The 57,671-nt window shown below is 68.5% G+C and carries 53 protein-coding genes and 1 riboswitch (1 of these 54 running past the window's edge); of the genes, 35 read left to right on the plus strand and 18 right to left on the minus strand.

Annotated features, from left to right (window positions below; translation table 11 throughout):
* The first annotated feature begins 250 nt into the window (after positions 1-250).
* From pyrF to QH195_RS21410, 13 genes are all read left to right on the plus strand, one after another.
* Positions 251-1,018, plus strand: coding sequence for an orotidine-5'-phosphate decarboxylase (gene pyrF / locus QH195_RS21350; protein WP_280436768.1), 768 nt, complete (start codon positions 251-253; stop codon positions 1,016-1,018).
* Positions 1,019-1,673: 655 nt separating this feature from the next.
* Complete coding sequence (gene mihF, locus QH195_RS21355) at positions 1,674-1,994, plus strand: integration host factor, actinobacterial type (protein ID WP_280423497.1); 321 nt, start codon at positions 1,674-1,676, stop codon at positions 1,992-1,994.
* A gap of 20 nt (positions 1,995-2,014) precedes the next feature.
* Entirely contained in the window at positions 2,015-2,587 is a 573-nt protein-coding gene (gene gmk / locus QH195_RS21360; protein WP_280423498.1) for a guanylate kinase, read from the plus strand.
* A 61-nt stretch (positions 2,588-2,648) separates the two neighbouring features.
* Positions 2,649-2,927, plus strand: coding sequence for a DNA-directed RNA polymerase subunit omega (rpoZ, locus tag QH195_RS21365; RefSeq protein ID WP_280423499.1), 279 nt, complete (start codon positions 2,649-2,651; stop codon positions 2,925-2,927).
* A gap of 45 nt (positions 2,928-2,972) precedes the next feature.
* Positions 2,973-4,220, plus strand: a complete 1,248-nt coding sequence (gene coaBC / locus QH195_RS21370) for a bifunctional phosphopantothenoylcysteine decarboxylase/phosphopantothenate--cysteine ligase CoaBC (protein WP_280423500.1) — start codon at positions 2,973-2,975, stop codon at positions 4,218-4,220.
* A gap of 343 nt (positions 4,221-4,563) precedes the next feature.
* Positions 4,564-5,775 (plus strand): methionine adenosyltransferase, encoded by a 1,212-nt coding sequence (metK, locus tag QH195_RS21375; protein ID WP_280423501.1) that lies wholly within the window; start codon positions 4,564-4,566, stop codon positions 5,773-5,775.
* A 154-nt stretch (positions 5,776-5,929) separates the two neighbouring features.
* The gene (locus QH195_RS21380; RefSeq protein ID WP_280436769.1) at positions 5,930-8,221 is read left to right on the plus strand and encodes a primosomal protein N'; all 2,292 of its coding nucleotides are present in this window, start codon (positions 5,930-5,932) and stop codon (positions 8,219-8,221) included.
* 578 nt (positions 8,222-8,799) lie between these two features.
* Entirely contained in the window at positions 8,800-9,468 is a 669-nt protein-coding gene (locus tag QH195_RS21385) for a PadR family transcriptional regulator (RefSeq protein ID WP_280436739.1), read from the plus strand.
* A gap of 62 nt (positions 9,469-9,530) precedes the next feature.
* Positions 9,531-10,535 carry a lipase family alpha/beta hydrolase gene (locus tag QH195_RS21390; protein ID WP_280423504.1) on the plus strand — a complete coding sequence of 335 codons (1,005 nt, stop codon included), beginning with the start codon at positions 9,531-9,533 and terminating at the stop codon, positions 10,533-10,535.
* Between the two features lie 139 nt (positions 10,536-10,674).
* A complete protein-coding gene (def, locus tag QH195_RS21395) occupies positions 10,675-11,217 on the plus strand; it encodes a peptide deformylase (protein ID WP_280423505.1) in 543 nt (180 codons plus the stop codon).
* Positions 11,217-12,137 (plus strand): methionyl-tRNA formyltransferase, encoded by a 921-nt coding sequence (gene fmt / locus QH195_RS21400; RefSeq protein WP_280436740.1) that lies wholly within the window; start codon positions 11,217-11,219, stop codon positions 12,135-12,137. The genes def and fmt overlap by 1 nt, the downstream gene beginning before the upstream one ends.
* Positions 12,138-12,892: 755 nt before the next feature.
* Positions 12,893-14,461 carry an RsmB/NOP family class I SAM-dependent RNA methyltransferase gene (locus QH195_RS21405; protein WP_280436741.1) on the plus strand — a complete coding sequence of 523 codons (1,569 nt, stop codon included), beginning with the start codon at positions 12,893-12,895 and terminating at the stop codon, positions 14,459-14,461.
* Between the two features lie 49 nt (positions 14,462-14,510).
* Complete coding sequence (locus QH195_RS21410) at positions 14,511-14,861, plus strand: MmcQ/YjbR family DNA-binding protein (protein ID WP_280436742.1); 351 nt, start codon at positions 14,511-14,513, stop codon at positions 14,859-14,861.
* A 111-nt stretch (positions 14,862-14,972) separates the two neighbouring features.
* Here QH195_RS21410 and QH195_RS21415 read toward each other — a convergent pair whose 3' ends face one another.
* The 3 genes from QH195_RS21415 to QH195_RS21425 all read right to left on the minus strand — a co-directional run bounded on the left by QH195_RS21415 (position 14,973) and on the right by QH195_RS21425 (position 18,683).
* Positions 14,973-17,141, minus strand: coding sequence for a molybdopterin oxidoreductase family protein (locus tag QH195_RS21415; protein WP_280436743.1), 2,169 nt, complete (start codon positions 17,139-17,141; stop codon positions 14,973-14,975).
* A 211-nt stretch (positions 17,142-17,352) separates the two neighbouring features.
* Positions 17,353-18,264 carry an RNA polymerase sigma factor SigF gene (locus tag QH195_RS21420; protein WP_432278847.1) on the minus strand — a complete coding sequence of 304 codons (912 nt, stop codon included), beginning with the start codon at positions 18,262-18,264 and terminating at the stop codon, positions 17,353-17,355.
* Positions 18,261-18,683 (minus strand): ATP-binding protein, encoded by a 423-nt coding sequence (locus QH195_RS21425; RefSeq protein ID WP_280424819.1) that lies wholly within the window; start codon positions 18,681-18,683, stop codon positions 18,261-18,263. Before QH195_RS21425 ends, QH195_RS21420 begins: the two co-directional genes overlap by 4 nt.
* A 186-nt stretch (positions 18,684-18,869) precedes the next feature.
* On the opposite strand from QH195_RS21425, the gene rpe reads away from it, so the two are divergent.
* Positions 18,870-19,541, plus strand: a complete 672-nt coding sequence (gene rpe / locus QH195_RS21430; protein WP_280436770.1) for a ribulose-phosphate 3-epimerase — start codon at positions 18,870-18,872, stop codon at positions 19,539-19,541.
* Between the two features lie 20 nt (positions 19,542-19,561).
* Here the strand turns inward: rpe and QH195_RS21435 are convergent, their stop codons facing one another.
* Positions 19,562-20,023 carry a hypothetical protein gene (locus QH195_RS21435; protein WP_280424818.1) on the minus strand — a complete coding sequence of 154 codons (462 nt, stop codon included), beginning with the start codon at positions 20,021-20,023 and terminating at the stop codon, positions 19,562-19,564.
* A 675-nt stretch (positions 20,024-20,698) separates the two neighbouring features.
* On the opposite strand from QH195_RS21435, the gene QH195_RS21440 reads away from it, so the two are divergent.
* The 4 genes from QH195_RS21440 (at position 20,699) to QH195_RS21455 (ending at position 23,648) form a co-directional block, all read left to right on the plus strand.
* A complete protein-coding gene (locus tag QH195_RS21440) occupies positions 20,699-21,319 on the plus strand; it encodes a riboflavin synthase (RefSeq protein WP_280436744.1) in 621 nt (206 codons plus the stop codon).
* 78 nt (positions 21,320-21,397) lie between these two features.
* Positions 21,398-22,642, plus strand: coding sequence for a bifunctional 3,4-dihydroxy-2-butanone-4-phosphate synthase/GTP cyclohydrolase II (locus tag QH195_RS21445; protein WP_280424816.1), 1,245 nt, complete (start codon positions 21,398-21,400; stop codon positions 22,640-22,642).
* Positions 22,643-22,670: 28 nt separating this feature from the next.
* Positions 22,671-23,150, plus strand: a complete 480-nt coding sequence (gene ribH / locus QH195_RS21450; RefSeq protein ID WP_280424815.1) for a 6,7-dimethyl-8-ribityllumazine synthase — start codon at positions 22,671-22,673, stop codon at positions 23,148-23,150.
* A gap of 33 nt (positions 23,151-23,183) precedes the next feature.
* On the plus strand, positions 23,184-23,648 hold the full coding sequence (locus tag QH195_RS21455) for a PH domain-containing protein (protein ID WP_280436745.1): 465 nt from the start codon (positions 23,184-23,186) through the stop codon (positions 23,646-23,648).
* Between the two features lie 115 nt (positions 23,649-23,763).
* Here the strand turns inward: QH195_RS21455 and QH195_RS21460 are convergent, their stop codons facing one another.
* The 3 genes from QH195_RS21460 to QH195_RS21470 form a co-directional block, all read right to left on the minus strand.
* The gene (locus QH195_RS21460; protein WP_280424813.1) at positions 23,764-24,255 is read right to left on the minus strand and encodes a GNAT family N-acetyltransferase; all 492 of its coding nucleotides are present in this window, start codon (positions 24,253-24,255) and stop codon (positions 23,764-23,766) included.
* A gap of 50 nt (positions 24,256-24,305) precedes the next feature.
* Positions 24,306-24,620, minus strand: a complete 315-nt coding sequence (locus tag QH195_RS21465; RefSeq protein ID WP_280424822.1) for a DMT family transporter — start codon at positions 24,618-24,620, stop codon at positions 24,306-24,308.
* A 15-nt stretch (positions 24,621-24,635) separates the two neighbouring features.
* A riboswitch (guanidine-III (ykkC-III) riboswitch) is annotated at positions 24,636-24,702 on the minus strand.
* Positions 24,703-24,822: 120 nt separating this feature from the next.
* A complete protein-coding gene (locus QH195_RS21470) occupies positions 24,823-26,775 on the minus strand; it encodes a gamma-glutamyltransferase family protein (RefSeq protein WP_280436746.1) in 1,953 nt (650 codons plus the stop codon).
* Between the two features lie 214 nt (positions 26,776-26,989).
* On the opposite strand from QH195_RS21470, the gene uvrC reads away from it, so the two are divergent.
* From uvrC to whiA, 4 genes are all read left to right on the plus strand, one after another.
* Positions 26,990-29,032 (plus strand): excinuclease ABC subunit UvrC, encoded by a 2,043-nt coding sequence (gene uvrC / locus QH195_RS21475; protein WP_280436747.1) that lies wholly within the window; start codon positions 26,990-26,992, stop codon positions 29,030-29,032.
* 201 nt (positions 29,033-29,233) lie between these two features.
* Positions 29,234-30,154: an RNase adapter RapZ gene (gene rapZ / locus QH195_RS21480; RefSeq protein WP_280424821.1), complete on the plus strand. Its 921-nt coding sequence runs from the start codon at positions 29,234-29,236 to the stop codon at positions 30,152-30,154.
* Positions 30,151-31,215: a gluconeogenesis factor YvcK family protein gene (locus QH195_RS21485; protein ID WP_280424810.1), complete on the plus strand. Its 1,065-nt coding sequence runs from the start codon at positions 30,151-30,153 to the stop codon at positions 31,213-31,215. Before rapZ ends, QH195_RS21485 begins: the two co-directional genes overlap by 4 nt.
* Entirely contained in the window at positions 31,212-32,189 is a 978-nt protein-coding gene (gene whiA, locus QH195_RS21490) for a DNA-binding protein WhiA (RefSeq protein WP_280424820.1), read from the plus strand. The genes QH195_RS21485 and whiA overlap by 4 nt, the downstream gene beginning before the upstream one ends.
* A 208-nt stretch (positions 32,190-32,397) precedes the next feature.
* Here whiA and QH195_RS21495 read toward each other — a convergent pair whose 3' ends face one another.
* The gene (locus tag QH195_RS21495; protein WP_280436748.1) at positions 32,398-33,006 is read right to left on the minus strand and encodes a GNAT family N-acetyltransferase; all 609 of its coding nucleotides are present in this window, start codon (positions 33,004-33,006) and stop codon (positions 32,398-32,400) included.
* A gap of 177 nt (positions 33,007-33,183) precedes the next feature.
* On the opposite strand from QH195_RS21495, the gene gap reads away from it, so the two are divergent.
* Genes gap through QH195_RS21515 form a run of 4 tightly spaced genes read left to right on the plus strand, consistent with a single transcriptional unit; the run spans position 33,184 to position 36,772 of the window.
* Positions 33,184-34,203 (plus strand): type I glyceraldehyde-3-phosphate dehydrogenase, encoded by a 1,020-nt coding sequence (gene gap, locus QH195_RS21500; RefSeq protein WP_195054428.1) that lies wholly within the window; start codon positions 33,184-33,186, stop codon positions 34,201-34,203.
* A 7-nt stretch (positions 34,204-34,210) separates the two neighbouring features.
* Complete coding sequence (locus tag QH195_RS21505; protein ID WP_280424808.1) at positions 34,211-35,434, plus strand: phosphoglycerate kinase; 1,224 nt, start codon at positions 34,211-34,213, stop codon at positions 35,432-35,434.
* On the plus strand, positions 35,434-36,219 hold the full coding sequence (gene tpiA, locus QH195_RS21510; RefSeq protein WP_280424807.1) for a triose-phosphate isomerase: 786 nt from the start codon (positions 35,434-35,436) through the stop codon (positions 36,217-36,219). The genes QH195_RS21505 and tpiA overlap by 1 nt, the downstream gene beginning before the upstream one ends.
* Before the next feature lie 13 nt (positions 36,220-36,232).
* Positions 36,233-36,772 (plus strand): hypothetical protein, encoded by a 540-nt coding sequence (locus tag QH195_RS21515; RefSeq protein WP_280436749.1) that lies wholly within the window; start codon positions 36,233-36,235, stop codon positions 36,770-36,772.
* A gap of 81 nt (positions 36,773-36,853) precedes the next feature.
* Here QH195_RS21515 and QH195_RS21520 read toward each other — a convergent pair whose 3' ends face one another.
* On the minus strand, positions 36,854-37,651 hold the full coding sequence (locus tag QH195_RS21520) for an META domain-containing protein (RefSeq protein ID WP_280436750.1): 798 nt from the start codon (positions 37,649-37,651) through the stop codon (positions 36,854-36,856).
* A gap of 149 nt (positions 37,652-37,800) precedes the next feature.
* On the opposite strand from QH195_RS21520, the gene QH195_RS21525 reads away from it, so the two are divergent.
* From QH195_RS21525 to secG, 3 genes are read left to right on the plus strand one after another with little or no spacing between them, the layout of a single operon-like run.
* Positions 37,801-39,159, plus strand: a complete 1,359-nt coding sequence (locus tag QH195_RS21525; RefSeq protein ID WP_280436751.1) for an MFS transporter — start codon at positions 37,801-37,803, stop codon at positions 39,157-39,159.
* 31 nt (positions 39,160-39,190) lie between these two features.
* Complete coding sequence (locus QH195_RS21530; RefSeq protein WP_280436752.1) at positions 39,191-40,798, plus strand: MFS transporter; 1,608 nt, start codon at positions 39,191-39,193, stop codon at positions 40,796-40,798.
* Positions 40,799-40,812: 14 nt separating this feature from the next.
* Complete coding sequence (gene secG, locus QH195_RS21535) at positions 40,813-41,046, plus strand: preprotein translocase subunit SecG (protein ID WP_062973979.1); 234 nt, start codon at positions 40,813-40,815, stop codon at positions 41,044-41,046.
* Between the two features lie 3 nt (positions 41,047-41,049).
* Here secG and QH195_RS21540 read toward each other — a convergent pair whose 3' ends face one another.
* Positions 41,050-41,898 (minus strand): SDR family NAD(P)-dependent oxidoreductase, encoded by an 849-nt coding sequence (locus QH195_RS21540; protein WP_280436753.1) that lies wholly within the window; start codon positions 41,896-41,898, stop codon positions 41,050-41,052.
* A gap of 54 nt (positions 41,899-41,952) precedes the next feature.
* Between QH195_RS21540 and QH195_RS21545 the strand changes: the two genes are divergently transcribed.
* Complete coding sequence (locus QH195_RS21545) at positions 41,953-42,918, plus strand: alpha/beta fold hydrolase (protein ID WP_280436754.1); 966 nt, start codon at positions 41,953-41,955, stop codon at positions 42,916-42,918.
* Between the two features lie 101 nt (positions 42,919-43,019).
* Positions 43,020-43,688: an HAD family hydrolase gene (locus QH195_RS21550; RefSeq protein ID WP_280436755.1), complete on the plus strand. Its 669-nt coding sequence runs from the start codon at positions 43,020-43,022 to the stop codon at positions 43,686-43,688.
* 49 nt (positions 43,689-43,737) lie between these two features.
* On the opposite strand, the gene QH195_RS21555 is transcribed toward QH195_RS21550, so the two are convergent.
* Entirely contained in the window at positions 43,738-44,559 is an 822-nt protein-coding gene (locus QH195_RS21555) for a class I SAM-dependent methyltransferase (RefSeq protein ID WP_280424799.1), read from the minus strand.
* 71 nt (positions 44,560-44,630) lie between these two features.
* Here QH195_RS21555 and QH195_RS21560 point away from each other — a divergent pair, with 71 nt between their 5' ends.
* From QH195_RS21560 to QH195_RS21570, 3 genes are read left to right on the plus strand one after another with little or no spacing between them, the layout of a single operon-like run.
* Entirely contained in the window at positions 44,631-45,230 is a 600-nt protein-coding gene (locus tag QH195_RS21560; protein WP_280424798.1) for a TetR/AcrR family transcriptional regulator, read from the plus strand.
* Between the two features lie 35 nt (positions 45,231-45,265).
* Positions 45,266-45,715 carry a membrane dipeptidase gene (locus tag QH195_RS21565; protein WP_348536814.1) on the plus strand — a complete coding sequence of 150 codons (450 nt, stop codon included), beginning with the start codon at positions 45,266-45,268 and terminating at the stop codon, positions 45,713-45,715.
* Between the two features lie 54 nt (positions 45,716-45,769).
* A complete protein-coding gene (locus QH195_RS21570) occupies positions 45,770-46,717 on the plus strand; it encodes a phosphotransferase (RefSeq protein WP_280436756.1) in 948 nt (315 codons plus the stop codon).
* 4 nt (positions 46,718-46,721) lie between these two features.
* On the opposite strand, the gene QH195_RS21575 is transcribed toward QH195_RS21570, so the two are convergent.
* The 6 genes from QH195_RS21575 to tkt form a co-directional block, all read right to left on the minus strand.
* Positions 46,722-48,923: a thiamine pyrophosphate-dependent enzyme gene (locus QH195_RS21575; RefSeq protein WP_280436757.1), complete on the minus strand. Its 2,202-nt coding sequence runs from the start codon at positions 48,921-48,923 to the stop codon at positions 46,722-46,724.
* A 212-nt stretch (positions 48,924-49,135) separates the two neighbouring features.
* The gene (gene pgl / locus QH195_RS21580) at positions 49,136-49,894 is read right to left on the minus strand and encodes a 6-phosphogluconolactonase (RefSeq protein ID WP_280436758.1); all 759 of its coding nucleotides are present in this window, start codon (positions 49,892-49,894) and stop codon (positions 49,136-49,138) included.
* Entirely contained in the window at positions 49,881-50,795 is a 915-nt protein-coding gene (opcA, locus tag QH195_RS21585) for a glucose-6-phosphate dehydrogenase assembly protein OpcA (RefSeq protein ID WP_280424794.1), read from the minus strand. The genes pgl and opcA overlap by 14 nt, the downstream gene beginning before the upstream one ends.
* Positions 50,792-52,366: a glucose-6-phosphate dehydrogenase gene (gene zwf / locus QH195_RS21590; protein WP_432278419.1), complete on the minus strand. Its 1,575-nt coding sequence runs from the start codon at positions 52,364-52,366 to the stop codon at positions 50,792-50,794. The genes opcA and zwf overlap by 4 nt, the downstream gene beginning before the upstream one ends.
* 5 nt (positions 52,367-52,371) lie before the next feature.
* Complete coding sequence (gene tal / locus QH195_RS21595) at positions 52,372-53,505, minus strand: transaldolase (protein ID WP_280424463.1); 1,134 nt, start codon at positions 53,503-53,505, stop codon at positions 52,372-52,374.
* 6 nt (positions 53,506-53,511) lie between these two features.
* Entirely contained in the window at positions 53,512-55,653 is a 2,142-nt protein-coding gene (gene tkt, locus QH195_RS21600) for a transketolase (RefSeq protein WP_280424464.1), read from the minus strand.
* A gap of 477 nt (positions 55,654-56,130) precedes the next feature.
* On the opposite strand from tkt, the gene QH195_RS21605 reads away from it, so the two are divergent.
* Entirely contained in the window at positions 56,131-57,027 is an 897-nt protein-coding gene (locus QH195_RS21605) for a heme o synthase (protein WP_280424477.1), read from the plus strand.
* 112 nt (positions 57,028-57,139) lie between these two features.
* Here the strand turns inward: QH195_RS21605 and QH195_RS21610 are convergent, their stop codons facing one another.
* Positions 57,140-57,671, minus strand: partial view of a quinone oxidoreductase family protein gene (locus tag QH195_RS21610; protein ID WP_280436760.1) — the 3' portion only. It continues 434 nt past the right edge of the window; only the last 532 of its 966 coding nucleotides appear in the window; its start codon lies off the right edge, out of view; the stop codon is at positions 57,140-57,142.

Here is a 57,671-nt window from a genome sequence, read left to right on the forward strand (position 1 = left end):
CTATATCACCGACGCGGCCCTCACCACCCTCCCGGCCCGGTTCCACGGCAGCGCCAACGATCCGCTGCTGGCGGCGCTGGCGCTGGCACTGGCGCAATGGCGGGCCCCCCGCCGCGGCCCCCCCCGGCCCGGCCCGGTCAAGGCGGGACGGGGCGGCCGCCTTGGGTGGGGGGGGGGGGCGCGCGCCCCGCCCCCCTCCCCCCCCCCGGGCGCCGCCCGCCCCCCCCCCCCCCCCCCCCCCCACGGCCCGATCTGCGTCGGGATCGACCCGCATCCCGCGCTGCTGGACGCCTGGGGCCTGCCGGACGACGCGAACGGCCTGGAAACCTTCGCCGAGATCTGCGTGGAAGCCTTCGACGGGGTGGCGGCGGTGGTCAAACCGCAGGTTGCCTTCTTCGAGGCCTACGGCTCGGCGGGAATCGCGGTTCTCGAACGCACCATCGAGGTGCTGCGGGGTTCCGGCACTCTGGTCCTCGCCGATGCCAAACGCGGCGATATCGGCTCCACCATGGCCGCGTACGCCCGCACGTGGCTCGGTGACGGGCCGCTGGGCGCGGATGCGGTCACGGTCTCGCCCTACCTCGGGTTCGGCGCCCTGCGGCCCGCCCTGGACCTGGCCCGCGCCAACGGGCGTGGTGTCTTCGTCCTGGCCGCCACGTCGAATCCGGAGGCTGCCCGGGTCCAGCAGGCGATGGTGGACGGGCGGACCCTCGCCCAGACCGTGGTCGATGCCGCCGCCGAAACCAACCGCGGTACCGCACCGGGCTCTGTCGGGGTGGTGGTGGGCGCCACGCTCACCGATATCCCCGATCTCAGCGCACTGAACGGCCCGATCCTCCTGCCGGGCGTGGGCGCCCAGGGCGGTACCGCGGCGGCGGTCCGCGCCCTGCTCCCGGAAGCGCTGTGGCCGGTGGCGGTTCCGAATGTCTCGCGAGACGTACTCGGCGCGGGCCCCTCGGTGACGGCGCTGCGGGACCGGTTGGCGGCTTTCCAGGACGAGTTCGCTTTCCTGCGCTGATCGACGCTGTACGGGTGGAAACCGCCCGGAGGGCTATCCGTCCGCGCGGCCGGTGTCACGGGCCGTCGGTGTCGCGCCAGGACCTGTCTACGGGGTGCTGTGTTCGGCGTTCCCGCGGGCAATCACGGCTCCTGTCCGTCCGCGCCTCCCGAAGGGCATCTGGTCGATCGGCTGTCGACGAGCGTGTAGTCGACGGGACCGGCGCGGCACTCCGGCGGGACAGTTGCATGCATCCACTCGGGCCTGCTTCGGCACCCGTTACCAAGTGCTGTGGGCGCTCGGTGTCGGGAGCAGAAGCACCGCTCCGAGGGCGCCGAACCCCGTGGAGCCGCAGCTGCCGCAAAAAAATACAGAAAATTCCTGGTAGGGCGGCTGGGAGGTAGCCAGGCTGTGGATAAGTCCGGTGGCTATCGCGCCGCAACCGGACGCGCGCACCCAAAATGCCCTGCTGAAAAGGTGTTTCGTGGTAAGTCCACCGGTGGTGTGGCTGTGGGCAAGCCGGGATGCGGGATGGGTGGCAAGGGGCAGTTACGGGGTCCGATTCATGCCCTGACCTGGGGGGTGGGTTCGCAATCCGGGGGCGTCGTGGGTACGGTCGCTGAGACTGCCGGGTAGTTCGGCAGGTTTTGATGCAGAACGATGAGACGGAGGAACCGTGCCCCTTCCCAAGCTGACTGATGAGCAGCGCAGCGCTGCTCTGGAGAAGGCGGCTGCCGCTCGGCGTGTTCGGGCGGAGCTCAAGGATCGCCTGAAGCGCGGCGGCACCGACTTGAAAGAAGTCCTCAGCGAGGCCGAGACCGATGAGATCATCGGCAAGATGAAGGTGCGCGCATTGCTGGAAGCCTTGCCCAAGGTCGGCAAGGTCAAGGCAGGAGAGATCATGAACGAGCTCGAGATCGCTCCGACCCGTCGGCTGCGCGGTCTCGGCGATCGGCAGCGCAAAGCGCTGCTTGCCAAATTCGACCTCGGCGCCTGACAGCCTCGGTGATCGAGAACATGACGAAGGGTCGGCTGGTTGTACTGGTCGGCCCCTCGGCCGTGGGCAAGTCCACCGTGGTGCGCTGTGTCCGCGAACGGCTGCCGGAACTGGTTTTCAGTGTGTCGGCGACCACCCGGGACCCCCGTCCCGGTGAGGTCGACGGCCGTGATTACCGGTTCGTCAGCCGGGCCGAGTTCGATGCGATGATCGCCTCGGGTGATCTGCTCGAATGGGCGGATATCCACGGTGGACTACAGCGGTCGGGGACTCCGGCCGCGCCGGTCCGGGCCGCCCTGTCCGAGGGGCTGCCGGTACTGATCGAGGTCGACCTCGAGGGTGCGCGTTCGATTCGCCGGGTGATGCCGGAGGCCGTACTGGTGTTCCTCGCGCCGCCCAGCTGGGCGGAGCTGGAGAACCGGCTGCGCAGCCGCGGCACGGAATCTCCTGAGGTCATCGAACGCCGGCTGGCGACCGCACGGGTGGAATTGGCCGCACGTGACGAGTTCGACACCGTGATCGTGAACGACACCGTGACCAGCGCCTGTGCGGAGTTGGTATCGTTGTTCGTCAGCACGAATTCCAATTCGTAGCCGGTTACGCCCGGCCGAGCCGCCGCGTAACCGCGCCCCCGACCCCGCAGGAGCTTCCTCAGTGAGCAGTACGGACACCGCCGCGCCCGCCTACGACACTCCGGTCGGCCTCACCAACCCGCCGATCGATGAACTGCTGGACCGCACCTCGTCCAAGTACGCGCTGGTGATCTACGCCGCCAAACGTGCCCGCCAGATCAACGATTACTACAACCAGCTCGGCGACGGCATCCTCGAATACGTCGGCCCGCTGGTCGAGCCGCTGCCGCAGGAGAAGCCGCTGTCGGTGGCGATGCGGGAGATCCACAGCGATCTGCTCGAGCACACCGAAGGCGAATGACCCGGTAGTCCCCGGGCGAACGGCCGATAGGGCAGGAGGCGCGCGATGGCGCGGGTAGTTGTCGGGGTGGGCGGCGGTATCGCCGCGTACAAGGCGTGCGCACTGGTACGGCGGTTCACCGAGACCGGCCACAGCGTGCGGGTGATTCCCACCGAGGCGGCATTGCAGTTCGTCGGTAAGGCGACCTTCGAGGCGCTGTCCGGCCACCCGGTGCACACCGGGGTGTTCGCCGATGTGCCCGAGGTCCCCCATGTGCGGCTGGGCCAGGAGGCCGAGCTGGTCGTGATCGCCCCCGCCACCGCCGATCTGATGGCGCGCGCCGCGCACGGTCGCGCCGACGATCTGCTGACCGCGACCCTGCTCACCGCTCGATGTCCGGTGCTGTTCGCACCCGCCATGCATACCGAGATGTGGGAGCATGCGGCGACCATGGCGAATGTGGCCGCATTACGCGCGCACGGTGCGACGGTGATGGAGCCCGCGTCGGGTCGGCTCACCGGTACCGATACCGGTCCGGGTCGCCTACCGGAACCCGAGGAGATCTTCGGGTTGGCGTCGCTGCTGCTGGAACGCGCCGACGCCGTACCGCGGGATCTGGAGGGCAAGCGGGTCGTTATCACCGCCGGTGGCACTCGTGAACCGCTCGACCCGGTGCGCTTCCTGGGTAACCGCAGCTCCGGTAAACAGGGCTATGCGCTGGCCCGGGTGGCCGCCCAGCGCGGCGCGCAGGTAACACTGATCGCCGGGAACACCATCGAGATGGCGCCGCCGGCGGCCGTGGAGCTGGTGCACATCACGACCGCCGACCAGCTCAAGATTGCCGTCGACAAACACGCGGTGGGTGCGGACGCGGTGATCATGGCCGCCGCCGTCGCCGATTTCCGGCCCTCGTCGGTGGCCGGTGCCAAGATCAAAAAGGGTAAGGACGAGCCCGACAGCATCGCGCTGTCACGGACCGAGGACATCCTCGCGGGCCTGGTCCAGGCGCGTCGCGAGGGTCAGCTTTCCGGTACCGCCATCGTCGGGTTCGCCGCCGAGACCGGCGACGAGGACGGCGATGTGATCACCTACGCCCGCGCCAAGCTCGCCCGGAAGGGCTGTGACCTGCTGGTTGTCAACGCCGTGGGGGACGGCAAGGCGTTCGAGGTGGATACCAACGACGGCTGGCTGCTCGGCGCCGACGGCAGCGAACAGGCCCTCGATCACGGATCCAAGGCGCTGCTGGCCAGTCGTGTCCTCGATGCTCTGGGCCCGCTCCTGCGCGAGCGGGCCGCAGCCGGTAGCGGCGCGTAACCACGCGGAACTCCCGTGCAGACAAGGACGCCGCACAAACGATGTGGGCCCGGCCGGCCGCATCCGGTCTCGATCCGGGCCGGGCGGGCCCGCGCGGAGAATCGACTCATCGCGATCCGAACTCTTGCCAGGGGTGTCGGCCACCCGTACTGGTAGTGCGAGTCGATCCCGCCGCGGCCGTTCGGCCGGCCGGGGTTCGCGGACCGGAAACCCGTCCGGTGTGGTGTCCGGAACCACAATCCGGCCCCGCGTTCTAATAGTCTGGTAGTCCAGGGTCACGACCGGAGCCGTGCGCTACGGTCCATATCCGGGACACGAGTAACCGTTGAGGAAGAGGGAAACTGTGCGCACGTCCGGTAGCCGGCTATTCACCAGTGAGTCCGTGACCGAGGGTCACCCGGACAAGATCTGTGACGCCATCAGCGATTCCATCCTCGACTCCATGCTCGCCCAGGATCCGACCAGCCGGGTCGCCGTGGAAACCCTCGTGACCACCGGTCAGGTGCATGTCGCGGGCGAGGTCACCACGGAGGCGTACGCGGATATCCCGCATATTGTCCGGGAGAAGATCCTGGAGATCGGATACGACTCCTCGGCAAAGGGTTTCGACGGCAACTCGTGCGGCGTCAACGTGGCGATCGGCGCCCAGTCGCCCGATATCGCCCAGGGCGTCGACACCTCGCACGAGGCGCGGGTGGGCGGTTCCGGCGACGAGATCGAACAGCAGGGCGCCGGTGATCAGGGCCTGATGTTCGGTTACGCCAACACCGACACCCCGGAGCTGATGCCGCTGCCGATCGCCTTGGCGCACCGGCTGTCCCGTAAGCTCACCGAAGTCCGCAAGACCGGTGTGCTGCCGTATCTGCGGCCCGACGGTAAGACCCAGGTCACCATCGAATACGAGGGCGATCGCGCTGTCCGGCTGGATACCGTGGTCGTCTCCACCCAGCACGCCGCCGATATCGACCTGGACAACCTGCTGGCACCGGATATCCGCGAGAAGGTCGTCGAGGCGGTGCTGGCGGATATCGCCATCCCCGATCTGGACACCTCCGATATCCGGCTGCTGGTGAACCCCACCGGTAAGTTCGTCCTCGGCGGGCCGATGGGCGACGCGGGCCTCACCGGCCGCAAGATCATCGTCGACACCTACGGCGGCATGGCCCGCCACGGTGGTGGCGCGTTCTCCGGTAAGGACCCCTCCAAGGTCGACCGGTCGGCCGCCTACGCCATGCGCTGGGTCGCCAAGAATGTGGTCGCCGCCGGCCTGGCGGACAAGGTCGAGGTCCAGGTGGCGTACGCGATCGGCAAGGCGGCGCCCGTCGGCCTGTTCGTGGAGACCTTCGGCACCGAGAAGACCGATCCGGCCCAGATCTCGGCCGCCATCACCGAAGTGTTCGATCTGCGTCCCGGCGCCATCATCCGTGACCTGGACCTGCTGCGCCCGATCTACGCGCCGACCGCGGCCTACGGGCATTTCGGCCGCACCGATATCGACCTGCCCTGGGAGCGTACGGACCGCGCGGAGAAACTGCGCGCCGCCGCCGGGCTGTAGGTCCGCGTTCCGCGTGCCGCAACCTGTCGCCGACACCCCCGGGGAAATCGAGTCCCCGGGGGTGTCGGCCGCTTCGGGAGGCGACGGTGCGCGGCGGGCGAAGAAGAAATCTCCTCCGCCCGGGCCGCCGCCGGTATCGCATCCGATCGCTCGGGTGTTGCCGCTGCTCACCCCGGCTCATCTGGACCGTGATTTCGACTATCTGGTGCCCCCGGAGCTGGACGAGATCGCCCGGCCCGGGGTCCGGGTCCGGGTGCGTTTCGCCGGGCGGCTGGTGGACGGCTATCTGTTGTCCCGGCATACCGAGTCCGACCATCCCGGCAAACTCGTCCGGCTGGAACGAGTGGTGTCGGCGGAACAGGTGCTCACCCCGGAGATCCTCCGGCTCGCCACCACCGTGGCGGCTCGCTGCGCCGGCACCCGCGCCGATGTCCTGCGCTTGGCCATACCGCCCCGGCATGCGCGCGTAGAGAACGGTGGGGCCGGAAAGAACGAATCGGGCGACGTGGTGCGGGCGGCACCGGCGGATAGCGCAGACCGGCCCCCGGTGACCGGACCGGCCACCGGGGGAGCCGGCGCGGCGGGCGTCGCGAAGGACTCGGTGGAACCACCTTCCCCGGAGGAATCCGGCCGGGGCCGGCAGGTGGGCTCTCCGGCATCACTCGATCCGGCACCGGATCACCATGACCCCGAGCGCGCTACGACCGCTGCCGATCATCCGGCAGCCGGGGCCGGGCAAACGCCGGCAGGCGAGCGTCGTCAGCCGACGCCGGACGCGACCGAGCGGGCGTCGGACGGTGGCGAAACGGCCACATCGGACGTCGACCTATCGGCCTGGCGACGGTATCGCCACGGGGGATCGTTCCTCACCGCGCTCGCCGGGAGCAAGGGTCCACGCGCGGCGTGGCAGGCGTTGCCGGGTGAGGACTGGGCACGCCGGCTGGCCGAACTCGCGGCCGTTGTGGTGGCCGCCGGCCGTAGCGCGATCCTGATGGTTCCCGACCAGCGCGATCTGGATCGGGTACTGCGGGAATGCGAATCGCTGGTCGGGGATTCGGTGGTCGGGCTCTCGGCAGGGTTGGGTCCGGCGGCACGATATCGGCGCTGGCTGGCCGTTCTGCGCGGCACCGCGCGGGTCGTGGTCGGCACCCGCAGCGCCGTTTTCGCGCCGGTCGCGGAGCTGGGGCTCATCGCGATCTGGGACGACGGTGACGACACCTACGCCGAGCCCCGTTCCCCGTACCCGCATGCCCGCGAGGTGGCGATGCTGCGGGTGCACGAGACCGGGGCGGGCTTCGTGGCCGCGGGTTTCGCGCGGACCGCGGAGGTGCAGGCGGTGGTGGAATCGGGTTGGGCGCACGATCTGCTCGCCGACCGCGCCACGGTCCGGGCGGCCTCGCCCCGGATCGGCGCGCCGGGAGATTCCGATGCTGCACTCGACCGCGACCCCATCGCCCGCGCGGTCCGCATTCCGGGTGCTGCTTTCGCTGCCGCGCGCCAGGCACTGGCTGCGGGAGAGGGCGTGCTGGTGCAGGTACCGCGCCGCGGGTACGTCCCGGCTCTCGCGTGCACCAAATGCCGCACCCCTGCACGCTGCCGGCAGTGCGTGGGCCCGCTGTCCCTGCCGGAGGATGGTCCCGCGGACCCCGCCGCGCATATCGCGCACAGTCCGGTGTGCCGGTGGTGCGGCCGGACCGAGGCCGCTTTCCGCTGTCCGGGCTGCGGTGGGCGGGTGCTGCGCGCCGTGGTCATCGGCGCTGCCCGGACCGCGGAGGAGCTGGGCCGGGCGTTTCCCGGGGTGCCGATCCGGGGGTCGAGCGGCGCCGCGATGCTCGATACCGTCGAACCGGGCCCCCAGGTGGTGGTCGCTACTGTCGGGGCCGAACCACTGCTACCCGGTGGCTACGGAGTCGGCTTGCTGCTGGACGGATGGGCGCTGCTGGGCCGCGCCGATCTCCGTGCCGCCGAGGACACACTGCGCCGCTGGCTGGGCGCCGCCGCCCTGGTGAAAGCCGCGGGCCGGGTACTGGTGATGGCCGACCCGGGTGTGCCGACCGTGCAGGCGCTGCTGCGCTGGGATCCGGCCGGGCATGCGGCCGCCGAACTCGCACAGCGTGCGGAGGTCGGGTTCCCGCCCGCGGTGCGGATGGCCGCGATCGACGGAACGCCCGATGCGGTCGCCGAACTCCTTGCGGTCACCGAACTCCCGGCCGCCGCCGAAATACTGGGGCCGGTACCGCTGCCCGCCACCGCGCGTAGGCCGTCGGGTTCTCGCACCGATGACAACCGCGGTGCCCCGGTGGAAGTAGAGCGGGTGCTGTTACGCGTTCCGCGCCGGCAAGGCGGCGCGCTGGCCCGTGCGCTGACCGCCGCGCAGGCCGTCCGCAGCAGTCAGCGTGCGGAAACCTCGGCGCGGGTACAGATAGATCCGCTCGATATCGGCTGATCCGCTTCCCGGCACCTGGAAATTGTGCCTTCTTTCGATCTCCGCGACGCCCGCACCTGCCTTTCCGGTCGCTGCACACTGTGATCGGTACAGTTCGAAGACTGCTAGGGCCGCGCGTCGCGGGCGATATGACCGGTCCTGGTCGGTGGCATCCACTCACGCTTCCGAGTCGAGCGGCTCGCGGTGGCCTTGCTGATTCTTCGACTCTCCACGCAACGTGGCCTGGGCATGCGGCCCGCTTCTTCTTTCGCTCAGTGACAAAGACAGAGCGCCGCCGTGCTCGGAGGCCGTATCGACACGGCCGGTCGCGGGATTCGGCGGGGCCCAACCAGCGGGATCGCCGAGGCGCCCATGGGCCACGGACCGTGCCCTGACGAACCCGAGTGCCCGGCACACGCTATGAGAAGCCGGCGTGCCGTCCGACGCGCCTGGTCGCGTACGGATCAGTGGGCAGCTTGTCCGGTTCCCGCCAGTGATGGGCCGATTACGCCGCAGCTTTAGGGCGGGGGTTGCATTGGATAGATTGCCGATATATCGTCGATGCTATGCAAACAGATCGAGTAGCTCAGGAGGCTGCGATGGAAGACATGGAGAACACGGACTTTCGCAAGGAACGGCTCCGCTGGGCCCGGCGTCACCGTCCCGATATGGAGCACGGGCCCGGCCGCGGCGGTTTCCGGCACGGTGGCCCGCCCGGTTTCGGTGGTCCTGGTTTCGGACCCGGTTTCGGGCCCGGTTTCGGACCGGGCTTCGGTCCGGGCTTCGGCCGGGGACGGGGTCGTGGCGGCCGCGGCCGGCGGGGCGATGTGCGGGCGGCGGTCCTGCTACTGCTCACCGAACGTCCGATGCACGGTTACGAACTGATCCAGCAGATCCGGGAACGCAGCGAGGATCTGTGGCGCCCCAGCCCGGGATCCGTCTATCCCGCGCTGTCCCAGCTGGAAGACGAGGGCCTGATCGTCATCGAGAAGGTCGCCGGACGCAAAACCGCGCAGCTGACCGAGACAGGCACGGCCTACGTCGCCGAACACCGGACCGAACTCGGTGACCCGTGGGCCGAGGTCAAGGAAGGTGTCGGTGCCCACGCCAACGATCTGCGGGCGCTGGTCCCGCCGCTCATGGGCGCGATCGCGCAGGTCGCGGGGGCCGGGACCCCGGAACAGGCGGCCAAGGCGGCCGAGGTTCTCACCGAGGCGCGGAAAGCTCTGTATCGCATCCTGGCCGGTGACGAGGAGACCACGAAGTAACGGGGTGATCAAGACCTCGGCCTCGGGTTTTCCGCCGCCGCGGGAGGGTGGAAGATTGTGCGGTGAAACGTTTTCTGTGGTCGGCCCGCAGGTACGGCCGGCGCGTGCTGACGGTGACCGCCGCACTGGCTGGGTCGGTGTTGCTCGGTACCGCCGTGAGCACCGCCCAGCCGGCCGGATATCTCCCGCCGGAGGTACCCACCGAATGGGCGCCGCCGCAGGCCGACCATCTCGGTGCCGTGCTGTACATGAAGGATCATCCTGCCGCCGTACCGCGGGGAGTCAACGATTTCGGATGTGTCCCGGACGCTGCCCATCCGCATCCGGTGATCCTGGCCCACGGTACCGACGCGAGCGCATACACCGATTGGTCGGCCATCGGCCCACGCCTGGTGGACGAGGGGTTCTGCGTTTTCGCGCTCAACTACGGCGGTAAACCGGGCGCGATCAGTTTCGGTACCGAGGACATCGTGCTCAGTGCCCACCAGTTCGCCGCCTTCGTCGACCAGGTCCGAACCGCCACCCGGGCGCCCCAGGTGGATCTGGTGGGCTTTTCCCAGGGCGCCAACATGACCCGGTACTACATCAACAAACTCGGCGGCGCGCCCGCTGTGGGCACCTGGGTCGGTCTCGCATCCCCCACCTACGGCGGTGTCATGTACGGACTGGTGCCGGTGGCCCAGCAGATTCCCGGTGCGCTGACCGTTGCGGAGAAGACGATCTCGGTGGCCGCCGTACAACAGGCACAGGGGTCGCCGTTCATGCTGGATCTCAATGCCGGCGGCGATACCGTTCCCGGAGTCCGGTACGTGACGATCGGCAGCCGGGTCGACGAGATGATCCAGCCGTTCGGCAATATCGCGCTGCGCGGGCCGGGGGCGGACAACATCGTGGTGCAGGATCGCTGCCCGGCAGATCTCACCGGGCACTTCCACATGGTGTACGACCCCTTCGTGGCGCAACTGGTGCTCGAGGTACTCGACCCGGATCATGCGCCGGCCCCCGTCTGTCTGCCGGTCGCGCTCGGCACCGGCATTCCGCAGGTGATCATCGGCGGCAATATCTAGCGGGACTCGGCGCCGATGCCGGGCAGGCGCGGTGGCACGGGCTGTGGGCGGTTACGGACCCCGTACGTGTCGGCGGGCAGGCGGACGCCACCTAGAATGGTTTCTTTCCTGCCCTGTCTCATGTCTCCGGGAGCCGACCTTGACCGTCCAGTCCGTCCGCCTGTTCGGCGATCCGATCCTGCGAGCCCGCGCGACCGAGGTCACCGAATTCGGGCCCGAACTGCGGCAACTGGTGACCGACCTGACCGACACGATGTACGACGACGGCGGCGTGGGGATGGCCGCGCCGCAGATCGGGGTCGGGCTGCGGGTGTTCGTCTACGACACCCGGGATGCCCGGGGTCATCTGATCAACCCGGTCTGGACCGCCCTCGACGACGAGGAACAGATCGGTCCGGAGGGCTGCTTGTCGATACCGGGGGTCAATCACGACACCCGCCGCGCCCTGCGGGTGCGCGCGAGCGGGGTCGATATGACCGGTGCACCGGTCGAGTTCGAGGCCGAGGGCTTGCTCGCACGCTGTGTCCAGCACGAAACCGATCACCTGGACGGCATCCTGTTCATCGACCGCCTGGATCCACCGGACCGCAAACAGGCCATGCGCACCATCCGTGAGTCCGACTGGTTCACGGCCGGTATCACTGTCCGGCCCAGTCGCGCGCTGGCCGAGCGGGACCGCTGATGCGGATAGTCTTCGCCGGCACCCCCGACCCGGCCGTCCCGTCGCTGCGCCGGCTGATCGAATCGCGGCACGAGGTGGTCGCCGTGGTCACGCGGCCGGACGCCGTGGCCGGTCGCGGCCGGAAATTGCACCGTTCGCCGGTCGGGCAGCTCGCCGACGAATACGGTATTCCGGTACTGACGCCGCGCAAACCCGCCGAGCCCGAATTCGTCGAAGCCCTCACGGAGCTTGCACCGGATTGCTGCCCGGTGGTCGCCTACGGTGCATTGCTGCCCGCGGAAATCCTGGAGATCCCGCGCCACGGCTGGATCAACCTGCATTTCTCGCTGCTACCGGCTTGGCGCGGCGCGGCTCCGGTACAGGCGGCCATCGCGGCGGGCGACGAGATCACCGGGGCGTCCACGTTCCGGATCGAAACCGGCCTGGACACCGGACCGGTCTACGGCGTGGTGACCGAACGGATCGCCGTCACCGATACCGCCGGGGACCTGCTGGCACGGCTGGCCGACAGCGGAGCCGCCCTGCTCGAACAGACCCTGCACGGCGTGGAAGACGGGACGCTGCAGGCGATCCCGCAATCCACCGAGGGCGTGTCCTATGCGCCGAAGATCACCGTGGAGGCGGCACAGGTGCGCTGGGATCAGCCCGCACTCGCTGTCGGCCGCGCGATCCGGGCGGTGACACCGCACCCAGGCGCCTGGACGACCGTGGCGGGTAACCGGCTCAAGCTGGGCCCGGTGGAGCTGGTCGAGGAGGCGCTGCCCGAACGGCAGATCGAAGTACGCAAGACGGGGGTCTATATCGGCACCGCGACCACCGCGGTCCGACTGGACCGGGTGCAGCCGCAGGGTAAACGCATGATGGCGGCACTGGACTGGGCCCGCGGCGCGCGCCTGGAGCCCGGCGCGGTGGTCGAATGACCGGCCCCGCCGGTGACCGGCCACGCGGCTTCCGGCGCCATCCGAAACCCGAATCTGCCGGGGCCGACGCCGTAGATCGCGAATCCGGCGCAGCAGGGCAGGGAGCCCGTAAGGCCCCCGACCCTCGCCCCGGTACGGGTCGGGACCGACCGGGTTTGCCGGATTCGCCGCGCGATGGGCGGGCGAAGGACACGAAACCGGGTGATTTCGACCGGAAGGGAACCGGTCGAAAAGGCGAAGGTGGGCGGCCCCGAGGTGATTCCGCGGCGGGGGAGCGCCGAGCGGAGCGGTCGGGGCGCGAGCGCACGACAGGTGGCCGCGGTGGGGATCCCCGCCAAGGCGAGAAGTCATCGCGCTCGGGCGGTGACCGACCCGATTACCGGGGTGCAGGGCAGTCCCGCCGAGAACAGCGAGGGCGCCGGGCCGACTCCGCGGCGGGGGAGCGACCGGGGCGCGATCGCTCGGCCGGTTCTGCGCAGGGCGAGCGTCGGAGGGATCCCGCCGATGGCGGGAAATCAGCGCGCTCGAGCCGTGACCGGCCCGGCTATCGGGGCGAGGGACCTGCTCGCCGTGAACAGCCGGGGCGCGGATCGGATTCGGGCGGCCGCTCGGCCGATCAGGGCGCGGCGGCGCGCGGCGGCCGGTCGGGTTCCGGGTACCGCGGCGAATTCGGCGCGGGGCGAGCGGATCGGACAGGGGCGGGTCGCGCGGACCGTGGCCGCGAGGGCCGTCCGCATTCGCCCGAGAACCGGGACATGGGCGCAGGCCGGCCCGGCGGCGAGGGAGGCGGACCCGGCGGCCGTCGCGGCGACACGCCCGCACGATTCGCCGGCGGCTCCCGGGCGGCCGCGGGCGGCGACAGGCGCGGCGCGAACGGACGGCGCGAGGACGAACGCCGGCGTCCGGACGCGGGAAGCAAGGGACCCGGCGCCGGTAAACGCTCCGGTTCCGGCCGGGTACGCCCCGGGCGCGGAGAATCCACCCAGCGCCGGGTCGAAGATCCGGCGCGCACTGTCGCGCTGGAAACCCTGCGTGCGGTCCGGGAGCGGGATGCCTACGCCAACCTGGTGCTCCCGGCGTTCCTACGCGAATACTCCGTGCAGGGACGCGACGCCGCACTGGCCACCGAACTGGGGTACGGCGCATGTCGTAGCCTCGGCGTTCTGGACGCGGTGATCGCCGATTGCGCCGGTCGCGAGATCGCGGAGATCGACGGTCCGCTACTGGATGTCCTGCGCCTGGGCACCTATCAATTGCTGCGTACCCGCGTCGAACCGCATGCTGCCGTACACACCGCGGTGGAACTCGCTCGCGCCGAATCCGGTACGAGTCGCGCCGGTTTCGTCAACGCCGTACTGCGCAGAGTCACCGAACGCTCGCCGGAGGACTGGGTGGCGCGGCTCGCCCCACCGGACCCGATCGGCCGGCTGGCCTTCGAATACGCGCATCCGGAATGGATCGCCCAGGCCTTCGCCGACGCGCTCGGCGCCGATGCGGGCGAACTGGGTGATCTGCTCGCCGCCGACGACGCCCGCCCCGTGGTGCATCTGGTGGCCCGCCCCGGCGATATCACCGCCGAGGAGCTCGCTCTCGTCACCGGAGGTGAGGAAGGCCGCTGGTCCCCGTACGCGGTGTACCTCGAGGGCGGCGATCCTGGATCGCTGGAACCGGTTCGCGAGGGGATGGCGGCGGTACAGGACGAGGGCAGTCAACTCGTGGCGCTCGCGCTCACCCGTGCGCCGTTGCACGGCACCGATACCGGACGCTGGCTCGACCTCTGCGCGGGGCCCGGCGGTAAAACCGCGCTGTTGGGCGCGCTCGCCGGAATCGACGGCTACCGGGTGGATGCGGTGGAACCGTCCGCGCATCGTGCCGAGCTGGTTCGTTCGGCCACCCGGGATATGCCGGTCGAGGTGCATATCGCCGACGGCCGGGACAGCGGCCTGCCTGCCGGCTACGACCGGATCCTGGTCGATGCCCCGTGCACCGGGCTCGGTGCTCTGCGTCGCCGCCCGGAGGCCCGCTGGCGCCGCACCCCCGGCGATATCCCGGATCTGGTGGCGCTGCAGCGCGAGCTGGTGGTCGCGGCATGGGATCTGCTGCGGCCCGGTGGGGTGCTGGTCTACTCGACCTGCTCTCCGCACCTCCCCGAAACCGTCGCGGTGGTGGCGGATACGGTGCGCCGCACCGGAGCCGAACAGCTGGACGCCCGCGAGCTGCTACCCGGCGTCACCGGACTCGGCGCCGGTCCCACGGTGCAGTTGTGGCCACACCGGCACGGCACCGACGCCATGTTCGTGGCCGCGCTGCGCAAACCGCGGTAGGCGACGGATTTCCAAGCCTGCCGCCACCTATCCGGGCAGACTCGGCGATATGAGCCTCACCTGGCAGAACGTCGTCCGGCTGGCCACCGAACTTCCGGAAGTCGCGGAATCGACCTCCTACCGGACCCCGGCATTGAAAGTCTCGGGCAGAAGTTTCGCCCGGCTGCGCACAGAGGCCGAGGGCGGTCTGGTGCTGCGCTGTGAGATGGCGGAGAAACAAGCCCTGCTGGCCTCCGGTGACCCGGCCTTCTACACCACTCCGCACTACGACGGATATCCCTACATCCTCATCGACCTGGAGCGCGTCGACACCGAGCAATTGCGTGAACTGCTCGACGCCGCGTGGTGGCTGGTCGCTCCCGCGAAGCTGCGTAAAACCAGACCGGGAACAGGTGAGTAGTTGGACCCGGGCACGTCTACCGGGTCTGCCGGTGATCCGGCGCTGCGCGCTGACGATGGTTCGCGACAACCCGGCGGTGTGAGAGCGCGAACCGCCCGGTGTGCGGGTGTATCAGCGGGCGGCCGCGGCCGCTTTCCCGGCCGGTTCGATCCGGACCCAGGTGCTGTTCACCGCAGCGTTTCCGGAGATACGGTCCACTTGCTCCGGATCGTGGAGCAGGTTGACATTCGCGCCCGGCAGCGCGGCCGCCACAGTCCAGCCGACGCCCGGTTCGCGGTGACCCCAGCCGTGCGGGATGGCGACCGTACCGGGCCGGATATCGGCGCTGACCTCCACCGGCACCGTGATGGCGCCGATCGGCGAGCTCACGGCGGCCTGGTCACCATCGGAGAGCCCGCGCGCGGCGGCGTCGTCGGGATGCATCAGCGCGGTGCACCGGTCGCGGCCCTTCACCATCGCCGGCACATTGTGCAACCACGAATTGTTGCTGCGCAGGTGGCGGCGGCCGATCAGGCGCAGGTCGAAACCTTCGCCGCGGGCGGAGCCGGCGTCGGCGAGGAGCCGGCGGGCTTCGGCGACGAACGGTGCCGGGGCGAGCTGCACCTTACGATCAGGGGTCGAGATGAGGGAATGCAGCCGAGGCTGCAACGGTCCGAGATCGATCCCGCCGCGGGCCGCGCGGACCTTCGCCAGCGTGATGCCGCGGCGGCCCCGGCGTAGTACGCCGTGTGGACCGGCCGCGATCCCCAGTGCCGCCGCCCGCACCGGGCTGAATCGTGCGAATACCGCGTTCAGGGCCCGTCCGGTCAGCGAACGCACCGGCAGCGGCAGGATCTCGGTGGTCAGCCGGGCCATGATCTCCCAGTCCTCGAGACCGTCCGCCGGTGCGTCGACCGCCCGCGCGTTGTAACGAATGTTGTTGTGCACGCTGAACATGGTCAGCAGGATGTCGAGGTCCTCGCGTTCCAGCGGTGAGACCGGCGGCAGGATGATATCGGCGTGGCGGGTGGTCTCGGTGATGTACATATCCACGGCCACATAGAAATCCAGCGAACTCAGCGCCTTGTCCAGCTGCCCGCGCTGCGGGGTGGACAGTACGGGATTCCCGGCATAGGTGATCATGGCGCGGATCTGTTCCGGCCCCTCGTCGAGGATTTCGGCGGCCAAGGCGGCCACCGGTAATTCGAAGCGGAACGATTTGTACCTACCCGAGCGATCGGTCCACGCGCCGTGGAACGGTGGCATCCGCCGTGCCAGCGGCAGCAGGTCCACCGCCGGGGTGGCGTACATCTGGCCACCTGGCCGGTCCAGGTTTCCCGTGATCGCGTTGATGGTGTTGACCAGCCAGTGGGTGATCGTCCCGGTGACGGTCTGGCACACTCCGATCCGGGCGTACATCACCGCCGATCTCGCCGCGGCATGTTCCCGGGCGAGCCGCCGGATCGTCTCGGCGTCGACCCCTGCATAGGGCGCCGCTTCCTCGGGGGAGAACCCGGATACCAGCTGCCGCAACGTTTCCGACCCGGTGCACTGTGTCCGGAGGGCGGTCCGGTCGCACAGGTCCTCGGTGAGCAGTACGTGCAGGACGGCCAACAGCAGGTACGGGTCACCGCCCGGCAACACTGCCACGTGCTCGTCGGCCAGGCGCGCGGTTTCGGTACGCCGCGGGTCGATCACCACAACCTTGCCGCCGCGGCCCCGCACATCCTTGATCCGGTTCTTGGCGCCCGGCATGGTGGTCACCGAACCGTTGGACACCGCCGGATTGGCGCCGAGGATCACCAGCCGATCGGTGCGGTCGATATCGGCGATGGGCATCAGGAAGTTCGAGCCGTACTTCTGCCAGGCCACGAATTCCTGGGGGAATTGATCGATCGAGGAAGCGGTGTAGAAGTTGCGGGTCATCAGGCCCGCCCGCAACGCCATGGCGTACATGATCGCCGAATTGTGTGCCGCCGGATTGCCGAGGTACATGCCCACCGCATGCGGGCCGTGCTCGCGCCGGACCCGCCGCAACCGGGCACCGACCTCGCGGAACGCCTCGTCCCAGCCGATCGGCTCGAACCGGTCACCGACCCGCCGCATCGGCGTGCGCAACCGGTCCGGATCGTCGTGCAGGCCGGCCATGGCCGTCGCCTTCGGGCAGATATATCCCTTGGACAGCACGTCCTCGGGGTTGCCCTCGATCCTGGTGACAGTCGAATCCTCGACGGTCACCAGGATGCCGCAGTGGGCCTCGCACAGGGTGCATTGGCGGGCGACGGTTTCCGTGGTGGTCATGGCCTCACATCACCTTCTGCCGCATCGTCTTCGACGCGCTGCGGGTGTGCCGGATTACGGGCTGATCCGGCTCATCGGTTGCTCTGGTCTGCGAGAAGCGCGGGCCTCGATGCGAATGGTTCGCTGAGATATTTACCCACTCGATCTCTCAAAGACGAGGGTAGACCGATCGGCGAAGCGGGCACAACAGTCACCGGAAAGGAACCGGCGCCTACTCCCGTGACGACTGTTCCCGCAGCCGGGCCAGTGTTTTCGTGAGAATCCGGGAAACGTGCATCTGCGAGATCCCCATTTGCTGGGCGATCTGCGTCTGGGTCATCGATTCGAAGAACCGCATGGTCAGGATCCGGCGTTCCCGCTCCGGCAACCCCGCCAGCAACGGCCGGATCGCCACATACTCCTCGACCCGGTCGAACTGCGCCTCCTCCTCGCCGAGCGTGTCCAGCAGCGAGGCGTCGGTATCCCGGCCGACCGATGCCGCATCGATCGAGGTGGGCTGGTAGGCGTTCCCCGCGATCACCGCCTGCGTCACCTCGTCGGGATCGACATCGAGCTCGGCCGCGATCTCCTTGGCCGTCGGCGAACGGCCCAGCGATTGCGACAGCGCATCCACGGCCGCCCCGATGCGCAGATGGGTTTCCTTCACCCGGCGCGGCACCCGCATCGCCCAGGTGTTGTCCCGGAAATACCGGCGTACCTCGCCCATGATCGTCGGTACCGCGAACGACAGGAAATTCGAGCCGCGGGATACATCGAAACGGTCCACCGCGTGCACCAGCCCCACCCGGGCGACCTGGGTCAGATCGTCGAACGGCTCCCCGCGGCCACTGAACTTGCGGGCGATATGGTCGGCCAGCGGGATACAGCGGCCGATCAGCTCGTTACGCAGCGCGGCATGCTGGGCGGACTCCGGTTCCGCGGCCGCCAACTGGGTGAACAGGCCCGCGACATCGTCGTAGCCGCCGACCTGACTCGATTCCGCCAGCTCCGCCTCGGTCTCGGAATCGGCGTCCGGGGCCTCCGCGGCCGACGCGGCGTGACCGCCCCGGCCGGAATCGGGCTCCGGACCATGAGTATCGGGCGCGCCGGTGGGGGAGTCGAGCGGCTTGTCCTGTTCGGTCACGCTTTCCCCCGGACCCGACGGAACTCGACCGCTGTCGGAAATCCGGAAACCTGCTGGTCGAAGGACTCCTGCCGGGCGTCCACCGCATCGGTGAGGGTACGGAGCACATGCCAGCCGAAACTGCGCGAATCGGGCAGGCCCTCCCGCGCCGCCACCCCGGCGACCCGGACCCGGAGATCGGTCTCACCGATGGTGAACACGCAGTGCAGGCTGGTGCCGGGTGCCGCCAGGCCGATCAGCGTCGAACAGGCCTCGTCCACCGCGAGCCGGATATCTGCGACCTCGTCCATGGTGAAATCGCTGAGCAGCACCAGAGTTTCGGCGAGACCGCGCACGATCGGCAGCTGCGTCACCGATGCCGCCACTCGAATCTCCACCGGGGAGCCGTGAATCCCCTCTTCCGCCGAAGTATTGATCACCCTGGCAGGTTACTGGGTTTCCGGCGTATCGGCGCGCGCGGGGTTTGGGCCCCCGTACCGGCGAATCCCCGAGGGCTGTATCCGGCACGTCGGCGCGGTCGGGCCCATTCGGTGCCGTCGCCGGACAGCACTAGACTGCGCCGCGTGACTGCGTCCGAGCCCACCTTCACCCGTCCGGCGGCCCCGATGATCGCCCCGTCCATCCTCTCCGCGGATTTCGCGCGGCTGGCCGATGAGGCCGAAGCGGTCGCGACCGCCGACTGGCTGCACGTCGATGTGATGGACGCGCATTTCGTGCCGAACCTGACACTGGGTTTGCCGGTCGTGCAGAGCCTGCTGAAGGCCACCGATATTCCGCTGGACTGCCATCTGATGATCGAGGACCCGGCCCGGTGGGCGCCGCCGTATGCGGAGGCCGGCGCCTACAACGTGACCTTCCATGCCGAGGCGACCGACGATCCGGTGGCGGTGGCCCGCGATATCCGGGCAGCCGGAGCGAAGGCCGGGCTGTCGGTGAAACCGAATACGCCGATCGAGCCGTACCTGGAGATTCTCCGCGACTTCGACACATTGCTGGTGATGAGTGTCGAGCCCGGTTTCGGCGGCCAGTCGTTCATTTCCTCCGTGCTGGACAAGGCGAAAGTCGTGCGGCGGCTGGTCGACACGGGGGAGTTGCGGCTGGTGGTGGAGATCGACGGTGGGATCAACGCCGACACCATCGAACAGGCGGCCGAGGCCGGTATCGACTGTTTCGTCGCGGGGTCGGCCGTGTACAACACTGCCGACCCGGGTGCGACCGTGGAGAAACTGCGCAGCCAGGCGGCCGCGGCGCGGTCGCCGCACCACGCCGCCCACTGAGGTCGCGTCGGCTCATCTGCTCAGGAAGAGTGGCGACCGATCTCGCAGACCGCGTCGATCACCGCCTGCTGCGGGGGCCGGGTGCCGTAGGTGTCCGGCCCGGCCACCCATAGCCGGTAGCCGCTGGCTTCGTCCTCGGCCGAGGGCAGCACGATCTGACTGCCGGTGCCGGCGACCGTGGTGTAGCGACGGAACAGTTCGGCCGCGGCGGTGGCCGGGAATTCGTCGTGCCGGGTGGGGCCGGTGAGGAACGTCCAGCGGCCGGCGCGGGGATGCGCGAAGACCGGGCCGGCCGATCCGGCCGCCCGGAGCCGGTGCAGTACCAGTTCGCCGAGGTCGGTGGGCATCGTCACCGCACCATAGGCCGCGCCGATATGCAGCAGGATGCGTCGCGATACCGGATCGACCACGGCCGGCAGCAGATCCCGCTCCCGGTATCGCCGGCAGTGCTGCTCCAGGGGGGACTCGGTGAATGTGGTCATGGCGCTTGGGCTTCCTGGGGTGATGGACATGCCTGACTGGGGCGCGGTCTTCCGCGGCGGAGCGGACGCGCGGATCCTTTCGGTGCTGTTACCGCAGGATCCGATGCCCGGACAACACTGTCGCTGGGGCGAGGGGTACCGCATCGCCGGCCCGCGGCCGGATGTTCCGGCCGGGTGGTGGCGCTGCTACCCGGTTGTTCGTGAAGGCTTGTGGCGCACGGTCTTCCGCGGCGGTGGCCGTCATCGACGAGCATCGTGTCCGGCCGCGCCGCGGGGTGGTCGAGGGCGGTGGACCGATCACCTCACCATATTGCGTCGGCCGGTGTGAGCGCGCAAATCGAGGAACATTTCCGGTTTCGATGCGGTCTCGGCCGGGAAAAGAACGTGCGTCCTGGATCGGCCTGGACCATAGATCCGCTCGTCGGAGCGTTCACATGGCCTGGCGGGAAATTGTGACCGCAGTCATCCAACAGCAAAATTTCCGGTCGATTCGCCGAAACCGGCGGGCCGAGGCGTACCGGGCCGGCGGCCGGAGTGGCCGGTGTTCCGGCGAGTGGGCAGCCATGGTCGGCCGGTCCGGGCGCCAACTAGTCTGGTCCTGGACGGCGAACTGGGAATATTCGGTACCGCTGGCGCCGTTCCGTAGGCGGAACACCGATGCGAACGGGAGAAGGCATGTTCACAGGCATTGTCGAGGAGCTGGGTGAGATCGTCGCCTGCGAACAGCTGACCGACTCGGCCCGGCTGACCATCCGCGGCAAACTGGTCACCTCCGATGCCGGGCACGGCGATTCCATTGCGGTCAACGGAGTGTGCCTCACCGTCGTCGATGTCAACGACGACGTGTTCACCGTCGATGTGATGGGCGAAACGCTGCGCCGGTCGAGTATCGGCGGGCTCGGCCCCGGTGCCCAGGTCAATCTCGAGCGGGCCGCCGCCGTGAACAGCCGCCTCGGCGGCCATATCGTGCAGGGGCACGTGGACGGCACCGGCACCATCCTGAGCCGCACGCCCGGCGAGAACTGGGAGGTGGTGCGGATCTCGCTCCCGGACCCGATCGCCAAGTATGTGGTGGAGAAGGGCTCCATCACGGTGAACGGTATTTCGCTCACCGTATCCGGGCTCGGCCGCGCCGAAACACCGGCCGCCGACGGCGCCCGCGACTGGTTCGAGGTCTCCCTCATCCCGACCACCCTGAGCCTCACCGACCTCGGCTCCGCCGCCGCCGGGACCGTCGTGAACCTGGAAGTCGATGTGATCGCGAAGTACGTCGAGCGCCTCCATCAGCGCGGTTGATACTTCCGGCCGCGCCCGGACGGGCCGGACGGACCCAGTAGTGTGATCAGCGACCAATCGAGATGGAGCATTGCAGACGTGACCAGGTTCGACAGCATCGAGCGCGCCGTCGCCGATATCGCGGCCGGTAAACCGGTCGTCGTGGTCGACGACGAGGACCGGGAGAACGAGGGCGACCTCATCTTCGCCGCGGAGAAAGCCACCCCGGAACTCGTGGCGTTCATGATCCGGTACACCTCGGGGTATATCTGCGTACCGCTCACCGGTGACGACTGCGACCGTCTCGGCCTGCCGCCGATGTACGCGGTGAACCAGGACAAGCACGGAACCGCCTACACCGTCTCCGTCGACGCCAAGGAAGGTGTGACGACCGGTATCTCCGGTGCCGACCGCGCCACCACCATCCGGCTGCTCGCCGACGGCGATGCCAAACCAAACGATTTCACCCGTCCGGGACACGTGGTGCCGCTGCGGGCCAAGGACGGCGGAGTGCTGCGGCGGCCCGGCCATACCGAGGCCGCGGTGGATCTGGCCCGGATGGCGGGGTTGCGCCCGGCGGGCGTGATCTGCGAGATAGTCAGCCAGAAGGAAGACGGGCATATGGCCCGCACCGATGAGCTGCGCGTATTCGCCGACGAACACGAACTGGCGTTGATCTCCATCGCGGAGATGATCTCGTGGCGCCGTAAGCACGAGAAGCATGTGGTGCGGGTGGCGCAGGCGCGGATCCCGACCGTGCACGGTGAATTCACCGCGGTCGGCTACCAGAGCATCTACGACGATGTCGAACATGTGGCCCTGGTGCGCGGCGATATCGGCGACGGCGAGGATGTCCTGGTCCGGGTGCATTCGGAATGCCTCACCGGCGATGTCTTCGGTTCGCTGCGCTGCGATTGCGGCCCGCAACTGGATGCCGCCCTGGAAATGGTGGCCGCCGAAGGGCGCGGTGTGGTGCTGTACATGCGCGGGCACGAAGGCCGGGGTATCGGCCTGATGCACAAATTACAGGCCTATCAGCTGCAGGATTCCGGGCACGATACCGTCGACGCCAATATCGAACTCGGACTGCCGGCCGATGCCCGCGATTACGGAACCGGCGCCCAGATCCTGGTCGATCTCGGGCTGCGGTCGATGCGGCTGCTCACGAACAACCCGGCGAAACGGGTCGGGCTCGACGGTTACGGCCTGCGGATCACCGAGCGCGTCCCGATGCCGGTGCGGGCCAACGCCGAGAATCTGCGCTATCTGCGCACCAAACGTGACCGGATGGGCCACGACCTGGTGGGCCTGGACGACCTGGATCTGGGGGAAACAGCGCAATGACCGTAGCCGGATCGAAAGGCGGAAACCGATGAGCGGCACCGGCGTACCGGAGTTCGCGCTCGCCGACGCGCAGGGTTTGCGTCTGGCCATTGTCGCGTCGCGCTGGCACACCGAGATCTGCGACACCCTCGTCGCCAACGCCGAACGCGTGGCCGCGGACGCGGGTGTCCGGCACACCACCGTCGCACGGTGCGCCGGCGCGATGGAGTTGCCGGTTCTGGCGCAGGAGCTGGCCCGCACCCACGACGCAGTGGTGGCGCTGGGTGTGGTGATCCGTGGCGACACCCCACATTTCGAGTATGTGTGCGATGCGGTGACCGCCGGCCTGACCCGGGTTTCGCTGGACGAGAGCACCCCGGTCGCCAACGGTGTACTCACCACGAACAACGAACAGCAGGCGCTGGACCGGGCCGGGTTGCCCGGTTCGGTGGAGAACAAAGGTGAGCAGGCGGCCGCGGCCGCGCTGGATGCCGCCCTGACCCTGCGCGGGCTGCGCGCGGCGGGCTGAGCGGTGCCGGTGGTGCGTATTCTGCGGCGAGGTGTGAACTCCGCCCAGGAGCCGTCGCCCGAATGGGAGTTCGAGGTGCGCCCGCGTAAAGCGCGCCGGACCGCGTTCATCGTGGCCGTCTGCCTCGTGGTGGCGTTCGTCCTGCTCGGGGTATTCCTGCGGGTGGACTACACCGGGGTGAACTTCCGGGTGGTCGATCAGTTCGCGATGGCGTGTATCGGTATCTTCGGCGCCATCGCCGTTCTGCTGCTCACCAGGCCGCGGGTGCGTGCCGGTGAACGTGGCGTAGTGGTACGTAATGTGCTGGGCGACAACGAATTCGAATGGAAACACATACGTGGTGTGTCCTTTCCCGACCGTAAGGCGTGGGCCCGGCTGGAGCTGGTGAACGACGACTACGTCCCGATGCTGGCCATCCGCTCCAACGACGGTGAGCGTGCCGCCGCCGCCCTGGACCGGCTCCGCGAGCTCGGCGCGAAATACACCGACGCCGCCTGAGCCCACAGCAGTCGACCCGCATGGCCGGCCGGGGTATCGAACACCGGTCGGCCATGCGCTTACCACCGTGGGAACCCGGTACCGGCCGACCGCGGTCCGCGGCCGTGCCGAGCGGTCACCGAGAATGAAGCTGCTTGTCCATATGCATCGATGAAACGCGATACCCGTTTCGGCGGTACAGCGCGATCGCTGCCGCATTGTCGCCCACCACATTCAGTCCCAGCCTGGTGCGGTGCTCGGCGGCAACCAGCTCCTCTACCGCGGCCAACATCGCAGACCCGTAGCCCTTGCGGCGGAAGCGTTCGAACACGTTGATGTCATACAGCCACGCCGAGTCGGCTGTGCCGGTCGTATTCTGCGGATCGGGCCCGATCCACGCATTGCCGACAACCTCGCCGGACTCGTTCTCGGCGACGACGAGGTGATGGCCTGTGGTATCAGGCCCATCGGGAAGGAAGTGCGCCGTACCCTGCCGCGATCGTTTCCATGCCTCCGCCTCGGGCATGAATTCGGCGAGTGCGCGGGCTCCCTCGGCTTCGCGATGCCGGGTCGCGTGCTCGTACTCGGTCTCCGTCATTTTCCGCAAGGTCACTTTCGGCGCGTCCATATCAACCATCTTGGGCCGGACTGTGTGGGCGTCAAACGGTTTTGCGCTGCTCAGTGGGCGAGCTTCAGTCCGACCACTCCGGAAATGATCATCGTCAGAAAGACCAACTTCCCGATCGTGACCGGTTCTTCCCCGGTGGCCATCGCATAGACGACGGTGAGTACCGCTCCGATACCCACCCACACCGAGTACGCGGTGCCCACCGGCAGATCACGCATTGCGTAGGCGAGCCCACCCATACTGGCGACGAGTGCGGCGGCGAACAGCACGGTCGGGGGCCATTTGGAGAAACCTTCGGTTTTGCCCAGCGCGGTGGCCCACACCGCCTCCAGCACGCCGGATACCACGAGAACGATCCACGACAATGCCATGACGACCTCCGTGGGTCGTCTTGTCGCACGCCGGGTACGACCCTCTCGTCCGGAAGCCCACGTCATCGGGCTCTGAAACCAAAATCGCACATCCGCTACCGGCCGGCAACCTTTTCGCTGTATTCGGCGAGGCACCTCACACTTGCGGGGGCCGGGAGTACGCATACCAACAGCTCACGGCATGCGGACTTGTGGATCAGTGGGTGTCGCCCAAGACCTCGCCTTCGCGCCGCGGATCGGCGCCGCCGATCCAGTGGTTCTCACCGTCGCGGCTCAGGACGCTGAGCCCGCTCGTCTGTGGCGCCACCGAAACCTGGTGCCCACGCTCACGCAAGGCGGTGACGAGCGGGTCGTGGGCGCCGTCGTCGCGGGTATCGATCGCGGGATGTTCACCGCCTACGCCGGTGAGCGGGGTGTTCGCGGCACCGAACGATACGGCGGAGACCGCCTGCTGCGGATCCAGGCCCCAATCCAGCATGCCCACCAGGGTTTTCACCACGAACTGGATGATCACCGAACCCCCGGGTGAGCCGACCACATGGGTGAGGGTGCCGGGCCCGGAGCCGGGACCGGGTTCGAACACCAGGGTCGGGCTCATGGAGCTGCGTGGGCGTTTACCCGGTTCGACCCGATTCGCCACGGGTACGCCGGCGGTATCGAGCGGGTCGGCCGAGAAATCGGTGAGCTGGTTGTTCAGCAGGAACCCGTCGACCATGTGGAACGAGCCGAACGCCGATTCCACGGTGGTGGTCATGGCCGCGGCATTGCCGTAGGAATCGACCACCGAGATATGGCTGGTGCCGTGCTCTGGGGTCTGGGGACCGGCTCCGGGCGTGGTGGGGCCGAAATCGCCGGGCCGGGCGGTACCCATGCTGCCGCCCGGATCGATGAGCCCGGCCCGCTGTCGCAGATACTCCGGGTCGACCAGGGTCTGCGGGGAATCGCCGGGTGGCGGAACATAATCCGGATCGGCGATGTATTTGTCGCGGTCGGCGTACGCGAGCCGCTCCGCCTCCGCGATCAGATGGACGGCCTCGGCGCGCGGGACTCCGCCGTTGCGGTCGACGCGTTCGGGCGGCAGTGCCGGGATATCGAAGTTCTCCAGTATGCCGAGGGTGGCCGCGACGGTGGTGCCGCCGGAGGAAGGACCCGGCATTCCGCAGATCTCGTGTTCCCGGTAACCGGTGCACAGCGGTGTTCGCTTCACTGCCCGATAGCCGGCCAGGTCCGCGGCCGTCAGCGCACCGGGAGTGCGGCCGCCGGTGCTCGCCGCGGTGGCGGCAACGATGTCCTGGGCGATGGGCCCGGTGTAGAACGCGTCGGCGCCCTCGGTGGCCAGTGTGCTCAGAGTTTTCGACAGCGCCGGATTGGTGAGTACCGTCCCGGCGGGTTTGGGGGAACCGTCCGGTTCGAGGAAGTATTCGGCGGCCGCCTGATCGCGGGCCAGCTCGGGCGCGGATTCGGCGATCTGGCCGGCCAGCCGCGGACTGATCTCGAAACCCTGATCGGCCAGGGCGACGGCCGGATCGAACAGTTCGCGCCACGCGGTGTGCCCGTGCTCGGCATGCACCATCCCGAGCATCCGCACGACCCCCGGGACCCCGATGGAGCGCCCACTGGCGCGGGCATCCGGCCGCGGTTCGGTGCGGTCGGTATCGCTGATCCAGCGCAGGTAGTTCTCCGTCGCGGCGGCCGGGGCGGTCTCCCGCCCGTCGTAGGCTTCGATGGTCTCGTTCTCCGCGTTGTAGTACAGCAGGAAGGCCCCGCCGCCGAGCCCGGAGGCCTGCGGTTCGGTGATCCCCAGTACGGTCTGGGCCGTGATCAGCGCATCCGCCGCGGTACCACCGGCCCGCAGCACTTCGCAGGCGGCGCGGGTGGCATGCGAGTTGGCGGTGGATACGGCATAACCGGTGGTGCGCACGGCGGTCATATCGGACCGGTAGCCGGAGGCGATCTCCGGGTTGGTCGCGAGATCGCGGGTGGCCGGCGCCGCCGAGCCGGGGCCGGGGGCGGCGGTGACGGCGGTGCCGTTGGGCACCGGCGTGCACGGGCCCGCGGTATCGGTGTCGCCGGAGCACCCACTCAGGGATGCGGCCACGAGCAGGCCCGTAATGGTCAGTGCGTACCGAATCCGTTGTACCGGGCGCATATTCCGCACTGTAGCCGTCCGGTACGACATATGGAGGCCGAACCACCGAGCGTGATGGCGCCGCGCACCGATCGGCCGCGCCGATCCAGGTGCCGCGGGGTGCTGCGCAGCCGGGACGCCGCAGTACCGATTGCCGCCGGTCCTCGGCCCGGGGTTCCGGCGCATACCCGACCGGCGGCGAAGTCTGTCCGAGCCCGCTACTAACCTTGGACCCGTGGCAGATCCCGCGACGTACCGGCCGCAGCCGGGCAGTATTCCGCTCGAACCCGGTGTCTACAAATTCCGTGACTCATACGGGCAGGTCGTCTACGTCGGCAAGGCGAAAAGTCTGCGTAATCGGCTCAACTCGTATTTCGCCGATGTGGCCGCATTACATCCGCGGACGCGGCAGATGGTCACCACCGCCGCGAGTGTGGAATGGACCGTGGTTTCCACCGAGGTGGAAGCGCTGCAGCTGGAATACAACTGGATCAAGGAATTCGATCCCCGTTTCAACGTCCGCTACCGCGACGACAAATCCTATCCGGTGCTGGCGGTCACCCTCAACGAGGAATATCCGCGGCTGTTCGTTTACCGGGGTGCGCGGAAGAAAGGGGTCCGCTATTTCGGGCCCTACGCCCATGCGTGGGCGATACGGGAAACCCTCGATCTGCTGCTGCGGGTTTTTCCGGCCCGAACCTGTTCGGCCGGGGTGTTCAAACGGCACGGGCAGATCGGCCGGCCCTGTCTGCTCGGATATATCGACAAATGTTCGGCGCCGTGTGTGGATCGGGTTTCGGCGGATGAGCACCGGCGGATCGTCGACGATTTCTGCGATTTCCTGGCCGGTCGGACCGACCGGATGGTCAAGGAATTGGAACGCCGGATGCACGCCGCGTCCGAGGACCTCGATTTCGAGACCGCGGCCCGGCTCCGCGACGATGCGCAAGCCCTGCGCCGGGCGCTGGAAAAGCAGGCCGTGGTACTCGGCGACGGTACCGACGCGGATGTGATCGCTTTCGCCGGCGACGATCTGGAGGTCGCGGTGCAGGTCTTCCATGTGCGCGACGGCCGGGTGCGTGGCCAGCGCGGCTGGGTGGTGGACAAATCCGGGGACGCCGCCGATACCCCGGAACAGGGCGGGGAACTCGCCGCGCTGGTGGAACAGTTCCTCACCCAGTTCTACGGTGAGCAGGCCGCGATCGCCGCGCAGACCGCCGGGGACCAGCCGGCGGCGGTTGTCCCGCGGGAGGTCCTGGTACCGGCGGAGCCCGCCGATGTCGACGAGGTCCAGCGCTGGCTGTCGCAACTGCGGGGCGGTGCCGTGCGGGTACGGGTACCCCAGCGCGGCGACAAGAAGGCGCTCGCCGAAACCGTCGCCCGCAACGCCACCGAGGCGCTCGCGCAGCACAAACTCCGCCGGGCCGGCGATCTGACCTCCCGTTCGGTGGCGCTGCAGGATATCCAGGACGCTCTCGACCTCGATACCGCCCCGCTGCGGATCGAATGCGTCGACATCAGTCATGTCCAGGGCACCGATGTGGTGGCCTCGCTGGTGGTGTTCGAGGACGGACTGCCCAAGAAATCCGATTACCGGCACTATGCGATCCGGGAGGCGGCCGGCGGGGGCCGCTCCGACGATGTCGCCAGTATCGCCGAGGTCACCCGGCGCCGGTTCCTGCGGTTGCGCCGGGAGCGTGATGCCACCGAACAGGCCGATCTCGCCGGGACGGCCGAGGTGCCGGAGTTCGGGACCACATCGGTGGCAGCGGACCTCGCGGACGACGAGATCACCGGTCGGCCCGGGATCGATCCGAAGACCGGTCGCCCCCGGAAGTTTGCCTATCCGCCGAATCTGTACGTCGTCGACGGTGGCGCCCCGCAGGTCGCGGCCGCGGCCGAGGTGCTCGACGAGCTCGGTATCACCGATGTCGCAGTGGTGGGGCTGGCGAAACGGCTGGAAGAGGTCTGGGTGCCGGGCGAGCCCGATCCGGTGGTCCTGCCGCGCACGAGTGAGGCGCTCTACCTGCTCCAGCGCGTACGTGACGAAGCCCACCGGTTCGCCATCACCTTCCATCGCAGTAAACGATCCCGGCGGATGACCGCCTCCGCGCTGGATTCGGTGCGCGGGCTCGGCGCCGCCCGCCGTACCGCGCTGGTCACGCATTTCGGCTCGGTGGCCCGGCTGAAGGAGGCGACCGTGGAGGAGATCATCGAGGTGCCCGGTATCGGCCGGGCCACCGCGGAGGCGGTGCTGGCCGCCCTGCACGACCGATAGCGTCCGGCGCGGCGCACGGCGCAACGGCGCGGTGACCGGCGCGGGTCACGTACGTTTGTTTCTGCGTCCCCGCCGTTGTGTTCCTGCGCTCCGGGGCAGGGGCCGGGCGCACGCGCTACAGCAAGGTGACCGAAACGCATTCCCGAACACAGATCCGGGTGGTACATGACTCGCGTCGAATCGAACAGCAGTACGAAAGTGATGCCGGGTGAGGGACCGGTTTCGGGGACCCCGGTCGAAGTCGTGATGGTGACCGGGCTGTCCGGGGCCGGGCGGGGGACCGCCGCGCGAGTTCTGGAGGATCTCGGCTGGTATGTCACCGACAACCTGCCACCGGAACTGATCGGGCGGATGGTCGAACTCGGCGCCTCGGCGGACCCGCCCATCCGGCGGCTGGCAATCGTGATGGATGTGCGCAGCCGGTTCTTCACCGGCGACCTCCCCGCGGTCACCGAACAGTTGCGCGCCCGCGGAGTCCCCACCCGGATCCTGTTCCTGGAAGCCTCCGACGATGTGCTGATCCGCCGCTTCGGGTTCGCCCGCCGCCGCCACCCACTGCAGAACGACAGCGCCGACGGGACCCTGTCGGCCGGTATAGCCGCCGAACGGGTCCGGCTCGCCGGGGTGAAGGCCGCCGCCGATGTGGTCATCGACACCACGGAGCTGTCGATCCACCAGTTGCACCGCAAACTGGAGGAGGTCTACGGCGGCGGCACGCCCGCCGCACTGCAGCTGACCGTGCAATCGTTCGGATTCAAGTACGGTGTCCCGCTGGACGCGGACATGGTGTTGGATGTGCGTTTCCTGCCCAACCCGCACTGGGTTCCAGAACTTCGGCAGCACACCGGTCAGGAAGCGGTGGTCAGTGACTACGTGCTGTCGCGTCCGGGTGCCGAGGACTATCTGCGGACCTGCGAGCATCTGATCGAGCTGACCACCCAGGGTTACCGCCAAGAGGGGAAGCGATACATGACCGTCGCAGTGGGCTGTACCGGCGGCAGACATCGCAGTGTCGCGATCGCCGAGGCCCTCGGTCAGCTGGCCGGCCGCAGCATCGACGACGATGCGGACGGTCCGGTCGATACGGTCCGGGTGCTGCATCGGGATCTGGGGCGCGAATGAGCGGCCCCGACAACGGCCTCACGAGTCGCCGCGGTCCCGCGGTGGTGGCGCTCGGCGGCGGACACGGTCTCTATGCCACCTTGTCGGCGGTGCGCCGGCTCACCCGGCGGATCAGCGCGGTGGTCACCGTCGCCGACGACGGTGGCTCCTCCGGCCGCCTGCGCCGGGAACTCGGGGTGCCGCCACCCGGCGACCTGCGGATGGCCCTGGCGGCGCTGGCCGCCGATGCCGACGGCGTCCTCACCCGGACCGTCCAGCATCGGTTCGGCGGCACCGGCGCGCTGGCCGGGCATTCGGTCGGCAATCTGCTGTTGGCCGGTCTCACCGAGGTGCTGGGCGATCCGGTGGCCGCCCTCGACAAGGTCGGCGAGCTGCTCGGTATCAGCGGCCGGGTGCTGCCCATGTCGACCCTTCCGCTGGATATCGAGGCCGATGTCTCGGGGTTGGAGGCCGATCCGCGGGTGAGCCGCTGTATCCGCGGCCAGGTCGCCGTGGCCACGACCCCCGGCAAGGTGCGCCGCGTGCGCCTGCTGCCCGCCGACCCGCCGGCCTGTGCCGACGCCACCGCTGCCATCGAACGAGCGGATGCGGTGATCCTGGGACCCGGTTCGTGGTTCACCAGTGTGATCCCGCATCTGCTGGTGCCCGGCCTGCGCGACGCGCTGGTCTACACCCGGGCGCGTAAGGTGCTGATCCTGAACCTGGTCGCACAGCCCGGTGAGACGGCGGGTTTCTCCGCCGAACGTCATCTGCATGTATTGTCCCAGCACGCACCGGATTTCGCGGTCGACGAGGTTCTGGTCGATTCCGGGTGCGTACCGGAGGGACGCGAGCGCGAACATGTGGCCAGAGCGGCCGGGCAACTGCGGGCACGAGTAGTCTTTTCCGATGTCGCCGACGCGGGAACGGCCCGGCACGATGCCGGAAAACTCGCCGCCGCACTGGATCAACTGATCCGCGAGCCTCGGCCGGCGTTGTCGGGGCTTCGAGTCGAGGGACGGCACATGGGTCAGGATGTGCGGTCCGGGTTGGGTGGAAAGGAGCACGTCTCGTGGCGATGACAGCCGAAGTGAAAGACGAGTTGAGCCGGCTCGCCATAACACAGGTGAGTGCGCGTAAAGCCGAACTGTCCGCCCTGCTGCGTTTCGCCGGCGGTCTGCATATCGTCGGTGGGCGGGTGATCGTCGAAGCCGAAGTCGATATGTTGTCCATCGCGCGGCGGTTGCGGCGGGAGATCTTCGAACTCTACGGATACGGGTCGGATGTGCATGTGCTCAGTGCCGGTGGCCTGCGCAAATCCTCCCGGTACGTGGTCCGGGTGGCGAAGGAGGGCGAGGCCCTCGCCCGCCAGACCGGATTGCTGGATGTGCGCGGCCGGCCCGTGCGCGGACTACCCGCCCAGGTCGTCGGCGGCAGTGTCGCCGATGCCGAAGCCGCGTGGCGCGGCGCCTTCCTGGCCCACGGCTCGCTCACCGAACCCGGCCGCTCCTCGGCACTCGAGGTGAGCTGCCCCGGTCCGGAGGCGGCGTTGGCATTGGTGGGCGCCGCGCGGCGGCTCGGTATCTCGGCGAAAGCGCGGGAGGTACGCGGCACCGACCGGGTCGTGGTCCGCGACGGTGAGGCGATCGGCGCACTGCTCACCCGGATGGGCGCCCAGGACACCCGTCTCACCTGGGAGGAACGCCGGATGCGGCGCGAGGTCCGCGCCACCGCCAACCGGCTCGCCAACTTCGACGATGCCAATCTGCGGCGTTCGGCGCGTGCCGCGGTCGCGGCGGCGGCCCGGGTCGAGCGTGCGCTGGAACTGCTCGGCGACGATGTCCCGGACCATCTGGCGGCGGCGGGGAAACTGCGCGTCGAACACCGGCAGGCCTCCCTCGAAGAACTCGGCCAGCTCGCCGACCCGCCGATGACCAAGGACGCGGTGGCCGGGCGGATCCGGCGGCTGCTGTCCATGGCCGACCGGCGGGCGAAGGAACTCGGCGTGCCGGATACCGAATCGGCGGTCACGGCGGAGTTGCTGGACGACGCCTGAGGCGCGGTACGTCCCCGGCCCGGGACGGCGCCATGTTCGTGGTTGCGCGATGGCTCCCCGAGGCGGCGCTGGAGCAGCGACGGTACAGCGCGCGGACGTGCCGGTACCTCGCCGCGGTCGGTGCCTCGGATCGATGAGCTGCAACGCCGACCGATGTTGTCCGCGCATTCCGGCACCGCGCCCGGCCACCTTGCGGCGCAAGGGTCCGCTACGGCTGCCGGAGCATGCACCAGGTCAGGGGGCCGCCGTCGGGGATATCCACTTCCGCGGTCACGTGGAAGCCGAGGTGTTCGTAGAAGCGCACGTTCTCCGCTGTCGACGTCTCCAGGAACGCCCCGACACCTTCGCGTTCGGCGGCGGCCAGGCCGGGCTCGATCACCGCGCGGCCGAGTCCGCTGCCCCGGCGGGCGGGATCGACGCCCACGGTGCCGAGGAACCAGACGGGCTCGTCCGGACGGTGTGGCTGCAATGCCGCTTCCGCAGCTGCGTGCGCCTCGGCGCGGTCACCGGCCAATTCGGTGAAACGGGGCGCGAGTTCGGTGAATACCGCGCCGGCATCGGTGGCGGGCGTGGTCCAGACGGCGACCGCGTCACCGTCGTCGGCGACCCACACCTTCCCGTGGGGTAACCCGATGCGGGTGAGGAAGAGTTCCTGGAACTCGGCCAGCCGGCGTTCGTGCCCGTCTGCTGAGATGGTGTGCCGGGTCCAGGGGTAGTCGGCGAAGGCCCGGGTGAGGCTTCTGGTGGCGTGCGGGACATCGGCGGGAGTGGCCGGACGGACGTCCGGGCCGGAATCGGGGAGAGGTGTACTGGACATCCCCACCATCCTGCGATGCGGCACCCGGAGTTGCCAGGGTTTTACGGGAGCCGGCCGTCGCCGCACGCCGGGATAGCCGGTGCTCACGAACACCAGGGGTGTGTCGGAGAGATGACCCGAAGGCATTAGTGTGGGTGGCGTCGGAATCATCCGCTTGACAGCTGAGGAGCGAGAAACGTGACTGTCCGGGTAGGTATCAACGGCTTCGGCCGTATCGGACGTAACTTCTTCCGGGCGGTGGAGGCGCAGAAAGCGCTCGGCACCACCGATATCGAGATCGTGGCGGTCAACGACCTCACCGACAACGCGACTCTGGCCACCCTGCTCAAATACGATTCGATCCTCGGCCGGCTGCCGAAGGATGTCTCGCTGGATGGCGAGGACACCATCGTGGTCGGCGACCAGCGCATCAAGGCGCTGGCCATCAAGGAGGGCCCGGCGGCGCTGCCGTGGGGTGATCTGGGCGTGGATGTCGTCGTCGAGTCCACCGGAATCTTCACCGACGCCACCAAGGCCAAGGGGCACCTGGCCGCCGGTGCCAAGAAGGTCATCATCTCCGCGCCCGCCAAGGGCGAGGACATCACCATCGTGATGGGTGTCAACGACGACAAGTACGACGGCAGCCAGAACATCATCTCCAACGCGTCCTGCACCACCAACTGCCTGGGCCCGCTGGCGAAGGTGCTGAACGACGAGTTCGGCATCGTCAAGGGTCTGATGACCACCATCCACGCCTACACGCAGGATCAGAACCTGCAGGACGGCCCGCACAAGGATCTGCGTCGTGCCCGCGCCGCCGCGGTGAACATCGTGCCGACCAGCACCGGCGCGGCCAAGGCCATCGGCCTGGTGCTGCCCGAACTCAACGGCAAGCTCGACGGCTACTCGCTGCGGGTTCCGATCCCCACCGGCTCGATCACCGACCTGACCGCCGACCTGGAGAAGAAGGCGACGGTCGACGAGATCAACGCCGCATTCAAGGCCGCCGCGGAGGGTCCGCTGAAGGGCATCCTGAAGTACAGCGTCGACCCGATCGTCTCCAGCGATATCGTCACCGATCCGCATTCCTCGATCTACGACGCGCCGCTGACCAAGGTCATCGACGACCAGGTGAAGGTGTACTCCTGGTACGACAACGAGTGGGGCTACTCCAACCGCCTCGCCGACCTCATCGGCCTCGTCGGCAAGTCCCTCTAGGATCGGCGTGAGCATCAAAACTCTGGACGATCTCCTCGCCGAGGGCGTCGAAGGCCGCGGCGTACTGGTGCGGTCCGACCTCAACGTGCCCCTCGACAACGGCGAGATCACCGATCCCGGCCGGATCATCGCCTCGGTGCCGACCATCCGCGCACTGGTGGAAGCCGGTGCGAAGGTGGTCGTCACCGCGCATCTCGGCCGCCCGAAGGGTGCCCCGGATCCGGCGCTGTCCCTGGCTCCGGTGGCGACCCGCCTGGCGGCCGAACTGGGTCGCAATGTGCAGCTGGCCGGTGATGTGGTGGGTCAGGACGCGCTCGCGCGGTCCGAGGGCCTCACCGACGGCGATGTACTGCTGCTGGAGAACATCCGCTTCGATCCGCGGGAGACCGGCAAGGACGACGCCGACCGGGCGAAGCTGGCGGCCGCGCTGGTGGAACTGGTCGGCGAGGACGGTGCGTTCGTCTCCGACGGTTTCGGTGTGGTGCACCGCAAACAGGCATCGGTATACGACGTGGCGAAGCTGCTTCCGCACTACGCGGGCACGCTCGTCGCGGCCGAGGCCGAGGTACTGGCCAAGCTCACCGAATCCACCGACCGCCCGTACGCGGTGGTGCTCGGCGGGTCCAAGGTGTCGGACAAACTGGCCGTGATCGAGGCGCTGGCCCCCAAGGTAGACACCCTGGTCATCGGTGGCGGGATGTGCTTCACGTTCTTGGCCGCGGAGGGTTTGTCCGTCGGTTCCTCGCTGCTGCAGGAGGAGATGATCGATACCTGTAAGCAGCTGCTGGACCGCTACGCCGATGTCATCCATCTGCCGCGCGATATCGTCGTCGCCGATTCCTTCGCCGCGGACGCGGAATCGAAGACCGTACCGTGCCACGAGATCCCGGACGGCTGGATGGGCCTGGATATCGGGCCGGAATCGGTGCAGCGTTTCGCCGCACTGCTCACCGAGGCGCGCACGGTGTTCTGGAACGGCCCGATGGGCGTGTTCGAGTTCGACAAGTTCGCGGCCGGCACCCGCGGCGTGGCCGAGGCCATCGCCACGGCCACCGGTAAGGGCGCCTTCACCGTTGTCGGTGGTGGCGATTCCGCGGCGGCCGTGCGGGCGCTCGGTATCCCGGAAGGCGACTTCTCGCATATCTCCACCGGTGGTGGCGCCTCGCTGGAGTACCTGGAAGGTAAGACGCTGCCCGGCATCAGCGTGCTCGATGATGCGGAGGACGCGTAATGGCTCGGAAACCGCTGATCGCGGGCAACTGGAAGATGAACCTCAATCACCTCGAGGCCATCGCTCTGGTGCAGAAGATCGCGTTCGCGCTACCGGACAAGTACTTCGACAAGGTCGATGTCACGGTGATTCCGCCGTTCGTCGATATCCGCAGCGTGCAGACGCTGATCGAAGGCGACAAACTGCGGATCACCTACGGTGCGCAGGATGTCTCGGTACACGAATCCGGCGCCTACACCGGTGAGATCAGCGCGGCCATGCTGGCCAAGCTGGGTTGTGGTTACGCGGTGGTCGGGCATTCCGAGCGTCGCCAGTACCACAACGAGGACGATGCCACGGTGCTCGCCAAGGCGAAGCAGGCGCTGAAGCACGGGGTCACCCCGATCGTCTGTATCGGTGAGGGCCTGAACGTCCGCGAGGCGGGCACCCACGTCCAGTACAACCTCGAGCAGTTGCGAGGTTCGCTGAAGGGACTGAAGCCCGAGGAGATCGCGAAGGTCGTCATCGCCTACGAACCCGTGTGGGCGATCGGCACCGGAAAGGTCGCCACTCCGGCCGACGCGCAGGAGGTGTGTGGCGCCATCCGCGGCGAGCTCGCGCAGCTGGCCGGACCGGAGGTCGCCGAGATCGTGCGAGTGCTCTACGGCGGTTCGGTGAATGCGAAGAATGTCGGTGAGCTGATCAAGCAGACCGATATCGACGGCGCCCTGGTCGGTGGAGCATCGCTGAAGGGCGACGAGTTCGCCACCCTGTCCGCCATTGCGGCGGGCGGCCCGCTGCCCTGACCGATCGATAACCATGAGGCCCGCCGTACCCGTACGGCGGGCCTCGTATTTCGAGGCCCTGTCCGGCGCTCGGATCACGACCATCGCGCCACCGCAGACGACCATCGCGCTACCGCAGACGGCCGGCGCGACGGGCCCGTGGACCGGCCGGACCGCCGCCTACCGGAAATTGCGCGGCAAATCCGGAATACTGCGGTGCTGTGCGTGCGAAGCCTGCAATTTCCGAGTGATCCGGAAGGATCCGAGTGAGAGGAACAGCATGCGATATATCGTCGGACGCGTGAGCGCTTTCGCCGCCGGTGCCGCGCTGACACTCACCGCCGCGGGCGGCGTTCAGGCGGCGCCGGGGGAATTCGTCTACCGCTCACAGATCGGCGGCCCGGCCGTGCTGAACGATCTCGATCCCGACCGGTGCTACAACACCCCGGGTGCCGCCGGAATCCTCGCCAACGACACCGATATGCACGTGGCGGCGTTCCCCGGACCCAACTGCGAGGGCGTGCCCATGGATGCGGAGACCGGTGCATTCGAAAGCGTGGTGTTCAGCCCGTAGCCCGCGGACCGAGTCCGGATCGTGGCCGCCAGGTGTGCCGCGCCCCGAACTGTATTCTCCGCTCCGGAGCGCCCGATCGAACTACTGGGCGCGCAGCGTCAAGCCGTGACCGTTGGGGTTGCGCAGTGTGAGAGTGTCGGCATCGACCGTGGCCTGAGCCGTCCCGTCCAGGGCGGCGAGCACCGCTCGCTCCACCTCCATGACCTCGGGTGTGCACATCATCCGCGTGGTGGCCGCGGTGAACGCGATATCGGCTCCGGCGGGGGTTTCGGTGATCTCCGCGCGACCCGTCATCCGGTTGCAGCCGGCGAACCCGGTGAGGCCACCGTCCTCGGCGATGGTGAGGCTGGGCCGGACCTCGTCGATCGTGCGGGACGAGACCTGGGCCTGTGGGGTGAGCAGCGTAGTGACTGTCCATTCGGTACCGCGGATCGGCCGGTCCGGTTGCACCACCTTCTTGTTCGCGAGGACCACTGTCGATTTCTTGCCGATCAGCGTCAGCCGATCGCGGTCGAGCTCCCAGGTCGGCTCACCGCGCAGCAGTTCGCCCACCCAGGCATCGGCGTCGGCACGTGCACCGGGGCAGGCGGCGAGGGTGCTCGCCAGTTCGGAAACGTGCAGAACATGATCGCGGAGGTCCACCGCGCCGCTGTGTTTGTTGCAGCCGGCGTCGGCGGTGATCCGGCCGTCGGCGAACACCAGGGTGAGCGGTCCACCGCCGGGGATCCCTGTACCGGTGACCTCGGTGGAGATATAGGTGTGACCCATCGGTGTCGAATCGTGCGCCGCGGGCTCCGGCTCTTCATCGTTCGTGCAGGCCGTGGCGGCCAGCAGGATCAGCGTGAGGGCCGCCCCGAATCGGAGCACTCGTCCGGGCATGCCGCCGATGCTACCGGCGCGCGCAGGCCACCGGGTGGCGACATCCAGGCGCGTACGCGACTCGAATCGCGCTGATTCCAACCCTGCCGGTACGTGCCGTCCCGCTCTAGCCTCACCGGTCGAGTCGATGCCGTACCGAAGGGGACACCATGTCGTTGCTGGAAAACGCGGAGGTGCCCGCCCGCACGGACGACGCCGCGGTCCCTGCCGAGACCGGCGCGGACCGGCTCACCGCCGGTGATACTCGGAAAGCGGTCGCGGCGAGCCTGATCGGGACAACCGTCGAGTGGTACGACTTCTTCCTCTACTCCACCGCGGCGGGCATTGTCTTCGACAAACTGTTCTTCCCGAGCACCAGTGCCTTCGTCGGGACCATGCTGTCGTTCGCGACCTTCGCGGTCGGTTTCCTGATGCGTCCGGTGGGTGGTCTCGTCTTCGGGCATATCGGCGATCGGATCGGCCGGAAACGCACGCTCGCCCTGACAATGGCCATCATGGGCGGATCCACCGCTCTGATGGGCGTGCTACCCACTGCCGCCGCGATCGGCGTCGCTGCGCCGATTCTGTTGCTGGCGTTACGGATGCTGCAGGGTTTCGCGCTCGGCGGGGAGTGGGCCGGTGCGGTACTGCTGGCCGTCGAGCACAGTCCGCGCCGGAAAGTGGGATTGTTCGGCAGTTATCCGCAGGTCGGCCTGGCACTCGGCCTGGCCCTGGGCACCGGGGTGTTCGCGCTGCTGCGCACGCTGCTGAGCGAAGAGGCGTTTCTGGGTTACGGGTGGCGGATCGCGTTCGGCGCCAGCCTGGTGCTGGTGCTGATCGGCCTGGTGGTACGGCTGAAAATCGATGAGACGCCGGCCTTCCGCGAGGTGGATCGGCTGAACCGGATCTCGAAAGTGCCGGTGGTCGAACTGTTCCGCAGCGCCCGTTCCCGGCGCAACACCGTCCTCGGGTTGCTGTCCCGCTGGGGTGAGGGCGCGGCCTTCAACACCTGGGGTGTTTTCGCGATCAGCTTCGCGACCGGACATCTGGGTTTCGAGCAGGTGCCGGTGCTGCTGGCAGTCACCGTCGCGGCGTTGGTGATGGCCGCGCTGATCCCCGTATCCGGGTTGCTCGCCGACCGTTTCGGGCCGCGCAGAGTGTACATCGCCGGGATCGCGGCCTACGGGGTGCTGGTGTATCCGGTGTTCCTGCTCTTCGAAACCGGCAATATCGTGGTGTTCACCGTTGCCATCGTCGCGGTGTTCGGTGTGGCGCACGCGCTCTTCTACGGAGCGCAGGGCACCTTGTACGCCGGACTGTATCCACCCGAGGTGCGGTACACGGGTCTGTCGTTCGTCTATCAGTTCTCCGGTATCTACGCATCGGGACTGACCCCGATGATCGTCACGGCGTTGATCGCCGCAGCCGGTTCTACGCCGTGGCTCGCCTGCGGGTACTTGGTGGGCACCGCGGTGGTGAGCGTGATCGCCACCCGGTTCATCCGCGAGGAGGATCGCCTCACCGCGTGAGCGTCCGGAAGGCCGGTCAGAGCGCGCGGCTATGCTGTCCCGAGTGACCACAGCCGCGCCGAAACCCGTTTCCACCTGGGCGCCGCTGCGATCCCCGGTCTATCGGGCACTGTGGATCGCCCAGTTGGTGTCCAATCTCGGCACCTGGATGCAGATGGTGGGCGCCCAGTGGGTGCTGGTCGACGAACCCAATGCGGCGGCTCTGGTTTCGTTCGTGCAGACGGCGACGACACTGCCGGTGATGATCCTGTCGATTCCCTCCGGGGTGCTCGCGGATCTGCTGGACCGCCGGCGACTGCTGCTCGGCGCCCAGTGCACGATGGCGGTGCTGGCGGCGGTCCTGGCGATCGCGACCGCGACCGGTCACACCACCCCCGCGGTATTGCTCATCCTGTTGTTCCTGCTCGGCTGTGGTCAGGCGGTGGTCGCTCCCTCCTGGCAGGCGATTCAGCCCGAACTCGTCCCGCGTGACCAGATTCCGTCGGCCGCGGCGCTGGGCAGTATGAATATGAATATCGGCCGGGCAGTGGGTCCGGCGGTCGCGGGTGTGCTGGTCGCGCTGTCCGGCCCGGCACTGGTGTTCACCCTCAACGCCTTTTCCTTCTGCGCCATCGTCGGCGCGCTGCTGCTCTGGCGGCGGCCGAAGGTGGAACGCGAATTCCCGAGCGAACGCCCGCTCGCGGCGCTGCAGGCCGGAACCCGGTTCATCAAATCGGCGCCGGCCATCCGGCGGGTGCTGCTGCGCACCGCGCTGTTCGTCGCCCCCGGTAGCGCGTTGTGGGCGCTGCTACCAGTGATCGCGCGCGATCGACTGGGCCTGGGCTCCTCCGGTTACGGGGTCATGCTCGGCGCACTCGGGGTGGGGGCGGTACTCGGTGCGGTGAGCCTGGCGAGAGTGCGGGCGCTGCTCACGCCCACACAGCAGGTCGCCGCGGCGGCGCTGATGTTCGGTGTAGCCTGTTGCGGGACCGCCCTGCTGCGGGTCGAGGCGCTCGTGCTGATCCTGCTGGTATTCGCCGGCGCGGCCTGGCTGCTCACCCTGTCGACCATGAACGCCACCATGCAGCTGCTGCTCCCCGGATGGGTGCGGGCGCGTGGGCTCTCGGTGTACATGCTGGTCTTCATGGCCGGCCAGGCGATCGGCTCGGTGGTGTGGGGTCTGGTCGCCGGCGCCTACGGCGCGGTCACCGCCCTCCTGATCGCCGGTGCGCTGCTCGGGGCGGCCGCGCTGAGCACAGTCTGGCTGCCCATGCGCCAGTTCGCGGCCGGTTTCGATCTGACCCCGCAGGCGTACTGGCCCGAGCCCCAGCTGGTGGTGGAACCGGAACCGGACGACGGGCCGGTGCTGGTGCTCAAGGACTACGACGTCCCGGCGGACCGGGTACCCGAGTTCCTCGACGCGATGGGTTACGTGGGCCGGTCCCGGCAGCGCACCGGTGCCATGGAATGGCGGCTGTACCGCGATGTCGGCGCCGAGGACCGCTACGTCGAGGCCTTCGTGGTGCGCTCCTGGTCGGAGCATATGCAGCAGCACCGGGTGCGGCTGACCGCCCAGGATCTGATGCGCGAACGCGCGGTGGCGGAATTCGCCCACGACGAGACGCTCACCCACCTGGTGTCGGTGGAACCGCGCGCATAGATACACTGTGCGGCATGCGGATGTTCCTGGATATCCTCCTGATCGTCACCAGCCTGCTGCTGGTGCTGATGGTGCTGCTGCACCGCGCCAAGGGCGGAGGTCTGTCCAGCCTGTTCGGCGGTGGAACGCAGTCGGCGCTGTCCGGTTCGACCGTGGCCGAGAAGAACTTGAACCGCATCACGATCTTCACCGGCCTGGTGTGGTTCATCGCGATCCTCGGGATCGGGCTCGAGATCAAGTTCGCCTGACCGTCAGTCGGTCCGGGGTATCCGCCCGTCGATATCGGTGAAACCGTAGTCCTCGGCCAGATCGGCGACTTTCCAGGCCTTACCCGCCCGTTTCCCGCGGTCGGGGTCGGCGGCCAGCGCCACCACCGCGCGGCCCGCGAATCGGGGCGTTTCGGCCTCGTCCAGGTCGAAGCTGCCCTCACCGGGCAGGGTGACCACCCGTTTACCTTTGTCGTCGGCGGGCACGAGTTGCAGTAGTTCGGTGGCCACCAGGCCCGGCCAGATCGAGACGGCGGTGACCTCGGTGCCGGCGAGATCCCGGGCGAAATCGGCGGTCATGCGGTCCAGTGCCGTTTTGGCGACCCCGTAGACGGCGTTGTGCATGGGGCGCTGTGCGCCCGGTGAGGACACGTTGACGATGAGACCGCCCGTTTTCAGCAGCAGCGGAGCCGCGTACACGGCAGCGACATAGTGGGAACGCACCCCGATCCGGAAGGTCTCGTCCCAGGCTTTCGGGGGGACATCCCAGAACTTGCGGCCCAGCCATCGGGCTGCGGCGGGGGAGTTGTAGACATTGTTGACCAGGACGTCGAGCCGGTCGTGTTCGGTGCCGATCCGCTCGAAGAGCGCGGCGGTCGCCTCGTCGTCGCCGTGATCACAGACGACGGGGATGCCGGTACCGCCCAGCTCGTCGATCTGCGCTGCCGTTTCGTGCACCGTGCCCGGGAGTTTGCCTGGCTGCTGGGATCGCCCGGTGACATACACGGTCGCACCGGCCGCGCCCAGCTCCAGCGCGATACCTTTGCCGATCCCGCGACTCGCTCCGGTGACCACGGCGATCCGGTTCTTCAGGGGGTGTGGTGTTCCGCTCACAGTCCCGGGACGTTACCGTGAAACTGTAACGCGTTCTAGTATTCGGGAGGTTCCGTGGCGCCGATACACCGGTTCATCGATACCGGGGGTGTGCGGATGCACATCGCCGAACAGGGGCAGGGCGATCCGGTGATCTTCTGCCACGGGTTCCCGCACACCGGGTACGTCTGGCACCGGCAGCTCGCTGCCCTGTCGGTGGCCGGTTACCGGGCGATCGCTCCCGACCTGCGTGGCGCCGGGCACACCGACGCCCCCGCAGCCGTCGACGAATACACCAACCAGGCAGTGATCGGCGATCTGCTCGCGCTGCTCGACGATATCGGTGCCGAGCGGGCGGTGTTCGCGGGTGTGGACTTCGGTGCCGCCGTGCTGTGGGAACTCGGGATGCGGGCACCGGAACGGGTGCGCGGCCTGATCGTGCTGAACAACCCGTTCGCGCCGCGCTCGCCGAAACCGCCCGGGTATTACTGGGCGAAAATGGCCGAACGGCACTTCCTGCACCTGCAGTACTTCCAGGAACCCGGCGTCGCAGATGCCCATCTCGCCGAACAGTCGCGCGAATTCCTGTCCCGGGTGTACTACGCGCTCAGCGGCGATTACCACTACCTCGACGTCTGGCAGAACCCGCCGGGAATGCGCTATATCGACGCGCTTCCGCAGGCCCCGGAATTACCGTGGCCGTGGCTTTCCGAAGCGGAATTCGACATCCTTGCCACGGAGTTCGAACGCACGGGTTTCACCGGCGGACTGAATTGGTACCGCGCTATCGATCGTAACTGGGAGCTGACGGCCGAATACGCACAGGCAGCTCCCACCGCGCCCGTGTTTTTCGTATACGGGGAGAACGACCCGGATATGGAAGGTTTCAGCGGCCGCGACCCGCTCGCGACCATGCGCGCGTCCCTACCGGACCTGCGCGCGGTCCGCCGAGTACCCGGCGCCGGTCATCTGGTCCAGTTGGAAGCCACCGATGCGGTGAACACGTTCCTGCTCGACAGCCTGCGCGATCTCTCGTCCTGAGGTTTCGTTCGCGGTCCCGACGGACGCGGGGCGACGCGGAACCACGGCCGGTGGGAAACCGCTTGTCCGCGGGCTGCCCGGTCGTACGTAACCTGGCCGCTATGACTGTCCGCGGTGTACTGTTCGACTTCTCCGGTACTCTCTTCCGATTCGAGCCCGAACTGGACGGGCTCGTCGGACCCGACGGAGCGGCCCTCGTAGGCGAAGCCCAGGCCGAGGTGGTGCGGCGGATGACGGCACCGGTCGGACAGCCGGGCGGCCTCCCGGAGCGGTTGCGTGACGCATGGGGACGGCGGGATCTGGATCCGCCGCTGCACCGCGAACTGTATCTGGCGGTGCTACGCGGTTCCGGAGTCGGTAATCCGGAATATCTGTACGAACAACTGCTGTCGGCCGAGGCCTGGCGGCCGTTCCCGGATACGGACGCCGCCCTGACCGCGGTGGCGGCGGCCGGGATGCCGATCGCCGTGGTCAGCAATATCGCCTGGGATATCCGGCCGGTGTTCAAACGGGCCGGGGTGGCCGAGCAGGTGACCGAATTCGTCCTGTCGTATGCCGAGGGTGCGGTGAAACCCGACCCGCGGCTCTTCGAAATCGCCTGTCACCGTATCGGGATCGCGCCCGGCCAGATGCTGATGATCGGTGACAGCCACGAGGCGGACGGCGCTGCCGCCGAATTGGGCTGTGCGGTAGCCCTGGTGGAAGCCGGTCCCGTCGACCAGCGGCCGTGCGCACTGCTGGATGCGCTCGCCGGATACGGGATCCGCTGACGCAGCCCTCTCTCGAAGCCTCCGCGAAGCGGCGGGCGTGGGCTCGCGCTCAGGCGGACAGTATGGCCGTCGCCGCGAGGGTGGTGTACGGCATGGTGAAACCTCCGCCGATCTCGTCGATGGCAGTGCCGACCCTGTCGAGGACGACCGCCAGCTGATCCGGTGCGAGCCGGGTGAGCAGGCCGGTGGTGGGGAGATGGTCGAGCCATTGGTCCCGGGTGTAGGACTGCTCCCAGTCGAAACGCCACTGCTCCGGTTCGTCGAATCCGCCTGCCCGGCGGATACCGTCGGCCGCCGCGGCGAACATCTCCCGATAGGTTTCGAGCGCGGATTTCGCCTGGGTGGCCGCAGTGGTGAAAGGCGAATCGGACGCGACCTCGGCGTAGGCCGCCGCGAGTGCCCGGGTGAGTTCGGCGGGGGCGTCGAAAGCATGTCCGAATACGGCTATCCGGCCACCCGGACGCAGCACCTGCGCAGCTTTTGCAGGTCCGGCGACCGGGTCGACCCAATGCCACGCCTGGCCGGCGACAACCGCGTCGAAGGTGCGACCGTCCGGGTCCCAGGCTTCGAACGTGCTGGTTTCGACCTCGACGCCGGTGCCGCGGGCGAAATCGGCCATCCGGTTGTCCGGGTCGATGCCGAGCACCGTGCACCCGGCCTCCTGGAATTGCCGGGCTTCGATACCGGTGCCGCAACCGATATCGAGCACATGACGGCCGGGGCTCGTGGCGATGATCCGGGTGATGAGGGCGTCGGGGTAGCGGGGGCGGGCCCGGTCGTAGCGTTGTGGATCGATACCGAACGATTCGGCGACCTCGCGGTGCCGATGCGGTTCCGGAGCTGAAGACGGGTGCCGCGGTAGAGTGGGCATGCGCCCACATTAGTGGGCGTGTGCCCACTAGGCAATCGGGTGGGCCGGAAACAGGTGGAGGGACGGACTCGGTGCCGACCGGTGTGCATATCCGAGACGCGCGTCAGCAGTTGTTCGACGCGGCCGAACGTATCCTGCTGCGGGACGGGGCGAGCGCGCTGACCAGCCGCGCCGTCACCGCCGAAGCCGGAGTGGCCAAAGGAGTGCTGCACCGGTATTTCGCCGACTTCGACGGGTTTCTCACCGAACTCGTCGGGGACCGGCTCGACCGGCTCGCGGACCAGGCCGCGACCCTGCGTGGTTCCGCAGGCACCGCGACCGTCACGGGCAATCTCACCGAGGCCCTGGTCGAACTGTTCGACCCGGTCGCCGTGGCGATCGTCGCGCTGGTCGTCGCGCGCGACGAGCTGCGCGCGCGGCTGCGCCAGGGCCGACCCCTACCCGGCCTGCCCGTCCTGACGGAGGCCGGCACCATGATCGCCGCCTACCTGGCCGACGAATGCGCGCTGGGTCGAATCGCAGCCGACGCGGATACCGACTCGCTGGCGTTGTCGCTGATCGGCGCCGGACATCTGCTGTTCGCGGGCGCACCGGCACGTCCCGATACCGCGGCGGTCGGCCGGGTTGTGGAGACGATCATGGCCGATGTCGTCCAGCGGCGGCTGCTGTGAGGTAGAACCGATGCCCGGCAAGCGCCTCTCGGCGAGTGGTCGCTCGTAGCGACAAAGGGTGCGGCCCGGGGCTGCTCGGGCATCGGCGCACGGTCCAACGGTTTCGCTGTGGATGCTGTTCCGGTCGGTGCAGTCCGTCACACCACCCGCGGTGCCAGGTCACCCGGCCGGAGGCCATGGCCGGACATCTCGAATACGCCGTCGAACTGGTGGGCATCGACCACGTGGGCGTGAGCACCGACCATTCGTTCGACGGCGCGGATTTCCTGGCCGAAGTGACGGCGAACCCGGATCTGTTCGACGAGTCGTATACGCGCTGGGGGCCGATCCGATGGATGCCCCCGGAAACGTCCGCCACCCTGGGTAGCCATCTCCGCACCAGAGGCTGGTCCGACAGCGAAATCAGCGCGGTGCTCGGGCGGAATTTCGAGCGGGTCGCCCGAGCGACCTGGCGGGTCCGGCATCGGGCCATCGCCGATGGGTAGCCGCAGGCACGGCGCGGCCTGGGCCTCCGGCCCTGGGCGTGCGACGATTCGGGCATGACCGATTTCGCGACGCCGCAGGAGCTTGCCCGCCGGACATCCGCCGCTGTCGACGCGGCGGTCGGCGCTGCCCGCGCACGGGGGGTCGCGGGGACGGATGCCGCTGTGCTGGACGATATGTTCTCGGTGGTGGTGCATCTCGCGCCTTCGCCCCTGGTGGCGCGAGTGCCCACGGTGCTGGCGCCGGCCCAGCGCGTATCGCTGCGGAGTCGTCAGCAGGCGGAGCTGGATGTGACGACGTGGCTTGCGGGGCAGGGAGTCCCGGTGATCGCGCCGAGTCCGGCCGTGCCACGGGAACCTGTCCGGCGCGACGGTTTCTCGATGACGTTCTGGCAGTACATGGAAGAAGACCGGGGCGCGGCGCCCGACTATGCGGCGAACTGCGATCTTGTCGCGGATCTGCACGCCGCGCTCCGGGCGTATCCGGGAACACTGCCGTTCCTGTCCGCGGCCGAACCGGATTTCGTCACCGAAAGCCTCACGGTACTCGGCGAATACCCGGAGCTACTCGACGCCGCCGATCTGGACCGGGCCCGCCGCGAGTGGCGCGTTCTCGCCCCACTGGTCGGCTCGCGGCAGGGTTTCGAGGCCGCGTTCCCCGGAATCGATCTGCAGCCTGTACACGGTGACTCCCCACCGGCCAACGTTTTCGCCGGAGTGAACGGGAACCTGTTCGCCGACTTCGAACTCGTTACGTTCGGCCCCGTCGAATGGGACCTGGCGGGTCTCGGCCCGGAGTGGGAGGCCGCTTACGACCGCGGTGCGCGGCGCAACGGCCTCCGCCCGCTGGACGACGGTGTTCTACGTTTCGTGAACGCGGTCGGCATGCTGCGGGTCGTCGCCTGCCTGACCCTCGTACCGCAACAGCCTGTCCTGCACGAGTACTTGACTCCCGCGCTCGCACAATGGCGTGAGCTGCCGTTCGCCGGCGGAATGGCCGGGTGACCCGTCACCGTCCGGGCCCGGCCCCGGTGAGCAGCCGGTAGGCGGCCGCTTCGATATCGGCTTCGCTCAGTAGTACCGAGGCCGCGGCCGGTCCGAGGGGGACGAAACTGTCCGCACTGGTCACCCGGGCCAGAGAACCGGTGAAGCGGGCGTCCACCAGGGCCGCGCACACCGATTCGGCGACCCCGCCGCTGCGCCGGGTTTCGTCGGCGACCAGCACCCGGCCCGTGGCTTCGGCGTGATAGATCAGATCGTCGAGTGGTAACGGGGACAGCCAGCGGAGATCGAGGACGCGGGTGGTGGTCCCGCGCTGTTCCAGGCGCCGGGCGACCCGCAGGCTCATGGGTACGGAGTTGGCGAAGGCGACGATCGTCAGATCGGTGCCCGCGCCGTACACGCGGGGCCGCCCGATCGGGACATGGGTATCGGTGCGTGCGGTCGCCCACTGCCCGTCACCGGGTTCGTACAGGTCCCGGGTGTGATAGAGCGCGATGGGTTCGAGCAGGACGCAGACCCGGCCGTCCACGCGGGCCGCCGAGACGCAGGTGCGGAGGACGGCCGCCGCGTCGTCGGGGCGCGACGGGGAAGCCACCACGATCCCGGGGATATCGCGTAGCGCGGCCACGGAATTGTCGTTGTGGAAATGTCCGCCGAAACCTCGCTGATAGGCATAGCCGGCGATCCGTACGACCATCGGATTGCGGTAGCGGCCCGCCGAGAAGAACGACAGGGTGGCCGCCTCACCTCGTAACTGGTCCAGGGCATTGTGCACGTAGGCCAGGTACTGGATTTCCGGAATCGGGACGAAGCCCGCGAGACCGGCGCCGAGCGCGGTACCGAGAATGCTCTGCTCGTCGAGCAGGGTGTCGAATACCCGGCGCGCGCCGAATCGCCTACGAAGTCCTTTGGTGACTCCGTAGACACCGCCTTTGCGGCCGATGTCCTCGCCGAAGACGAGGACATCGGTATCGCGGGCGAGTAATTCGGCGAGGGTCTCGTTGAGTGCCTGCGCCAGCGTCACCGGGTTCGCCGGCGGTGCCCCCGCGCTGTCGGGTCCGGGGACGGGCGGACCGGAACGCAGGACGTCGGCGCGCACCGAGTCCGGCCGGGCCGGAGCCAATGGCGCGATCACCCGAGCCGCCGAGCCGAGCTTCGGTTCCCCGCACACGTCGTCGGCCGTGGCGGCCACCTGACCGGCCAGCCGGTCGTAGTGGTCGAGGATCTCCCGCGGAGTGCGTATTCCCGCGGTGACCAGCAGGCGAGCGGTGGCGGTGACCGGGTCGCGGGCCAGATCGGCGGCGATCGCGGCGTTGTCGCGATAGGCGGATTCCACATCGGACCCGGCATGGCCGAACAATCGCACCGTGCGCAACCGCAGAAACGCCGGCTGCCGGTGCGCCCGCACCCACGCCACGGCGGTGGACGCGGTGGTGACCGCGTCGAGGAGATCGCACCCGTCGGCGCTGAAATAGCGCAGACCCGGCCGGTGACCGTAGGCCTGTTCGATCCATTCCGGGGGTGTCGGAACGCTGATCCCGATCCCGTTGTCCTCGCAGACGAACAGCACCGGCATCGGTACACCGAGATCGGCCGTATGCACTGCGGTGTTGATCGCACCGGTGGCGGTGGAATGGTTGGCGGACGCGTCGCCGAACCCGCACAGCACCACCGCATCCGGTGGCCAAGGGCAATCGATGCCCACCCGGGCGGCACGGTCGATCGCGAACGCGAGCCCCACCGCACGCGGTAGCTGAGAAGCAACGGTGGAGGTCTGCGGAATGATATGGGCCGCCGCGCTGCCGAACACTTTGTGCCGGCCCCCGGAGATCGGATCAGCGGCGGCGGCGACCACCCCGAGCAGCAGATCCCGCACCGGGTCCACACCGCCTGCCCGGCGCACCCGTTCGACGAACAGTGCACCGGAACGATAGTGCGGCAAGACCGGGTCGGTGACGCGGCTCGCGGCGGCCAAGGCCACATTGCCCTCGTGACCCGACGATCCGATGCTGTAGAACCCCTGGCCGCTCGCTCCGAGGCGCCGGGCCGCCAGATCGGCCTGCCTGCTGAGCACCTGCGCGGTGAACAATTCGAGGCAGTTCACCCCGGTGAGCCGCGGCGCGAGTTCACGGTCAGGCGCTGTAGCCGCAGCCGGACTCAGCCCCGCGACCTCGGCACGGAACCGCTGTTCGGCCTCGTCGATATTCACCGCGCCCTCACCATGACGAGCCTAGGGCGAGTTTCGGAAGCCCGAGGTGTCTTGCCGCGGCAAGTCGCGCCACGCCGGGATATCGGACTGCCGGTATGGCCTTTGCCGAACTGCAGAGCCCGCCACCGGCATCGCTACCAACCGAACCGCAGTTCCGTGGCGCGCGGCGCTGAGGCCTGCGGGGCGCGTCTACGCAACACCCGACGATCGGTTCAGCGCAGCGCGGCGGCTGCGTCCTGGTCCAGGATCCAGGTGGTGGATTCGGTGCCGTGGGCGCCCGCGGCGGGGATTTCGAGCGGGTCGGCGCCGTTCAGCGCGGCCGCGACGGGTTCGGCCTTGTTCGCGCCGGACACCACCAGCACCACATGGCGTGAGCGGCGGATCGCCGGGTAGGTCAGGGTCACCCGGACGGGCGGCGGTTTGGGCGAATCGGTGACCGCGACGGCCGGTTCGCGCTCTTCGCGGATCGTGCCGGTATGCCCCGGGAACAGCGAATTGATATGCCCGTCGGGGCCCATACCGAGCAGGTGTAGATCGAAACCGCCGGACGCGGCGAGGTGGGCCCGCACCGCGGTGGCGTATTCGGCGGCCGCTTCGACCGGGTCCGGATATTCGCCGTCGGAGGTGGCCACGATGTGGACGCGGGCGGGATCCACCGGGACGTGATCGAGCAGGGCTCGGTGGGCCTGTAGTTCGTTGCGTTCCGGGTCGCCGGCGGGGACGAAACGTTCGTCGCCCCAGAAAATATCGAGTTTCGACCAGTCCAGCCCGCCCGGCTCGGCGCGCACCTTCTCCAGCAGAGCGATACCGGTACCACCACCGGTCAGCACCACCGATGCGGTACCGCGCTCGGCCTGTGCCGCCACCAGTACCTCGACGAACCGCCGGGCGGCGGCGGTGGTGAGGGCGTCGCTGTCGGGATGCACATCCACGGTGGCGGCCGGGAAGGTCGCGTCACTACTGGTGGTCATAGGTCACCCTTTCGATTCCGGCGAGGGCTTCGGCGTAGATTTCGTCGGCATCCAGCCGGCGCAGTTCCTCCGCCAGGCAGTCGCGTGTCTCCCGGCGGGCCAGCGCGATCCGTTGTTCGGGTTCTCCGGTGCGGGTCAGTGTCGCGGTCACCCCGGTCTGCGGGCGCGCGATGGCGATCGACACCGTGGGGCGGTGCAGTTCGACCACCAGCTCTCCGGTTTTCCGGTAGACCGGACAGCCGAGCCGCCCGGCGAGCCAGCCGGCGAGCATATCCAGCGCGGGTTCCTCGCGCAGCCCGGAGACCGTCACCGATTCCACCGGTTCGTACGGGGCCTCGTCCATCGCGGCGGCCAGCAGGGCCCGCCAATAGGTGATCCGGCTCCACGCGAGATCGGAATCGCCGGGGGCGTAGGAACCGTGGCGCTTCTTGATGGTGGCCTGCGGGTCGGGGGCGAAGGTGGCATCGGTGATGCGCCGCGCCGCCAGCCGGCCCACCGAATCCTTCGAGGGAAATTCCGGTGCCCCTCGCGGCCACCAGGCCACAACCGGGGTATCGGGGAGCAGGAACGGGATCACCACACTGCTCTCGTGGTTCACCAGCTGTCCCTGCAGCCGTAGCACGATCACCTCCGCGGCGCCGGCATCCCCGCCGACCCGGATCTGCGCATCCAGCCGGGTGGCGGCGGAGCGGTCTCCGCGCGCGAGTACGACCACCCGGCAGGGGTGCTCGCGGCTGGCGTCGTTCGCGGCATCGATGGCGTCCTCGGCCTCGGAACTGTCCAGGGTGCACACGACCAGGGTCAGTACCCGGCCCATGGTGATCACGCCGTTGCTCTCGCGTAGCTGGACCAGCCGTTTGGTGACGGCGCCGGTGGTGGTGTCGGGGATATCGATGATCACGGCCGCCGCCATTCCCGGCCCGTGCGGGCCAGCATCTCCGCGGCGGAATCCGGGCCCCACGTCCCGGCCTCGTACTGTTCGGGTTTACCGTCGGCCGCCCAGTGGCCGAGCACGGGATCGAGGATGCGCCAGGACAATTCGACCTCCGCATTGACCGGGAAAAGAGAGGGTTCGCCGAGCAGGACGTCGAGGATGAGGCGTTCGTAGGCTTCCGGGGAGGATTCGGTGAACGATTCGCCGTAGCTGAAGTCCATGTTCACATCGCGGACTTCCATGGACGAGCCAGGCACCTTCGAACCGAACCGCATGGTGATGCCCTCGTCCGGCTGCACCCGGATGACGAGCGCGTTCTCGCCGAGTTCCTCGGTCATCGTCTGGTCGAACGGCAGATGCGGGGCGCGTTTGAACACCACCGCGATCTCGGTGACCCGCCGGCCCAGGCGTTTACCGGTCCGCAGATAGAACGGGACACCCGCCCAGCGCCGGGTGTCGACCTCGAGGGTCAGCGCGGCATAGGTTTCGGTGCGGGACTGCGGGTCGAAACCTTCCTCGTCCAGCAACCCCACCACTTCCTGACCGCCCTGCCAGCCGGCCGCGTACTGGCCGCGGGCGGTGGTCTCGTCGAGTGGTTCCACGAGTTTGGTGGCCGACAGGACCTTGATCTTCTCCATCTGCAGCTGCCGGGGTTCGAAGCTGATCGGCTCCTCCATGGCGGTGAGCGCGAGCAGTTGCAGCAGATGGTTCTGGATCACATCGCGGGCGGCACCGATCCCGTCGTAGTAGCCGGCGCGGCCGCCGAGGCCGATATCCTCGGCCATGGTGATCTGCACGTGGTCGACGTAGTTGGCATTCCAGATCGGATCGAACAACTGGTTCGCGAAGCGCAGCGCCAGAATATTCTGCACCGTCTCCTTACCGAGATAGTGGTCGATCCGGAACACGGTCTCCTCGGGAAACACCCGATTCACCAATGCGTTGAGTTCGCGGGCGCTTTCCAGATCGTGCCCGAACGGCTTCTCGATCACCACCCGCCGCCACGGCGCGGGCCCCTGCTCGGCGTGCCGGCTGGTGAGCCGGTGCCGATGCAGCTGGTCGAGCACGACGGGGAACGAATCGGGCGGAATCGAGAGGTAGAAGGCGTGATTACCGCCGGTGCCCCGTTCGGCGTCGAGCCGGGCCAGGGTATCGGCGAGCTTCGCGAAGGCGTCGTCGTCTTCGAAGGCGCCCTGGACGAAGCGGAACCCTTCCGCCAGATGATCCCAGACTTCCTGCCGGAACGGGGTCCGCGAATGCGCACGCACGGCGTCGTGGACGATATCGCCGAAATCCCGGTCCGACATCTCGCGCCGCGCGAAACCGACCAGGGCGAAACCCGGGGGCAGCAGCCCCCGGTTCGCCAGATCGTAGATGGCCGGCATGAGCTTGCGCCGGGAGAGATCTCCGGTGACTCCGAAGATCACCATGCTGCACGGGCCCGCGATTCGCGGAATCCGTTTGTCCCGGCTGTCTCGCAGCGGGTTACGCCACGGGGTGCCGGATGCCGTCACTGTGCTCTCCGGAGCGCCGGCCATCGGGGTCAGTTACCTCCTGCGGCAGCCAATTCGGCTGTGGTGGCTTCCAGCAGTTCCTGCCAGGACTTCTCGAACTTGTCCACGCCCTCGCGTTCGAGTACCGCGAAGACATCATCCAGATCGATCCCGACTTCACGGAGCTGCTCGAAGACCCCGGCCGCCTCGTCGGCGGTACCGGAGACGGTGTCCCCGCGGACCTGACCGTGATCGGCGACGGCCTCGAGTGTCTTCTCCGGCAGCGTGTTCACCGTATTCGCGGCGACCAGTTCCGTGACGTAGAGGGTATCCGGGTAATCCGGGTTCTTCACCCCGGTCGACGCCCACAGCGGCCGCTGCCGGTTCGCGCCGGCGGAAGCCAGATGGCTGTAGGTCGAGGCGTGGTCGCCACCGGAACCGAACACATCCAGGTATTCGGCGTAGGCGAGCCGGGCATTGGCCACCGCCGCCTTACCGCGCAGCGCCAAGGCCTCGGGCGTACCGATCGCCTCCAGCCGCTTGTCGATCTCCGAGTCCACCCGGGAGACGAAGAACGACGCCACCGAATGGATCTTGGCCAGATCGTGCCCGGCGACCCGGGCCTTACGCAACCCGTCCAGGTAGGCGCCCATGACCGCACGGTACCGCTGCACCGAGAAGATCAGGGTCACGTTGACGCTGATGCCCTCTTCGATGACCGCGGTGATGGCGGGCAGGCCGGCCTCGGTGGCCGGGATCTTGATGAACAGGTTCGGCCGGTCGACGATCTTCCACAGTTCGACGGCCTGGGCCACCGTCTTGTCGGCGTCGAAGGCCAGTCGCGGATCGACCTCGATGGAGACCCGGCCGTCCACACCGCCGGTCTGTTCGAAGACCGGGGCCAGCACATCGCAGGCCGCGCGGACATCGTCGGTCGTGATGGTGCGGACGGCGGCGTCGGTATCGGCGCCCCGGGCGGCCAGCGCCCGGACCTGCTCGTCGTAGGCGTGCCCCTTGCTGAGAGCGCCCTGGAAGATGGTCGGGTTGGTGGTGACCCCGACGACCCCGCGGGTGGCGATCAGTTCGGCGAGGTTGCCGGAGTTGATCCGATCGCGTGACAGATCGTCCAGCCACACCGATACCCCGGCCGCGGCCAGGGCGGCGATGTTCTCGTTCTGTGCCATGAACCCTTATCCCTTCACATTGTCGAGCGTGCGCTGTGCAGCGGCCACGACAGCCTCCGGCGTGAAGCCGAACTCGCGGAACAAGGTCTTGTGATCGGCCGAGGCGCCGAAATGCTCGATCGACACGATCTCGCCCGCGTCGCCGGTGAACCGGTGCCACGGCATGGCGATACCGGCTTCGACCACGACCCGGGCGGCCACTGCCGGTGGCAGCACCTCGTCGCGATAGGCCCTGTCCTGCGCGTCGAACCATTCCACGCACGGCATCGAGACCACCCGGGTTCCGATGCCCTGCTCCTCCAGGGTAGTGCGCGCGGCCACGGCGAGCTGGAGCTCGGAGCCCGTGCCGATCAGAATCACCTGCGGAACGCCGGTGGAGGCCTCCGCGAGGATGTAACCGCCCTTGGACACGCCGTCGAGACTGGTGCCCTCGAGCACCGGCAGATCCTGCCGGGTCAGCGCGAGCGCGGCCGGGCCACCGGTGCCGACGGCGTCGCTGGAGACGAACGGCGAATTGTGCTTACCGCTGTGCTTCTCGATCACCGCGCGCCAGGCGTAGGCGGTTTCGTTGGCGTCGCCGGGGCGCACCACCGAGAGGCCGGGGATGGCGCGCAGCGCGGCCAGATGCTCGATCGGCTGGTGGGTGGGGCCGTCCTCGCCGAGACCGATGGAATCGTGGGTCCAGACGTAGGTCACCGGAACCCGCATGAGCGCGGCCAGCCGTACCGCCGGGCGCATGTAGTCGCTGAACACCAGGAAGGTGCCGCCGTAGGGGCGGGTGGGCCCGTGCAGGGCGATGCCGTTGAGGATCGACCCCATCGCGTGCTCGCGGACACCGAAATGCAGGGTGCGGCCGTAGGGGCTCGCCTTCCACATTCCGGTGGAGATGGATTCGGGCCCGAAGCTCAGCGATTCCGGGATGGTGGTGTTGTTGGATTCGGCGAGGTCGGCCGAACCGCCCCACAGCTCCGGCAGGACCGGGCCGACGGCGGCGAGCACCTTGGCCGAAGCCTTCCGGGTGGCCAGGCCCTTGGCGTCCGGCTCCCAGGTGGGCAGGCCGTCGGTCCAGCCGTCCGGCAACTGGCCGTTGAACAGCCGGTCGAACAGCGCCTTGCCCTGCGGCACCCGCTGGGCCCAGGCGTCGAATTCGACCGTCCACTCGGCATGCGCTCGAGCGCCCCGCTCGGCGGCCTTGCGGGTATGCGCGATGACATCGTCGTCGACCTGGAAGGTCTGCTCCGGATCGAAGCCCAGAGCGCGCTTGGTGGCGGCCACCTCGTCCGCGCCCAGCGCCGCTCCGTGCGAAGCGCCGGTGTTCATCTTGTTCGGCGCGGGATAACCGATGATGGTCCGCAGCAGGATCAGCGACGGCTTACCGGTCTCGGCCTTGGCGGCCGCCAGCGCCGCCTCGATGGCCACGACGTCCTCGCCGCCCTCGACCACCTCCACATGCCAGCCGTAGGCCGCGTAGCGGGCCGCCACGTCCTCGGTGAAGGCGATGGTGGTGTCGTCCTCGATGGAGATCTTGTTGTCGTCGTAGATCACCACCAGGTTCCCGAGCTGCTGGGTGCCCGCCAGCGACGAGGCCTCGGAGGTGACGCCCTCCTCCATATCGCCGTCGGAGGCGATCACATAGATGTGATGGTCGAACGGGCTGGTGCCGGTCGCGGCCTCCGGATCGAACAGGCCGCGCTCACGGCGGGCCGCCATAGCCATACCCACCGCCGACGCCAGACCCTGGCCCAGCGGGCCCGTGGTGATCTCGACGCCCTTGGTGTGCCGGTACTCCGGATGCCCCGGAGTCAGCGAACCCCATTTGCGCAGATTCTTCAGATCGTCGAGTTCGAGCCCGAAACCCGCCAGGTACAGCTGGATGTAGAGGGTGAGACTGGAATGGCCGCAGGACAGTACGAACCGGTCGCGCCCGACCCATTCCGGGTCGGCGGGGTCGTGCCGCATGGTGCGCTGGAACAGCGTGTACGCCAACGGCGCCAGGCTCATCGCGGTGCCCGGGTGGCCGTTGCCCGCGGTCTGTACGGCGTCGGCGGCCAGCACGCGGACCGTATCGACGGCCTTGGTGTCCAGATCGGTCCAGTCGTCCGGCAGGTTCGGCTGGGTGAGGGCGCGGATGTCGTCTGTCACTGACACGACCGTGTTTCTCCTGACATTTTCGAGGCGTCGAAAAGGGGCGGGCAGGGGCGGCGAACCGGTACGGCGCGGTGACGGCGGCGCCGCATACACCCCATACCCTAGATGCGCCCGGCCGCCCCTGCGCACGGCCCCCGGCCAAGGCGGACCCGCCGGTCCCGCCGGGCGTAATCCGGATATGTGGGCGGGGTCGCAGGGGCGCACGGCAGCGCGCTGCGGTCCTGGGTCTACCATCGTGTGTAGTAGTAGCCGCGTCGCAGCCGCGCGCTGCTCGCCCGCGAACCGGATGCGATGCGCAGCGGCCTCCGGCTCCGCTCCGGCCGGTGTGGCTGCGAGCGAGGTGGTATCCGGCTGCGCCCGTTCGACAGTGTGCGAGGAGAGACAGTGCGGATCGGTCATGACCCGGGGGTCGGCGGCGCCCACGATTCCGCACCGGCACCTGCGGACCGCGTCCTCGGTAGCGAGAAGCTCGCCCGGATCGCCCGTCGGCCACTGGCATATATCGCGCTCACCAAACCGCGCGTGATCGAACTACTGCTGGTCGCCACCATTCCCACCATGCTGCTGGCCGACCGCGGCCAGGTCGATATCCGGCTCATCCTGGCCACTCTGTTCGGTGGCTGGATGGGCGCGGCGAGCGCGAACACACTGAACTGTGTGGCCGACGCCGATATCGACAAGGTGATGAAACGGACCGCCAAACGGCCGCTGGCCCGCGACGCCGTCCCGACCTCACACGCGTTCGTTTTCGGCGTCGCCCTGGGGATCGGCTCCTTCGCGTGGCTGTGGTGGCAGGCGAACCTGCTCAGTGGTCTGCTGGTGGTCGCCACCATCCTCTTCTACGTTTTCGTCTACACCCTCGGCCTGAAACGGCGCACCGCGCAGAACGTCGTCTGGGGCGGCGCCGCCGGCTGTATGCCCGCGCTCGTGGGCTGGTCCGCGGTGACCGGGAACATCGGCTGGCCCGCGCTTGCCCTGTTCGGCGTGATCTTCTTCTGGACGCCGCCGCACACCTGGGCGCTGGCCATGCGCTACAAGGAGGACTACCGGGCCGCCGGCGTGCCGATGCTCCCGGTGGTGGCCACCGAGGAGACGGTGACCAAGCAGATCGTCGTCTACACCTGGCTCACGGTCCTCACCACCTTGGCGCTGGTGCCGGCGACCGGGGTGATCTACGCGGCGGTGGCCTTGGTCGCGGGGGCCTGGTTCCTGCTGATGGCGCACCAGCTCTATTCGGGGGTACGCCGCGGCGAATCGGTGAAACCGCTGCGCCTGTTCCTGCAGTCCAACAACTACCTTGCCGTGGTGTTCTGCGGTCTGGCCGTCGATTCGGTTCTCGGCTGGACCACCCTCGGCGAGGTCTTCTTCGGCTGAGCGGTGCCGAAGTAACCGTCCGGCCGCACCAGGATCCGTGTCCCGGCGGCCACGTCGCAGGCCGCGCGGGCACGACCTGCGAAGTGGATGAACCCCGCCGGAATCGGGGAGGTCAGGGGAGTAGGACGATCGAACCCGTGGTCTTTCGGCTCTCGAGGTCGCGGTGTGCCTGCGCGGCCTCGGCGAGCGAATAGGTGGCACCGATCCGGACGGTGAGCGAACCGTCGGCAACGGCTTCGAAGATATCTCCCGCCCGCCAATTCAATTCGGCGCGGTCACGGGTGTAGTGGGCGATATTGGGCCGGGTCACGAATACCGACCCCGCCGCGTTCAGCCGCTGCAGGTCGACGGGGGGTACGGGGCCGCTGGCCGCCCCGAACAGGGCAAGTATGCCGCGGACCCGCAACGAGGCGAGGCTGGCGTCGAACGTCGCGGCCCCGACTCCGTCGTAGACCGCGGCCACCCCGGCGCCCCCGGTCAGTTCGCGGACCCGATCGGCGAGATCGTCGCCGTAGCGCAGGACCTCCCAGGCCCCGGCGCCGCGGGAGAGTGTCTCTTTCTCGTCCGAGGACACCGTGGTGATCACCCGGATATCGCGGGCCGCCGCCAGCTGGGTGAGCAGCAACCCGACCCCGCCCGCGCCC

Origin of the sequence: Nocardia carnea (assembly GCF_029868855.1) — a bacterium.
GTDB lineage: Bacteria > Actinomycetota > Actinomycetes > Mycobacteriales > Mycobacteriaceae > Nocardia > Nocardia carnea_A.

What these genes read in the sequence shown, in the direction of transcription:
- gmk (WP_280423498.1), top strand. Translation starts at nt 2,015, where the DNA reads ATGACGAAGGGTCGGCTGGTTGTACTGGTCGGCCCCTCGGCCGTGGGC.
- coaBC (WP_280423500.1), top strand. Translation starts at nt 2,973, where the DNA reads ATGGCGCGGGTAGTTGTCGGGGTGGGCGGCGGTATCGCCGCGTACAAG.
- QH195_RS21385 (WP_280436739.1), top strand. Translation starts at nt 8,800, where the DNA reads ATGGAAGACATGGAGAACACGGACTTTCGCAAGGAACGGCTCCGCTGG.
- fmt (WP_280436740.1), top strand. Translation starts at nt 11,217, where the DNA reads ATGCGGATAGTCTTCGCCGGCACCCCCGACCCGGCCGTCCCGTCGCTG.
- QH195_RS21405 (WP_280436741.1), top strand. Translation starts at nt 12,893, where the DNA reads ATGGGCGCAGGCCGGCCCGGCGGCGAGGGAGGCGGACCCGGCGGCCGT.
- QH195_RS21410 (WP_280436742.1), top strand. Translation starts at nt 14,511, where the DNA reads ATGAGCCTCACCTGGCAGAACGTCGTCCGGCTGGCCACCGAACTTCCG.
- QH195_RS21415 (WP_280436743.1), bottom strand. Translation starts at nt 17,141, where the DNA reads ATGACCACCACGGAAACCGTCGCCCGCCAATGCACCCTGTGCGAGGCC.
- rpe (WP_280436770.1), top strand. Translation starts at nt 18,870, where the DNA reads ATGATCGCCCCGTCCATCCTCTCCGCGGATTTCGCGCGGCTGGCCGAT.
- QH195_RS21435 (WP_280424818.1), bottom strand. Translation starts at nt 20,023, where the DNA reads ATGACCACATTCACCGAGTCCCCCCTGGAGCAGCACTGCCGGCGATAC.
- QH195_RS21440 (WP_280436744.1), top strand. Translation starts at nt 20,699, where the DNA reads ATGTTCACAGGCATTGTCGAGGAGCTGGGTGAGATCGTCGCCTGCGAA.
- ribH (WP_280424815.1), top strand. Translation starts at nt 22,671, where the DNA reads ATGAGCGGCACCGGCGTACCGGAGTTCGCGCTCGCCGACGCGCAGGGT.
- QH195_RS21460 (WP_280424813.1), bottom strand. Translation starts at nt 24,255, where the DNA reads ATGGACGCGCCGAAAGTGACCTTGCGGAAAATGACGGAGACCGAGTAC.
- QH195_RS21470 (WP_280436746.1), bottom strand. Translation starts at nt 26,775, where the DNA reads ATGCGCCCGGTACAACGGATTCGGTACGCACTGACCATTACGGGCCTG.
- rapZ (WP_280424821.1), top strand. Translation starts at nt 29,234, where the DNA reads ATGCCGGGTGAGGGACCGGTTTCGGGGACCCCGGTCGAAGTCGTGATG.
- QH195_RS21485 (WP_280424810.1), top strand. Translation starts at nt 30,151, where the DNA reads ATGAGCGGCCCCGACAACGGCCTCACGAGTCGCCGCGGTCCCGCGGTG.
- whiA (WP_280424820.1), top strand. Translation starts at nt 31,212, where the DNA reads ATGACAGCCGAAGTGAAAGACGAGTTGAGCCGGCTCGCCATAACACAG.
- QH195_RS21495 (WP_280436748.1), bottom strand. Translation starts at nt 33,006, where the DNA reads ATGTCCAGTACACCTCTCCCCGATTCCGGCCCGGACGTCCGTCCGGCC.
- tpiA (WP_280424807.1), top strand. Translation starts at nt 35,434, where the DNA reads ATGGCTCGGAAACCGCTGATCGCGGGCAACTGGAAGATGAACCTCAAT.
- QH195_RS21515 (WP_280436749.1), top strand. Translation starts at nt 36,233, where the DNA reads ATGAGGCCCGCCGTACCCGTACGGCGGGCCTCGTATTTCGAGGCCCTG.
- QH195_RS21520 (WP_280436750.1), bottom strand. Translation starts at nt 37,651, where the DNA reads ATGCCCGGACGAGTGCTCCGATTCGGGGCGGCCCTCACGCTGATCCTG.
- QH195_RS21525 (WP_280436751.1), top strand. Translation starts at nt 37,801, where the DNA reads ATGTCGTTGCTGGAAAACGCGGAGGTGCCCGCCCGCACGGACGACGCC.
- QH195_RS21530 (WP_280436752.1), top strand. Translation starts at nt 39,191, where the DNA reads ATGCTGTCCCGAGTGACCACAGCCGCGCCGAAACCCGTTTCCACCTGG.
- secG (WP_062973979.1), top strand. Translation starts at nt 40,813, where the DNA reads ATGCGGATGTTCCTGGATATCCTCCTGATCGTCACCAGCCTGCTGCTG.
- QH195_RS21550 (WP_280436755.1), top strand. Translation starts at nt 43,020, where the DNA reads ATGACTGTCCGCGGTGTACTGTTCGACTTCTCCGGTACTCTCTTCCGA.
- QH195_RS21555 (WP_280424799.1), bottom strand. Translation starts at nt 44,559, where the DNA reads ATGCCCACTCTACCGCGGCACCCGTCTTCAGCTCCGGAACCGCATCGG.
- QH195_RS21570 (WP_280436756.1), top strand. Translation starts at nt 45,770, where the DNA reads ATGACCGATTTCGCGACGCCGCAGGAGCTTGCCCGCCGGACATCCGCC.
- pgl (WP_280436758.1), bottom strand. Translation starts at nt 49,894, where the DNA reads ATGACCACCAGTAGTGACGCGACCTTCCCGGCCGCCACCGTGGATGTG.
- zwf (WP_432278419.1), bottom strand. Translation starts at nt 52,366, where the DNA reads ATGGCCGGCGCTCCGGAGAGCACAGTGACGGCATCCGGCACCCCGTGG.
- tal (WP_280424463.1), bottom strand. Translation starts at nt 53,505, where the DNA reads ATGGCACAGAACGAGAACATCGCCGCCCTGGCCGCGGCCGGGGTATCG.